The sequence below is a fragment of the Rheinheimera sp. SA_1 genome, assembly GCF_001669775.1.
Lineage (GTDB): Bacteria > Pseudomonadota > Gammaproteobacteria > Enterobacterales > Alteromonadaceae > Pararheinheimera.
Genome location: NZ_LXWK01000015.1, coordinates 634,180 through 691,850, shown reverse-complemented (window position 1 = coordinate 691,850; position 57,671 = coordinate 634,180). Strand labels below are relative to the sequence as shown.

Here is a 57,671-nt window from a genome sequence, read left to right as displayed (position 1 = left end):
GCAGGTGTTGCCGGAACAAACACCAATGCCGATGGCGACAACTATAAGCCTTGGGCCGGTGACGTAGAGCTAGGTCTGGTGCTGAGCAGTGGCAATACCGAATCAACCGCAGTTCGCGCCAATGCTGAACTCCAGCATGAAATGAAAGACTTCCGGAATAAATACCTGATCCAGACATTGTTTCAGCGCAACAGTCAGTTTGATCGTGACACCAACACGAAAACCAGCAATACCACCGGTCAGCGGTTAAATCTGGTCGGACAGAGTAACTACAAATTTCATCGTAGTGAGTTCAGTATCTTCGGCCGGGGCGCCTATCTGAACGACCGATTTGGTGCGTTTCGCGAGCAAGCATCCATTGCCGCTGGTTCAGCGATGCGGCTTTATGAAGAGGGTGATAGCTACTGGGACATCGAAACCGGTCCGGGTTTTGCGCATCAGGAAACCTCAGATGGCGATCGCAGCACCGGTATTATCTGGTACGCCGCTACCAACCTCGATTATCAGCTCAATGAACACAACAGTTTCCGGCAATCACTGGAATGGTCGGTGTCGCTGGATGGTAAAAACTCCAGTTGGTTAAGCCGTAGCGCCTTTACGTCACAGGTTAGCGGCCAGCTGTCGATGCGCCTCGGTTTTATTGTGAAATATGACTCCAACCCAGGCGAATTCCGCTCTAAAACCGACACTGAAACGTCAGCGACACTGGTGTATTCGTTCTGATAACTCAGGTTTGGAATACCATTGAAACGAGCTTTGGTGATTGATGGGCGAAGGCGCTTCGCTGTTTGCCCCTACCGATCTGGGCTTAGACTAAAAAATAGGTAGGGTGGGTCAGCGCAGTTTGCGCCACCCACCATTTCGAAGCTGCTTACAAAAAGTGCACCTTAGTGCAATACCCGCGCTTTTAACGTGCCCGGAATGGCTTTTAGTTCATTCAGCGCCAGCTCGTGGTCGAGGCTGTCGATATCAATCACCACATAACCAATTTCGGCATTGGTCTGCAGATACTGACCGGAAATGTTGATGCCATGTTTGGCAAACGCTTCGTTGATCTTGGTCAGCATACCCGGTTGGTTTTTGTGGATATGTAATAACCGCGAACGGCCTTTGTATTCTGGCAATGACACTTCCGGGAAATTTACCGCCGACAAGGTCGAACCATTGTCCGAGTACTTCACCAGTTTACCCGCTACTTCATAACCGATGTTTTCCTGTGCTTCCTGCGTAGAACCACCAATGTGTGGGGTCAGAATGACGTTGTCAAAAGCACGCAGCGGCGATTCAAATTCTTCGTCATTGCCGGTAGGTTCAACCGGGAACACGTCAATGGCGGCACCAGCCAGCTTCTTTTCTGCTAAAGCACGGGCTAATGCATCGATATCAACCACAGTGCCACGCGAAGCGTTGATCAGGATAGCGCCATGCTTCATTAAATCGAGCTCAGCTTCACCAATCATGTTCTGAGTTTGGGGGGTTTCCGGTACATGTAAGGTCACTACATCTGAAGTTTTCAGTAAGGTGGCCATATCGACCTGGGTGGCATTACCCAGCACCAATTTGTCTTCGATATCGTAAAACTGTACCCGCATACCGATGTTTTCCGCCATGATCGACAACTGCGTGCCAATGTGGCCATAACCAATAATGCCCAAAGTTTTGCCACGGGCTTCGTAGGATTGTGTTGCAGTTTTTTGCCATTCGCCGCGGTGCGCAGCGGCGTTACGTTGTGGAATACCACGCAGTAACATGATGATTTGACCCAGTACCAGTTCAGCAACCGAACGGGTGTTGGAGAACGGTGCGTTAAATACCGGGATGGCGCGTGCTAAAGCAGCGTCTAAATCAACCTGATTGGTACCGATACAGAAACAACCAATGGCGACCAGTTTACCGGCTTCGTTCAGTACTTTTTCGGTTAGCTGAGTGCGGGAACGGATGCCAATAAAATGCACATCTTTAATTTTTTCAATCAGTTCTGCTTCTGACAACGAGGTTTTCAGATATTCGATATTGCTGTATCCCTGATTTTTGAAACTTTGCACCGCGCTCTGGTGCAAGCCTTCAAGCAGCAAAATCTTAATTTTGTCTTTCGGCAGTGAGTACTTTTCCATCTTCATTTCTCTTTAATGTTGCAAAATTCAGTTGACCAAAAGGGGCCAAAAAAGGGGTGTTGTTTACGTAGTCTAAGTTGTTATCGTTATTTTTTAGTTGGAATTCAGTACTTTGGTGCCATCGGCAGTGCCGACTAATACCAGATCGGCGGCGCGGCAGGCAAAAATGCCGTTGGTAACCACGCCGGTAATCTGGTTAATTTGTTGTTCAAAAGCCACTGGATCAGTAATTTTTAAATCAAATACATCCAGAATAATATTGCCGTTGTCGGTGACCACCGCTTCCCGCCAGACCGGACGACCGCCCAGTTTCACCAGCTCACGCGCAACATAATTGCGGGCCATCGGAATGACTTCTACCGGTAACGGGAATTTGCCCAGCACCTCAACTTGCTTGGTGCTATCTACGATACAAATGAATTTTTCAGCAACCGCAGCGACAATTTTCTCGCGGGTTAAAGCCGCGCCGCCGCCTTTAATCATATGTTTAGCCGGGTTAATTTCATCGGCACCATCGACGTACACGCTAAAACTTTCGACGTCATTTAAATCCAGAACCTCGATGCCTAAGGCGCGCATTTTTTCGGTACTTTGGATGGAGCTCGAGACCGCACCTTTGATTTCGGATTTAATCGAAGCGAGCGCATCAATAAAATGATTGACGGTGGAACCAGTACCAACACCGACGATGGTGTGGCGGGGGACATGGTCTAACGCTGCCCAGGCAGCATTTTTTTTCATTTCATCTTGCGTCATCGATTGTCCGGAAAGTTTTAGCCATAAAGATGGATATTATATCGAAAGCGGTGGCGTGCAACAGTGCAAAATTGCCTTAGTTGCAGAAATTCTGCTGAACACTGTGGTGAAGGGCTGCAAACTTTGCCTTGCCTGCATATCGGCCAAAAAAAACGCTTCCGAAGAAGCGTTTTTGTCTCAACCAACGAAAAGTTAAGCCGTGTTTTGTTTGCTTTTGGCGCGGAAATCCTGCAGCAACGACAACACCACATACACCAGTACCAGCGGCACCAGTCCGTACATAATGCCATCCTGTAGCTGTGCCAGATAGGGTTTGGCCAGCGCTACCGAAATCAGATACCAGGTGTAAGCCACATAAAGAAGCAGGAATAAAGCGCCTTCAATCCGGTTCAGAATAGCGCCGGCAAAGAAGAATGGCACACATAACATCGCCACTGCCAGCATCACTGGAATGTCGATTTGTGCTAACTGATCGCCAGCGATTAACGGGATCGGTGATACCAGACCCGAAATACCCAGCACACAAAGAATATTAAAAATGTTGCTGCCGACTACGTTGCCGACGGCAATATCACGCTCACCGCGAATGGTCGCCACAATTGACGTCACCACTTCTGGTAACGAAGTACCGGCTGCAACAATCGTCAGACCGATCACGGCTTCGTTCACGCCCCAGGCTGTGGCCAGTTCAATGGCGCTTTGCACCAACCAGCGGGCACCCAACACCAATAGGATTAAACCACCGACCACAAACAGCAGGTTTTGCCACATTGGGTGTGGTTCTTTCAGCAGTTCAGCGACTTCATCATTGGCTTCAGCTGCGGCTGCGCCTTGTGCTTTGCCTTGTTTAAACAGGAAAAAGGTATAACCAAGCAGACCTGCGGTTAACAGTGCCGCTTCAATTTTATCAATTTGACCATCTTGCACCATCAGCACTGCGATCACTGATACCGCAACCATGATTGGAACATCCTGACGGATGAGCTGGCGGGAAATAATCAGCGGCATAATCAGCGCTGAAACACCGAGGATAAATAAAACGTTGAAGATGTTACTGCCAACCACGTTGGCGATGGCGAGCTCGGCCTGACCGGCGTAAGCAGCCTTGACGCTGACCGCAAGCTCTGGAGCACTGGTGCCGAAAGCTACAACAGTTAAACCAATCACTAAACTAGGAATACCAAAAGTAGCCGCCAAACGTGCGGCACCCTTGACCAACAGGTCGGCACCGATCACCAGCAGCACCAGGCCGACTGCTAAAAATAGCCATGTCATCATGTTCAAACTCTCTCTGCAATTAAAACTGAACACAGCCTACTGATTTGAGGGTTAAAACACAACTGACAACAAGACTGGAGCGCCAACAGCGGCGCTCCTTGTGCAAATTATTTCACCAGACTTAACTTATAACCGCTGCTGGCGTAAGTATCAGGCTCAGCGACCAGCACATAGTTGCTACCGGCAGTCAGTTTCAGCAGTTCAGTTTGCGCCAATAGCATTTTGTTATTGTTGGCATCCTTGTGCACGATATACATGGTGTACTCGCCGACCGGCAGACTGACAGCACTTTGTGAAGCGTAGTTCAGGGTGCTGATGTAGTAACCGGTGGTTTCCATGGTGTAGCCTGGTTTTACAAAGTACACACTGATTTGGTCAAAACCCGGAATTACATTCACCACGTTAAAGTTAAAATCAAAAACCTGCGGCAGTTTGCTGTCTGTCAGGGTAATAGCCGCAGCTTTTTGTGCTGCGTCCAGGTAAAACACCACAGTTTTTACCGCCCCCTGGTTCAGGGTCACTAAGCCATTGCGCATAATCAACGCGTTATTTTGATCAGACAACGATACCCGGTAATCTCCGGCAATGGTTTCAATGTACGGGCTTAGAGTATCAGCTGCCAGGCCACTGAAAATTGGTTTAGGTGATAGCTCACCCAAATGAATATTAGCCGGATTAACGCTGTCGATGCTGTTATAAACCCGGAATTGGGCGTTAGAATTGACATCTTCCATGGTGGTCACTGCAGTAGTATTGACAATGACATCGATGGCGAATTTACCTGTACCCGGACCGATTGCGGCACGCGTGACCATCACATATTCTGTCAGGTAGTTCAGAGTAATTGGATCCGATTCAAATAACACTGTTTTCGAACCGCCTTCGGTTAGGTACAGCGTATAAGTGTCGACATCATAAGTTTTGGCCTGGGCGATGGTTTTATAGCCGGCACTCCCAACTAACACTGCCTCAGCAAAAGTTTTTTCCGCGTCACCCAGATAGAGATCATAAGTTTTGCTGTTGTTGATCAGATTGACCATGATCACTTTAAATTGGTCATCTAAAGTATCGTCGCGGGCAAAAGTGAGGTTAATCAGTTCTGGGCTTGCGTAATTACCTGTCATCAACAACAGAGTTTTCTGACTGTTTTTCAGTTCAGTTTTCTCAGTCATGATGGTGGTGACACTGCCAGAGGTTGATGTGTAGTTCAGTTCCAGGCTGTAACTGCCAGCTTCCATTGATTGCAATGGAGTTGCATCTGCAAAACCGGCGCTGCCAACGGCAATGTCGGTAGTGCTGTCACCCAGGTTTGCAATTACAGCCGTGGTCGCACTATTGGCCGAGCCATTGTAAAACTGCAGATATGAAGTTGGGTAAGTGGCCGATTCGTCAGAGGAGCTGCTGCCACCACAACCGGTTAACCACAAGGTACTGCAAACTAAGGTAAACAGGGACACTATTTTCATAAAACTCTCTATCCAGATATGCCAAAAAGCAGACATAGGAACAGAATTTTTGCCGTTAGTTGCCGCTTTTACCCAGCTTTACCGGGCTAAACCTTTCTTAACACAGGGTAATAATACTTTACTTCTACACCCTTCATCCTTGAAGCTGCAGCCCATCAGTCTTTGGCATCAGCCTGTTGCTCACGCTGCTGTAATGCCCAAAGCTCGGCGTAATAACCATTGAGTGCCAATAGCTGTTGATGCGAACCTTGCTCCACCACTTTGCCGTGCTGCAGTACGACTATCAGATCGGCATCGACCACGGTTGATAAACGGTGGGCAATCACCAATGACGTGTGGCCGGTGGCGACTTCACGCATCGCGGTTAAAATCGCACTTTCACTTTGCGAATCAAGTGCTGACGTCGCTTCATCAAAAATCAGAATAGGCGAGCGTTTTAATAAGACTCTGGCAATAGCGATGCGTTGTTTTTCGCCGCCCGATACTTTTAAACCGCGTTCGCCGACTAAGGTGGCATCACCTTGTGGCAAGCTTTGAATAAATTGGCGTAAATGCGCTAAATCAATCGCCTGATCAATATCTTGCTGCGAAGCCGCCGGATTACCATATGCAATATTGTCGCGGATGCTGCTGTTAAACAGCACAGTGTCTTGCGGCACGATGGCGATAGCCCGGCGCAAACTATCCAGCGTCAAGTTACGGATATCCTGGCCGTCGACTAAAATCTGGCCGCTGTTAATTTCATAAAAACGGTACAGTAACCGCGCCAGGGTACTTTTACCGGCCCCCGAACTGCCCACCACCGCCACTTTTTGGCCCGGTGCAATTTTCAGGTTAAACTGCTGCAAAATGGTTCTTTCTGCTTGATAACCAAAACAAACATCCCGAAATTCAATACTAGCTTGTTGCAGCTGTAATTCATGGGCATCCGGCGTATCAACGATGCTGGCTTTACGTTGCAACAAGCCCAGCATATTTTCTAAGTCGGTTAAAGCACGCCGAATTTCCCGGTAGACAAAACCCAGGAAATTCAGTGGGATAAACAGTTGAATCATATAGGCATTCACCATCGCTAAATCGCCCAGCGTCAGCTCTTTATCCAGCACACCTTTGGCGGCCAGCCACATCATTAACGTAATGGCAGCGGCGATAATCAGTGCCTGGCCCGAGTTCAGTGCCAATAATGACATGCGGTTTTTCAGCTTAGCGGTTTCCCATTTCGCAAGAAAATCGTCGTAGATTTTCGCTTCATAGCCTTCGTTATTAAAGTATTTAACCGTTTCGTAATTCAGCAGGCTGTCGACAGCGCGGGTATTGGTGGCGGAGTCGGCCTGATTGGCTTCGCGGATAAATTTGTTGCGCCATTCGGTAATGGCCACCGTGAACCAGATATAAAAACTGACGGCAACAGCGGTAATGAGCGCGTACCAAAACGAAAACAAACCCCAGAAAATTGCGGCCACCAGCACAATTTCCAGCAGGGTTGGAACTATGTTAAACATCAGGAAGCGCATTAAAAAACTGAGGCCATTGGTGCCGCGCTCGATATCACGGCTGATGCCGCCGGTATTGCGGTCGAGGTGAAACGCCAGTTCCAGTTGATGCAGATGTTGAAATACCCGCAGGCCAATTTTACGCATCGCATGTTCGGTGACCCGGCTAAATAGTGCGTCGCGAATTTCACCAAAAAACACCGTGCCAAAGCGTAATAAACCATAACCTGCGATCAGCAGCAGCGGCAAGGTGATGGTAGGATGTAACGAGCGATCGAGGCCATCAACAATCAGTTTTAGCGCATAAGGCAATAATAAAGTGGTGGCTTTGGCGGCAATCAATGCCAGCATCGCTAACACTATGCGGCCTTTAAAGGCCCATAAGTAGGGCCACATATACTGGATAGTTTGTTTCAGATTCAGCGCCTGTGCCGATTTTCCGGTTTCAGGTCGTTTAGCTGCTGTTCCCATCCCGCGCATAGTGGCTCCCGAATGATGTGTGGTTTCAAAGCGGGATCAGTCCAGTTTGAAACAATGCCAAATCATGCGCGATGGCACTGATTTAGGAGGATAATTTATTCATAAGTGCAAAGATAAGCCGTATCGGTCGCTACTTGCAGCTGAAATTTGCTGTGTGCCGGTACTGCAAACTGCTGACCACGGCTGAAGGTTTGCCATTGCTCGCTGCCGGGTAATTTCACCGTTAACGCGCCGCTGACAATGGTCAGCACTTCATGCTGACTGGTGCCAAATTCATAGTCACCAGGCGCCATCACACCGACTGTCGCTGGCAGTTGTTCACCGGCAAAAGCGATGGACGCTACTTTACCATCAAAATACTGATTAATTTTAAACATGACACGCTCCTGAGTAGATTAAGCCTTAGTAAATCGTAATTTAACGGGCTTGAACAGTTATTTTTGGATGTATGGATGTCTGAAATGATTCAGGAGTTGCCACGATGTCAGGCACTGATTGCGCTTTGTACCATGACAGGGTACTGTTAAATGTACCAAATCCTGGCACCTGGCATTCTCCTCTGCCAGAGCCTGTTGTCAGGTTGAAAATCAGGCGTCGGTTACGAGATTGCCGCAGGAGCAGTAAGTGGACAATAACCATTTTGTCGCAATTAGTCAGTACATCGATTTATTGCTGGATGCCATTTGTGTGGTCGACGCGTCCGGTACTTTTGTGTTTGTCAGTGCCGGTGCCGAGCGTATTTTTGGTTATAAACCGGAAGAAATGATTGGCCGCTCGATGTTGGATTTGATCCATCCGGAAGACCAGGCCAAAACCTTACAAACCGCCGCTGAAATTATGCAGGACAAGCCCAAAGTAGACTTTGAAAACCGTTACTTGCGTAAAGACGGTCAGGTGGTGCATTTGTTATGGTCTGCGCGCTGGTCGGCTTCCGATCAAAGGCGGGTGGCGGTAGCGCGTGATATTACCCAACTGAAACGTGCGCAACAGCGCCAGTCAGCCTTGTATCAGATTTCCGAAGCAGCGCATGCGGCGCAGAACTTATCCGAGTTATACCAACATATTCATCAGATAGTGGCGGCTATTTTACCTGCAGCAAACTTTGCCATTTTGTTGACGGATCCCGAGAGTGGGCTGTTGCAGTTTGCCTGCCAGGCAGCGGCGGAGCCAGCAGCCATTGTGCAACATCAAGCACAGATCATACAGCATGCACAGCAAGTAATGGCGCAGCGCAGTACTTTGCGTACCAGCACTTTTCCAAATGATTTAACACCGCAGAATAAGCTGCAGCAGATAACTGCGCAGCACTGGCTGGTGGTACCGTTACGTCAACACAATCATTGGCCTGGCGCACTAGTGTTATTTGGTCCACGGCCTTATAGCGCACACGATCAGGAACTACTGGAATTTGTGTCGACGCAAATCGCCTCGGCGATTGAACGCAAAAAAATGCATGACCGGTTGCAGCAGATTGCTTTGTACGACGTACTGACCAGCTTGCCAAACCGGCTATTGTTTTCTGATCGGCTGCAGTCGGCGTTATATCGCGCCAGTCGCGAAAAAACGCAGTTTGCGGTGTTGTATCTCGATTTAGATAAATTTAAGCAAGTGAACGACGACGCCGGCCACGCTGTTGGCGATTTGCTGCTGCAACAAGCGGCCACACGCATCAAACACGCGGTACGCAGCAGCGACACAGTCGCCCGTTTTGGCGGCGACGAATTTGTGGTGTTGCTTGAGCATATCGAAACGTTTTCCACCGCCGAGGGCGTCGCCGAAAAAGTGCGGCTGGCTTTGAATGCCGCTTTTGTGCTTGCTGATGGCCTGTTTCATGTCTATCCCAGCATCGGCATTTCGATATTTCCTGCTCAAGGGCAGGATGAAAAACAATTATTGCTGGAAGCGGACCGGGCGATGTATCAGGCGAAAAAAGCCGGTGGCAACCAGGTTTGGTGGGGCGGGGTAAATCAAAGCAGCTGATTTGATGCCAAATGACTCCATTGCACAGCTTGGGCAGTTATTTATCTAACACTTTGGACACCGTCGGGAAGCTTTGGCTTACCAAAGGCTCCGGGTGGCTGCGATGTAGACGACAGCAAAAGCTGATATCAAACCAACCGCTGACTTCGTCAGTCTGATAGCGGATGGTGCCGTGCAATAATTGCGTCACCAGATTAAAAAGCAAACTTAACCCCAACCCAACCCGGCCATGTTGGCGCGAGCTGGTGATAAAAGGGTCAAAAATCTGACCGCGCAATGCCCGGTTAATTGGTACACCATTATCAGCATAATGCAGGTGAAGCTGATCGCCCTGCAAGCTTATCCGCAGGAAGATGCGGGCTGCGCCATCCACCTTGGCGTGATGCACCGAATTGAGTAGTAATTCGTGCAGAATTTCGGTGAAGGCACTGGCGTAAGTTTCAATCTGCAGCTCGCCGACTATCTCAGCATCAATTTGAAATTGTCGTTGTGCCAAGGCATCTTTGAGTAAATGGAGTTGACTGTGCCAGATTTCGGCCGGTTTAACCCAGGCCAGATGTTCTCCGGTGATATTGACTGCCAGCTTTTTAAAAGCAACGATCAGCAGATTGACCCGTTGCAAATTTAACATCGCCAGGCTGCAGCCAGTCAGAATTTGTTGCTGACTATCGTCAAAAAACTGCGCGGACAATTGTTGTGCGCTTTTAAGTTTCTGTTGTTGCAGTACCATATCTTCGACACTGGAAACCGAAGTGATGACCACACCCAAAGGCGTATTCAATTCATGCGCCAGACCCGCCACCATAGCGCCAAGCGATGTCATTTTTTCCACTTCAATCAGTTCGTTGCGCGTATTGGTGAGTTGCTCAATAGTTGCAAGCAGCTGCTGATTACTTTGTGCCAGTTCACCGGTTCTGCATTGTACCAGTTGTTCCAGTTCGTTATTGAGTTGGAGCAGCTGTTGCTCCACTTTTTTCAGCTCATCGATCACCTGTAAAGTCCCGCTGAATCGCAGCGGTCGTTGTTGCTGATCACGTTCAGTAATTTTGCCGCGATCCAGCACCCATAGCCATTGCTCCGGGCCAATTTTCAGGCGATAAGATGCCTGGTAATAGTCGCTGGTACCAGCCAGATGCTGCATCACACCGGTTTTGACCTGGGCCCGGTCATCCGGATGCACCAGCAGCAATTGTTGCTCCAGCAGAAAAGGACAAGTCTGGGCCGGACTGTTTAATTGGGGCAGGCAGTTTTGGCGCTGCATGCGTTGCTCTGCCAGATGCCAGTCCCAAAGCTCATCGCCGGAGCCCCATAATGCCAACCGCAGTTGTTGTTCTTTTTCAGCCAGTTGCGCCAGGTGCCGGGCTTTGAGTTGTTGACGGTGGCGTAAGTCCAGCCCTGCCATGCCGCCAAGGATTAGCAGCAGTAACAGATAGGCGCCATACGCCAGGTTGCTGCGCCACCAGGGCGGTGCTATTGCAAGTTGTAACGTCAACACTTGTGCTGATGGTTGCTGATCCGGGCCTAACCAGCGGATCTGCAGCTGATGTAGACCGCTTGGCAAATTATACAGATCAAACAAGGCTTGATCGGTGGCAGGTCCCCAATCCTGCTGCAATTCCGGTACTTTGAGCTGATAGCGCAATGTGCTGAGGTCACCGCTGCTAAAACCTTGCAATTGCAAGCGGAATTGTCGTTCTTCATAATCGAGTGCAACGACGGCAGGAGATCCTTGTTGACTTAAATTAATCTGCCGCCGAAACGTTTGTAGCTGCGAAAATCTCAGCTGGATCAGCACGGGTTGTTGTTGCTTTGCTAATTGCAATGGCAGCAGATTCAGCCCGTTGGCCGAACCACTGATCAAATACTGTTGATTGCTGAGCAATTGTTTTGCCGGTAAAGGCAGCTGCAACCCTTGATACGCAGCAACAAAGCTGCCTTGCCACTGTTCGGGCTGATACACCATAATTTGGTCGCTGTTGTTCAACCAAATCTGGCCGTCAGCGGACAAATGCACCGCCAGAATTTCATTGCTGTCGGCGGTCAATCCCAGCACCGGTGAATCCAGCTGGAATTGTCCGTTGATTAGCTGCAACCGGAAAGCACCTTGATCGCTGGCAATCCACAAACGCTGTTGTGAGTCGGTTTTTAGATCAAAATAGGCTTGCCCCGGAAATTCACTCAGGCTGAATTGTTGCCAGCTGTCAGTTTTGGGGTCCAGCAACAGTAAACCTTCAGCCCGGGTCAGCAGCCATAATTTACCGTCATCCCTGGTGGCCATATTGACGATGGTTACCAGCTGGTTTTTCAGCTGTGGTTGACTAAACTGCCGTTGCTCGCCGTTTTGCAGGTTGACCTGCAGCAAGCCGTAATAGGTCGCCAGATACAGCAGTTGCTGTTGCTGATCGACATGACTGGCAGTGATCGTAGCGAAGGTTTTGTCTTGTAATGCCGCTAATGGCTGCCAGCGAAATTGCTGCCAGTCCGGGTCTGATTGGTAAAAACCGGCATTTCCGAACAACAGCAGGCTACCATCATTCAGCTGACGCGCGGCATAGGCCTGCACTTCTTCAGGGAAGGCCTTGAGTTTGTCCTGGTCGGGATGCCAGTGCCATAACCGATATTGATGGTCGGCTAACAACCAGCTTTGATCCTGAAGCGCCAGCAATGGGCGGATGGCCTGAGCGCCAAGGCCGGGGTTGGCGAGGCCGAAGCTTTGAGCATCAAGATGGCGTAAGGCGACCCGACTCAAACCGGAGTTGACTGTACCTACCCACAGATTTTGCAAACTATCGATAAACAATGCGCTGGTGTGGTTGTCCGGCAAGCCATGCGTCAGCCCCGGCACATTGACGAATCGGTGGCTGATGCCACTGGTCAGCTGGTAACGGATCAGGCCGGTATCCGGGCCACTCAGCCAGAGTTGTTGTTGATGATATAGCAGATAAAAAGGATGGGCCGACGCATCTAAGGTTTGAGTATCTAACAATAACTGCCAGGTCCGTTGAGCCGGATCCAGCTGATATAACTTTTTGTGCTGCAGCACATAAAGTATATCGTCGACTGCCAGCATCGCCTCGGCGGGCTCGGCAGTTGGCAATTGTAATACCGGACTGAGTTGTTGCTGTTGCTCTGCCCAATGATACAGTTGTCCTTGATCAGTCAGCATCCACAAATCGGGGGCTGCCTCGTCGGTATGGCTAACTCTGGCGTATCGATTCACCACGGCCGCTAATGATGGGCCGATTTCTTTAAGTTGCATGGTCGCGCGGTCGACATACCTGAGTCTGTGGCCACCGAGCAACCAAATCCGATCACGGGTACCGAACAACCTGGCCACATTAAAACTGCCGGTTATAAGCTGTGTTGATAAATCCAAAGTACGAAATTGCTGATCGGCATATCGCATCTGTTGCAGCTGCAGATTATAAGTCAGCAACCATAAGGCTTCGGGATCCTGGGTATCTAAGTCGGTAATCAGATTATTGGCAAGGCCGGAGTTCTGCGCGCTCAATCGCCGGATTTGTTGTCCATCGTAATACAACAAACCATTACGGCTGGCGAGCCATAACTGGCCAAATGGATCTTCGCCTATGGTGCCGACACCACCGTAACGGCTCAGTTGTTGTTCTTCTGCCGTACTGCTGAAATGCAACATTGGTAACATTCGGGCAGAGCTGGTTTCGGCAGCAAATGCCTGCGGAAGTAACAAGGCTGACAGTAACACCAATCCTGAGCAATAAAGCAGAGCTGATTGCAGCAGATGTCGCCATTGCGTCAGTAGCAGAATGACCAGCTCAACAGGATTTTCAGCGGGAACTGACCAGTACCTCGGGTGCAAAGCGGCCATCCTCATCAAGCATAGATGTTCAAATCCTAGTCAGCTTTTAATCGCTTAGCGAATGCAGCAGGAAAATAACGGACAGTTTCCCGACATTAGAAAATTGCTAAGGGATGCCGGTTTATATCAATGTGTTGACGAACCCAAACCCGAATCTTCCGGCATTAGACAGCAGGCTTGTCATCTTCGGTCTCCGGCTCGCCGGATTGTTCCTTTTGTTGTACTTGTTCTTGTTTAACGCGTTGTAATTTTTTGATTTCTGAATGTGGGATCGGCAGCAATGAAATAAGCGGGAATATGGCCAAAATCACATAAGCGCCGGCGGGACGGCGTTTAGCCCAGCGCACGACTTTGGCTAACAACCACAGCAATACCACAAAACTGCTGATGCCTATAATGGCGGCCAGAATGAACCAGCCGATGTGGATGTTTTGCGTGAAGTTCATCTAAATAACCACCAGGTTTCAGTGAGTTATTTAGTGGTGTGGTAAATGCGACAATTCAAGGTTGCTGCTGATTTTTTATACACAACTATAAAAAAGCCGCGCTTGTTACAGCACGGCTTGATCAACAGTGTTATGTAGCCAGTCGCTTAAGCGACACAATCCACATAATACACTTTCTTGCCATCAACTTCCGTCAGTGCCAGACCATGGATATAAGTTTCGAAGCCTGGGAACTTGCCGTTAAATTCGCGGGCAAATTTCAGGTAGCTGACGATGGTTTCGTTAAAGACTTCGCCGGGGACCAACAGTGGAATGCCTGGTGGATACGGGGTTAGCATCACGGCGGTAATGCGGCCGGTCAGTTCGTCTAACGGCACCCGTTCGATTTCTTTGTGCGCCATTTTGGCGAAAGCATCGGCTGGTCGCATCGCTGGCACCATTTCCGATAAATACATTTCGGTCGTCAGTTTAGCGATGTTAAAGGTGCGGTAGATGGCGTGGATCTGGTCGCACAAATCTTTGAGGCCAATTCGTTCATACTGCGGATATTTCTGGATAAATTCCGGCAGAATGCGCCACAGCGGAGCGTTCTTGTCGTAATCATCTTTAAACTGCTGCAGCGCTGTCACCATGGTATTCCAGCGGCCTTTGGTGATGCCGATGGTGAACATGATAAAGAAGCTATACAGGCCGGTTTTTTCAATCACCACGCCATGCTCGGCCAGATATTTGGCGACAATGGCGGCTGGAATACCGGCGTCAGAGAAGTTGCCGTCGACATTCAGGCCAGGGGTTAAAATGGTGGCTTTGATTGGATCCAGCAGGTTAAAACCTTCGGCTATAGCGCCAAAGCCGTGCCAGTTTTCATCTGCGTGCAGCATCCAGGCATCGCGGTGATCCAGACCTTCGTCGGTTAAATCATCCGGGCCCCAAACTTTAAACCACCAGTCGTCGCCATATTCGTCATCGACTTTGCGCATGGCGCGGCGAAATTCCAGCGCTTCGTCCAGTGATTCTTCCACCAAAGCGGTACCACCCGGCGCTTCCATCATCGCCGCTGCCACGTCGCACGAGGCGATAATAGCGTATTGCGGGCTGGTCGAAGTGTGCATCAGATAAGCTTCGTTAAATAAGTTGGTATCAAGCTTATTGTGGTTGGCGTCCTGCACCAAAATTTGCGAGGCCTGGGAAATACCGGCTAACAGTTTATGCGTGGACTGGGTTGAGAACACCATTGAAGTGTCACAACGTGGCCGGCCTTCGCCAATCGCGTGGTAATCGCCGTAGAAATCGTGGAAAGCGGCATGCGGCAACCAGGCTTCGTCAAAATGCAGCGTTTCGATTTCGCCATCCAGCAGCGACTTAATCTCTTCAACGTTATATAAAATACCGTCGTAAGTAGACTGGGTAATGGTTAACACCCGTGGTTTCACGTCCGGGTTTTTCGCCAGCACTTCGCGGATAAATGGGTTGGCTTCCATTTTTTTGCGGATGGTGGCCGGTTCAAATTCACTGCGTGGGATAGGGCCGATAATGCCGTAATGGTTGCGCGTTGGCATTAAAAATACCGGCAGCGCGCCGGTCATCATAATGGCGTGCAAAATCGATTTATGGCAGTTGCGGTCAACCACCACGATGTCGTTTGGTGCGACTGTGCTGTGCCAGACAATTTTGTTTGAGGTTGAAGTGCCGTTAGTGACGAAAAATAAGTGGTCGGCGTTAAAAATCCGCGCGGCGTTGCGCTCAGAAGCGGCGACCGGGCCGGTGTGGTCCAGCAACTGGCCAAGTTCATCCACTGCGTTACAGACGTCAGCCCTAAGCATGTTTTCACCAAAAAACTGGTGGAACATCCGGCCAACCGGCGATTTTAAAAAGGCCACACCACCGGAGTGCCCAGGGCAGTGCCAGCTGTAAGAACCGTCTTGTGCATAGTGGGTAAGGGCGCGGAAAAACGGTGGCGCTAATGAATCTAAATAACTTTTGGCTTCGCGGATAATGTGCCGCGCCACAAATTCCGGCGTGTCTTCATGCATATGGATAAAACCATGCAGTTCACGCAGGATATCGTTTGGAATATGGCGGGCGGTACGGGTTTCGCCGTATAAATAAATTGGAATATCCGGGTTACGGCGGCGGATTTGCTCGACAAAACTACGCAGTTGCGCGAGCACCGAAATACTTTCTTCTTTGCTGCCGCTGCCAAATTCTTCATCGTCAATTGACATAATAAAACCGGCAGCGCGGCTTTGTTGTTGTGCGAATGAAGTTAAATCGCCGTAGCTGGTGTAGCCGACCACATCCATGCCGGCCTTTTCGATGGCAGAAGCCAGTTCGCGGATGCCGGAGCCGCTGGTATTTTCTGAGCGGAAATCTTCGTCAATAATGACCAGAGGAAAGTAAAAACGCATTATGGCTCCTTTTGATGCACAAGTGGCAAGGCGAGCGGCAATAGGCTCAGCAAAAATGGATAAAAGCCAGGCTGCATTGCTATGCAGTCCGGCACTTCAGTCTAGCTGATATTAAGTCGATGAATACCCCCACGACAGTGGGGCGGAAAAACCTGCACACCATACCTGAAATCTCAGTTTTTTCCAGTGAAAATCTGCCAAATACCGCAAATTGTCACTGGATGGCGGCAGTCAGGATGCGGTCGTTTCCAGTCACTCGAAAGCGAAGTCGCCAGAGACCATCATCACAAATAGATATGCCATAATTATGACTTAGCATGCAGGAGGGATATCGACGCTGCTTTTCTGGCCGTTTGCAACATACAAGGCTGGAAGATACTGAAGATTTTTGCGTTTATCGGCTCTATTGTTTGCAAAAACGTGGTTTCTTTAAGCGAGGGATACCTGTCCACGATACCATTGCCCGCGTTATTTGACATCCCGAGCCAGCTTTTATGCAGCAGTGCTTTATCGATTGGATGTGCGATGTCAGTTCCCGCACAGAAGGTGAATTGGTTGCGATCGATGGCAAAACACTGCGCGGTAGTTGGCGGCTAGGCAGCCGGAGTTCTGCTATTCACATGGTCTGCGCATTCGCATGCTCCAGCAGTTTGGTGCTAGGGCAAGTGGAGACTGACGAAAAATCAAGTGAGAACAAAGCAATTCCAAAGCTTCTACGCCTGATAGAAATAAAAGGTTGCTTGATAAGTATTGATGCTATGGGTTGTAAGAAGCTGATCGCCCAACAACTTAACCAAAAAAAGTTGATTATTTACTGGCAGTTAAAGTGAACCAGGGGCGCCTGCACAGTGCATGTGAAAAATCCTTTCAAAACTACGAGAGCATGGAGCGACAAGATACTGTGCAGTAAAAGTCGTGGTTGGAAGGCCGTAGTTACCAAATCCTGAATGCGTTGTACTACCAGAGGATATCCCGGAGCAATGGTCAATACAAATAACTATTGCTATGGCAACCTGATATCGCATTACAAAAGACCAAAATCCCAGTTTTGAACAGCGATACTTTATCAGTTCAGCGGAATTGGATGTTGACCAATTTGCCAACACCTGCCGCAGTAATTGGCTAATAGAAAGCCAACTGCATTGGGTGTCGGATGTCAGTAAGAGTGAAGATAACTGCCAGCTTTATAGCTCTAATGCACCAGTAAATCCAGCGAGTATCCGCCATATTGCACTAAACATGTTACGACGGGACAAAAGCCGAAAGCTCAGTATATCGAGAAAGAAAAGAGCACCAATGATGGATTCTGGTTCTTTGGATGCCGTTTTAGAAGCGGGAATTGCTGTGTTTAAAAAATAATCATTCATGCTCTCGCCCTGCTGCTAATGGCATGTTGAGTGGACGAGACATAGAATGTCTCTTATTGAAAAAGTTATAATGTCCGAAATGAAAACATAAAGAGCTATTTATTGTTCAATTGTTGATTATACAATAATCATTAATTGTGTTATTTCATAAATTGTAATTATTAATTGCCTTTAAGGTTGCAATTCAGTCTCATTCATGAGAATTTTAGTGAATCGAATTGAGTTGTTTCGAATTGATCTAGTGGTTCAAATATGGATATTTCGTTACCTGCTGAGAAATCATACTGGTTGTGGTTAAAGTATGTTTTATTAGGCATTATACTATTTTACATCGCTTCCTTATTGCCATCAAACCCTGCCGTTGAATGGAAAGGTCTTTCTTTCTTAGAGGTAAGGCAGGGGGCTCTACAGTTGACCAGCCTTTCGACCGGCGAGCTGATCAGCAAACAGCAACGCCTGTTAACCGCTCCGGTTGCAGCAACAGTGACTGACATTACCTTGAGACCTGGCACGTTAGTAACTGCAGGTTCGGTGATCTTGCAGCTTGAAAATCCCCAGTTAAGGCAACAAGTGCAGGTTGCTGCAAGGCAATGCCAACAAAAACAGAGCGAAATTACTGCCTTCATTGCGCAGCAGCAGCAAGAACTGTTGTTGCAACAAGATCAACTAAGTGAACGCAGTTCGGCGTTGGAACAGGCAAAGCTTGAACTCAATGTACATATGGAGTTGCAGAAAAAAGGGGTTGTATCTTCGATTGAACTGAGAAAAAGCCAATTGTTGTGTAATCAGGCTGCGCATTCGCTCCTGAATGCAAAAGATCGCTTGAGCCAGTTTATCCAGATGCAGCAAGCACAGAGAGCTCAAAAAGATATGGAACTGTCGATGCTCGACAGTGAGTATCGCTTGTTGTTGAGTCAGCAGGAACAGCTAACCGTTAAGGCCGGCATAGACGGCGTTATACAACAATTGGATGTTGAGGTTGGGCAAAGCCTGCAACCAGGAGCTCCATTGGCGAGAATCGGTAGTCACAGAGAATTGAACGCCAAGTTACTAATCCCGGAGCGACATGTTGCGGAGATAGAAATAGGTTCATCTGTGGTGCTGGATATTGGCGGCCTAGAGGTTCAAGGAGAGATCACCAGGATAGAAGCTGTTGTTAGTGAGGGACTTGTGGTTGCTGAAACAAAAATTATACAACCTTTGCCGCAAGGATGGCGCCCTGCACAGCGGATTAGGGGTGAAGTAATGCTGCAACATATTGATAATGCAACGTATGTTGGCGCCAATGGCAAACTTAGCCCAAACCAGAATCAGTATGTGTATGTAAAATCGTCCGATAAAAAGCTGATTCGAAGAGAAGTTGTACTAGGGGAAACCACTGGCGATTTTATTATTGTGAAATCAGGTTTAAGCGCTGGTGATGAAATTGTCAGTTCATATCCTAAAGAATGGCTGGATTTCGAAGAGATCAATTTAAAGTAATTAAGGAATATACTTTAATGTACAGAAATGATGATTCCCCAAAAAAAAGGGAGCCAGTTGTTTATATTCAGGGAGGAAGAAAATCCTTTCGTAACAAATATGTCGAGACAGTTGCTTTAGATAACATCAACATAGAAATCAATAGTAAAGACTTTATAAGCATTACCGGCCCATCTGGATGCGGCAAATCTACATTGCTTCATATCATTGGTTTGATTGATAGTTTTGACTCTGGGCAGTATTCCATTGCTGGAGTAAAGGTCAATGGTTTAAGTCAGTCACAGAAATCGTATATCAGAAACAAACATGTCGGATTTGTCTTTCAAGCTTTTAACCTCATTGAACGGCTGAGTGTATTTGACAATATTGCTTTACCTTTATTGCATCGTGGTTTAAGCAACGCGGATATTCTGGAGAAGGTCCAGCACAGCCTGGATGTTGTAGGTTTGACTGATAGAGCGAAATTCTATCCCGTTCAGTTATCAGGGGGGCAGCAGCAGCGAGTAGCAATCGCTCGAGCAACAGTGACTTCTCCAGACTTATTGCTGCTTGATGAACCTACCGGAAATTTAGATAGCAAGAATGGAGACATTGTAATGTCTCAACTAAATTATTTGAACAGAAATGGTACGACCATCGTGATGGTAACCCATGATTCTCGGTATGATAGTTTTTTCAATAGAAAAATTGAACTATTTGATGGGGGAATCATAGGTGAGAGTTTTCGGAAGGAAATGTAGTTGGGTGCTAGGTCTATGTTATTGAATAAGTTGTTGCCTCGAAACATTGGTATATATAAAAAATCGGCGATGCAGGGCGCCGTAAGCATTCTGAAAGAACCACACTACTCGCTGCCATTTATTGTTTCATTTGGACTGATGCTTTCCATTGTTCTGACAATGGCATGCATCGCCAGAACTCTATATTTTCAAGACATTCCGGGTGTTCGTGCGATTGACGGTCTGCAAAGGGTTTCCGTAGTGGCCGACATCGGACCGATGCATATCAATTTGCTGACTAAGAATACCTTACCGGAACTCAGGAAGGAGTTTCACGGACTTGGTGATTTCAGTTTTGTGGAATTCAGCGAAAGTGAACTCTCTTTTGAGCATTCGACGGTAAAAGTACCTGTCATTTCGTCTGACAGTATTACGCCAACAAACCTTGGTATCAAGGTGGTGCAAGGGATCTCACCTTCTCAGGTCAGCAGCAAACGAGAAATATGGATATCGGAAGAGGTGTGGAAACAATACTTCCAGTCAAAGTCGGTACTGGGCAAACCAGTGAAACTAGACGGGCAGGATGTAGTGATTGTTGGCGTTGTTGAACACTTCGGGGGCCATCCTGATGCTCAGATGACTCAAAAACTGCAAGTGTGGCAATTTGAGTCTGCTCAATATATGGAACAAGCGGCGGAAACATTCGGTTCAGACCGTTATAGTCTAATGCTTTATAGAAAAAAAAATGGGGAAGGTATTGAAGAGAGACATCTCGCTGAATGGTTAGCCAAATATTTAGAGCGACGGAACGATCTTGGCATCTCCATCAACGACACGAAATACTCTCAACAAGACTACCATCAGTGGATCATTGGTGATAGCGGAAAGTTATCAATATCCTTACTGGTTGTTTCGCTATTCTTGCTATTTATCACGTTACTAAACCTGACTAATTCCAGCCTGGAAAGATTCATTAAGTTGGAGCGCGAGTTAGCGATGCAAATTTTTCTGGGAGCGAGTTTGACTCGAGTCAGAATGATGACATTTGTTGAGCTCTCAGTATGGGTTGCCGTATCTATTCTGATCGCCATTATGTTAAGCATGGTTTTAATCAAATTCTCTCCGATGGTCAGTGGCGGGATATTTCCACTGATGGAAACCATGGAAGTTTCTGCTATTGAATGCTTTTTTATTATTATAGGTTGCATGGCTATTACAGCAGTTATCAGCGTTATCTTAGTTCCAAGTTCCTTGCAGCATAAGAAAATATTGATAAAAGGGATCGGGAAAGGAGTTCATTCTGAGCGGAGTACTTCTACCTTCATTATATCAATACAACTGGTAATATCGTCTCTATTGATACTAACGTCCGTTGGGCTTTCTTTCGCAGTTTACAAACAAAATTTTCATGATATTGGTCTGGAAAATGTCGAACATCAATTTTTCTCTATCAAGAACGATTCTTTGGATAATGCACATAGTGATAGAAATGACGAAGAAAGTGTACGCAGATTAGCTCAATGGCAAGCATTTGTTAGAACGCTCCAGAATGTTTTACCAGATCATGAGTTTGTTTTGGCTGATGGTCCGGCATTGAACAGTAGTTTTGTGACTGAAGGACTGCATCTACCTGTTTCACATTCACCGATGCAGGTGATTGTCCGGGCTGTAGATCCGGATTATCACAGAGTGCTTGGAGTAAATCTTTTGAGCGGGCGCTTGCTTGGGGCTCATGATTTGAGTGCAACGGAATCTTTCATTCCCATATTGGTAGATGAACAGTTTGCCTATCGTGTCTCGGCTACCAATATTCAGAATGCTGTTGGTATGGAGTTTGAGCGGTCAAGTGGTAAACCTTACAAAATTGTTGGAGTGCTGAAATCAATAAAAAATAGTTTTGATTCTCCGACTCTATATCGGGTTGTTAGCAGATGGGATTCTGTGGGGGTATTAGTCTACAGAAAGACGGAAGCTATCGAAAAAGACCGTATTGAATCGCTTGCATATAAGGCAGGTTTTCAGGAAAAGAGCCGATGGTTAGATAACCATCAACAATGGCTTGATGCAACAAGAAAGTATAAGTTGCTATTTTATATGGTGTTGGTTGTAACAATAACCGCTCTGGTGATTGCAGTTGTTGGAATTATCGGTTGTTGCATGTTGTATATTAGGAAGAAAAGGCATGAAATTGCAGTGTATTTAACCTGTGGTTGGAGTGTGAGACATATATTTTTAATGACGATGCTGTCATTATGCTTATCAATATGTTTCTCAGTCGTAGCAGCCTGGTTTATTTATTATGCTCTGATGGAGAGGGTTAGCTTTTTTATACCAGACCTTGAATTGCCTTGTCAATACCAAACTGCTTTGGTTATTTGTGTTGTTGCATTGCTGTCTGCTTGGGCAACAATGTTTCGCATTGTGAAATTAAATCCAAGAAAGATATTTTGTTTTGAATGATGCTGTTGAATATATTATTGTTTCGTGTACCATGGCGTTGCCGTGTGGCTTTAATATTATGAAAGGAACACTATATGAAGTTAGGTTTTGCTAAGATAGTTTTTTCTGCTATGTTGCTATCAGTGAGTGCTTTATCATTTGCAGGTGACGAGAAACAATGTTCTGGCTGTCATAAGTTGGATGCTGAAACTTGGGTTTGTGAGACTTGTAAAGGATAATGTTATGAATTTTCGTAAGATTGCTTTATTAGCGTTGTGTTTGGTGAGTGCTGCTGCATTTGCTGAAACCTGTACAGGTTGTTACCGAGTCACCGGTGGTTGGATTTGTGAGTCTTGCAAAGGCGGCTAAGGTCGTCTGATAAGCATTTTGGGCAAGGTAGGTATTAGCCTCCTTGCCTATTAGAGTAGAATGGCAGGAGCTTATAGATTGAAAAAATTTGTTGTCCAATCACTACTTCTTGTAGTACTGATCGTTATTTTCAGTGTGGCGGGTCGTGCTATCAATGAGTGGTATACCGACTATTCTGTTGTCAGTTATAGTGATAATCAGTTACTGATTCCGGAAAATGTAGATCTGGTGATTTACTCGGTGGACAGTTGTAAAGCCTGTATGGCATTGACTAAGTATTTGGATGACAGGAAGATAAACTATATTAAAAAAGATATAGTGAGTAACAAACAGAATGAAAATGAGTTCGAAGGATTGGATGGGAGCATTGTTCCATTAATAGTAAATAAGGATTGGATAATGCGCGGGTTTTATCCACAAAAGCTAGACTCGATACTTAAATGAAAAATAGTGATTTTTTGAAGTAGGCTCGGTTTATTCCTAGTTACACTTAGAAATTTTTCTCCTTGTAATTATTTTTAATTCCTGCAAGCGTAAAAAACAGTGAGGCTTGCTGCATATGTCGACTATACATATCAGGTGCCTTATAATTTTTTTCAATGTTAATGCATTGGAATATTCTCGATACAAATTTTCAAAGCGGGTTTAGAAGTTTAATTCAATAACTGCACTCCGGGGGTTGCCTTCATTATTGAATGACATATTAAGTACTGGTAGGCAATTCATTTTGCTGCAGAGATTGTTTGTCTAATAAACCACGTTATTTGTAGCCTGCTGCTCCGGCGTTTACCATTTCGCGCACGAGCATGAAAAGTTAGAATGAAAAAGGATGTTTAATTAATTATGAGTGTCACCAGAAAATTATTTGTTACTATTTTTTTTATTGTCACCGTTGCTTTGTTTTCTGCATATTGCATGTCTATAATTTCGTCGGATGATAGTTTTTATGGTAATTCTTCAGGTAATGAAATAGTAGAATCTAACAATGCGAACGTAAATAAAAAAGATTCCCCTAAAGGCTGGAAGGAACCGCTTGATGATTATATTGATTTGGCGGGCGTCAATGACTCTAATGATAAAAGTCAGTTAAATAAATTTAGCGGTAGTTGGTCGCCGTATTTAGATAAAAATTCTGCGGAATATAAATATATCCTAGATAAATACAAAGCCTCAGAAGTAAATGTACTTATCGATGAAGGAAACGTTTATTTTGTAAGAAAAATAGATGACGAAATTGAACTTGTAAAAATAACAAAGGAATATAGAGATTTGGTTAAGTATGAGCCATTTAATGTGTATAGCGTCTTTTTAGAACAATTGAATGAATTGGAAGAGTATGGGGATTGGTCTTATGGTGCTGAGGTGATCGTAAGAAACATATTTTCACAGTATTTCAAAGGCGGTGAGTATTCAATAAGTACAATGCAATGCCGTGAAAAAACATGTCTTATAGAGTTCAATTTTAGCGATTTAAATTTTGCAAATAATTTTGTTGACGAGCTCAGAAAAAATAGAAAAAAGTGTCAGTGTATACCTGCTGAAACTATTTGGCCTGAACTCAAACAGGCTGTACTTAAACTAGATTTGATATAACCAGCTCTCAAAACGCGCCCGTTGGACGCTCGACTCGCAACAAGTTGCACTTTCACTTATGTATGAATGTTGTGCATAATGTTACTCCAAACCCAACTGCCAGCGCTGCAGTATACTCGAGGTTTCATTTAACCCGGCAACCGTGGCGCCACCTATTAAATACACCGCGTCACCGACAGCAACTGCGCCATGGCCGTGACGGGCCGGTTGCATTTTTCCGTGCGCCTGCCAACTGGTGGTTTGCGGCGTAAAGCACCAGATGGTGCTAAAGACGTTCTTCGGCTCCTTGCTACCTTCACCGCCAAACAGACAAATTTGCTGGCCAAGAGCGACGGCTGCAAGTCCGGCCTGGGCTTCCGGTAAATCCGGGGTCTGCACTGCGGGTAACCAAACTGCACTGACGAAATCAAAAGCGGCCACGCCAGTGGTGTTGCCAAGATCGCGATTGCGCCCGCCGAGCCACCAGGCGTGGTTATTTAAAACTGCAATGGCCGCACTGTTTTTCTTGACCGGTAGCCTGGCTAATTCGGTCACAGCGCCAGATGCTGGCAGGGCGCTCAGATTAATCTGCCAATGCAGATCCTGGTCAAAATGATGTTGCCACTGGCTATTATCGGGACCTACCGGACTGCGTCCACCAAGCAGATGGATCTGGCCATCTTTTACAAAACTGACAGTTTCGGCCAGCGGTTTGGGCAGCTTGCCGACAGCCTGCCACGATGTGGCCTTGGCGCTCAGTTTTAAAATATCGGCGCTGGCCTGCCAGTTACCAGCTTGCCAGAATTGGCCATTATTCACTGAAGTCGCACGGACAAAACCGCCCAGCAAATACAGATCGCTGCCCACCGATACCAGCTGCGCATGGTGCCGACCTTGCGGTAAATCCGGGCCGCGCCGCCATTGGTTTTTGGCAATGTCATAAATTTGCACCGCAGCCGTCATCTGGCCATCTTGCTCGGACAAGGCATCGCTGATGCCGCCTGCGACATAAATCTCGCCCTGATGCAGCACCGGATAAATTTCCTGTACCGCAATTGGCATAGGCGCCAGTGTGGTTAGCTGCTTGACTGCGTTGTTTTGCTGCGCCGCAAGGTTGAGGCTGCAGCAGAGCAAAGCCAGGGCTAAATATTTTTTTGTAAATCCGGACATCAAATACTCCATGTATCGCAGACGGTTGAACATCAGCCTTTGATTTTAAGCACCCAAAAGGTAAAGAGGCTGGCAGTAAAAAACATCAATAAGCTATACACACTGGGCGCTATCGACATGGTGCTGTTGCTTAAAATGCCGGTGGTGATTAAAAGGGCCAGAGTGCCGTTTTGAAGACCGACTTCCAGGCAAATTGTTTTCGCCTGAGTCTCCTTTTTTAGCAGTATTTTCGCCAGCCAATAGCCGCCGAACATGGTCAGCACATTTAACGTCAATGCGGCAGGACCGGCTTGCAACAGAAACAGCCACAGATCATCGCCGAGATCAATGGCAATACTGATGATCAACAGCAGTAATACGATCACTGAAAAACGACTGATTGCGGGTTGAATGCGATCAGCCAGTTCCGGCCATTTTGCTTTAAAAAACATTCCCAGGAACACCGGCAACACACTGACAATCATCAAGGTCAACCAGGTTTTCACCAGCGGTAAACTAAATGCAGTATTGGCACCAAGATAAAATTCGATCGCCCAGGCCGCCAGCAGCGGCAGGGTAAAAGGCGTCACCAGACCGACCAGTGCGGTTAGCGACACCGATAAACCAACATCGGCTTTGCACAAATAACTATATAAATTTGAAGTGGTACCCCCCGGGCAGAGCGCCAGGATAAACAGCCCTACTGCCAGTTCGCCCTGAAGCCCAAATAACGCGATTACCGCCACTGCCGCTAGCGGCAATAACAGCATTTGCGCGACAGCGCCGACAAAAAACGCTTTCGGCTGGCGCAGCACTTCAGCAAAATTAGCTGGCCTTAACGTCATACCAACGCCGGTCATAATCAGAATTAATGCGATCGGTAAACCAATCTGGGTCAGGCTTTCAAACATACCAAGCACTCATTAAAAATCCTGAAATTACCGTACCTTGCTGCGCCAGCTCTCGCAAGTATTTGTTCCTTTTTTAACTTTCTTCTGCGATGTAGCCCATCGAACCGCCGTTGCTTGTTTTGACATGACTTTCACATTTGAACTGGCAGACTTGACCTGAAATTACTGCTGTCACCGGCTGGGTAAAACGTTGGAGGTCAACCATGTGGAAAAAAGTTTTAGCGGGTTTGGGTGTGGTGTTGCTATTGATCGCTACAGCCGCGGCATGGCTCTGGAGTTTAATCGATACCACGCAAGCTGAAGCCGACTTCAGCACCAGCAAAGCAGAGCAGATTGCCTATTTGCAGCAGCCGCTGGCATTAGCGGCGCAAGCAGATTTTAAACCCCGCGGCAAAGTACTGGCGGTGGTCACCAGTACTGCTTTTTATCCACCTGCAGTGGTCGAAGGTAAAACCAAAAAAACCGGTTATGAACTCACTGAATTATCCAGATTTTATTGGGTGTTACTGGCCAACGGTTTTGCCGTGGATATTGCAAGTCCGCAGGGGGGCGATGCGCCAAGGGTGCTGGATGATGACGATATGGCGGAATTTGACTACGCCTTTTTAAACGATGCTACCGCAATGGCAAAGGCCCGCAATACCATCAAACTCGCGGACGTGAACCCGGCAGATTATCAGGCGATTTATTTTGTCGGCGGCAAAGGCGCCATGTTCGACTTTCCACAGGATCCGGACATTGCCAGGTTGGTGCAAGCAATGGCAGCGCAGCAGAAGTTGGTGCTGGCGGTTTGTCACGGCCCGGCAGCGCTGGCGCAATTAACGAATGCCGACGGCACGCCGTGGCTACAAGGGAAACAAGTCACCAGCTTTACCAATGCCGAAGAATTGTTGTTGCTGCCGGATGCGGCCAAACGTTTCCCGTTTTTGCTGCAAAATAAACTGGAACAGCAAGGCGCATTGTTTACCGAAGGCCCACGTTATCTGCCGAATCTGGTGGTTGATGGGCGTTTAATCACCGGCCAAAACCCATGGACCGTGTGGCAATTGGCTGAAGCGGCTGTACGGGCATTGGGCGTTGAACCGCTGCCACGGCCAGCAACGGCAGAGGAACGCACCATGCAGTTGTTATTAAATTATCAACAGCTTGGATTGCCTTCTGCCAGTCGTCAGGTGCCAGTGGTGCTGAAAGATGGCCCGGTACAACGTAATTTGGTGGTGATGATGGCTTTGGTTGCGGCGATGGCCGGTGAATGGTCTGATATTTGGCCGCTGCTGCAACTGACCACCACGATCAAAGCGGCTCAGGCTAAGGTTCCGGTAATCGTATCAAAGAACCCAAGCTTAGCAGCAACAGTCAGGTCGGCCGACATCTCAGCACACACCCAGGCGCAAATGGCAGTTTTGCTGCAACAACAACAGCTGACCGGTGTGGTCTGGAGTACGGTCACACCGGAAGGAGTTCGTACAGGTGCAGCTGGGATTGCCGATAGTGATCAACAGTCCTTGCTGCGGGCAGATCATAAAATGCAGGTGGGGTCTATCGCCAAGACTTTGATCGCAGTTGGCATTTTACGTCTGGTCAGCGAAGGCAAATTAAGTTTGGATAGCCCGTTGTCGGTATTGTTGCCGGACTTGCCGGTAGATCAGCTGCTGGATAACCCATGGGCAGCCGAGCAGCCAGTGCTGCTGCGCCATCTGCTCGACCATACGTCCGGGCTTGATGATGTCAGGCTGTGGCAGGTATTTAGCTTGCGGGCGACGCCAGATTCACCACTGAGTCAGGCATTTAAACCCGGAACATCTATGCGGCTACGCACCAAACCCGGCAGCCGCTTGTCCTATTCGAATATGGGTTATACGGTGCTCGGCATGGTGATTGAACAGGTCAGCGGCGAGCGTTATGAGCGGTATCTGGAGCAGCATTTACTGCAGCCACTGCAGATGTTTGACAGCAGTTTTGGGTTTATCACGCAGCAAGAACCTGCGGCCGATCCACGTTTAGCGATGGGCCATTTTGAAAACAATGTCACCCAGGCGACAGTGCCGATGTTCCTGCGACCGGCCGGACAATTCACCACCACTGCTGCAGACATGGCACTGTTTGTCCGTTTTCTCATGAGTGATGGCGTTATTCATCACGAGATGAATGACATTAGCAACCGCAAACCTTTTATCGCTCCAGAGTTATTACGGGCGATGGGCCAGCCAACGACCACTGAAGCTGCGCAGGCGGGGCTGATAGCAGGTTATGCGCTGGGCCTGAACAATCGTGATCGTCATGGCGTGATTGGCCGTTGTCATGTCGGCACCACCTTTGGCTTTCGCGCCAACTTTTGTTTGTTTCCAGAAGCGCAAAAAGCATTTTTTGTAGCGATGAATGCCGATGTTGAAACCGCTAATTATGACCAATTTGACGCCTTACTGGTGCAGGAACTGGGCTTAGCCAGGCTTGCGCCAATGCCGCCGCCGACCGCCGTACTGCCTCAGGACATCGCCAATTGGCTGGGTTTTTATCAGCTGGCGCCAAGCCGGATGGAAAGTTTCAGGTATTTGGATTTACTGCTGAATTTTGCGACTTTGCAGTTTGCCGAACCGCAGCAAGGAGAGCAACTGCAGCTAAAACCATTTCAAGGGGCAGCCAGATTATTGACGCCAGTCGGCGGCCGGTTGTTCCGTGCCAATGATCGGATCACTGCTTCACATGTGCTTTTAGATTCAGCTGAGCGAAAACGGGTGATTAGTGATGGTTTTCGCAGCTATCAGCAGGTCAGCATTTGGCAGTTGTTGCCGCTTTGGGCGAGCGCGATCACAGGTGTGATTGGCCTTGGTTTTGTGTTGACCGCCGGCTTACTGCGCTTCCTTCGTAAAGACAGTCTGATCAGCCGCTGGCGGCACAATGACCCGTTATTACCGCCTTTTAGTGCCGTTGTTTTTTTATTGCTGCCGCTGCCACTGTTTTTCGGTCAGTCGTTCCTGCAACTGGGTGAGTTAACTCTGGCGAGCGCAGCATTGGCGCTGGTTACCGGGCTATTACCGATAGCGATGTTGCTGGGCATTTGGCACTGGCTGTTGCGACAGGCTGCTTTTCGCAGTGGCGCAGTTAAAGGCAGAGGTAAAAGTTCAGTCCCCGAGCTGCTGGCGATGATAGCAGTGTTGCAATGGAGTTTGGTGCTGGTCTATTGGGGCTTATTGCCGCTACGGCTTTGGGCTTAAATCAGGCGCAACCCATCTACGCCCACTTGACAAAAATTCGTTCCTTATATAGAACGTTCTGTATATGGAACAAATTCTAGCGGAACCAATGGTGAGCAGCCGTGGATAAACCAACTCTTGAAACCCTCGGCCGGCACCTGCAAAGTTTGCGGCTGGCGCGGGGCTTGTCGTTGTCGCAATTGGCGGCAGATGCTGGCATTGCCAAATCAAATTTGTCACGCTTAGAGCAAGGCTGCGGCAATCCTACACTCGATACCATCTGGCGCTTGTCGTTGCAGCTGAAAGTGCCATTTGGCGATCTGATTGCACCGGTAAATGTTGCGGTTGGCGACCATGGCGTGACGGTGCGGCTGATTGATCAGGGTACCGACACGGTGCCGGTTGATGCCTACTGGATGTCCTGTGCACCTTTTACCGAACGCAAAGCTGAGGCGCATGCTGCTGGTACCGCCGAATCTATTACTTTGATCAGCGGCCAGCTGGAAGTGGGCACCACTGGCAATACCAAGTTGCTGCGCGCCGGAGAAAGTCACAGTTTTGCTGCCGACGAGCCACATTTATACCGCACCGGTGAGAGCTGGGCGACCGCATTGTTAACCATCGTTTATCAACCGGCAGCGAATTCAGACGATGTCCGCGCACCGGTATCGGCAGAGCAAACCGGCAGGAGCAACTAATGGCAGTTTCCAGCAACACCAGCCCGGTTCAATCGCCATGGCTGCTAGGTGCGAAAGATGCGCTGCCACTGCTTGGCGGTTATATTCCGGTGGCCATTTCGTTTGGGCTTATTTCGGTACAGGCCGGCTTTAGCGCGCTGGCGACGGTACTGATTTCGACATTGATTTATGCCGGCGCTTCGCAGTTTTTGTTTATTGCGATGGTGGCATCCGGTGCGCCTTTGTGGCTGGTGGTGCTGATGACGCTGCTGATAAACGCCCGCCATGTGGTGTATGGGCCAAATTTAGCGCCTTATTTGCCGCAAAGTCGCTATTGGCCCTGGTTGATGCACGGCTTAACCGACCAGATTTTTGCACTGGCGCATAGTCGTTTGCCAAAGCTTGCCGCGAAAGATCGGCTCGGCTGGTATACCGCCGCAGCGCTGGTGGCTTGGTTTAGCTGGATTGCCGGTACTGCCCTTGGTGCTATCGCCGGAGCGCAAATTACTCAGCGTTGGCCGTTACTTGGCGAAGTGATGCCGTTTGCACTACCGGCATTATTTTTAGTGTTGTTGGCGCCAAGATTTACCTCAACAGTCTGGTCGCTGACTCTTGGTTGTACTATAGCCGTCGCGATGCTACTGAAAATACTCGGCATCAGTAATGGCGCTATTCCACTGGCGGCGTTGGCGGGCATGGCGATGTTTTACCTGCTGCAGGCCAGAGCAAATGCCAAGACAAAAAACGGAGCTATTGCTGATGGTGAATGAAGTCTGGCTGGCAATGGCCGTATGCGCTATTGGTACATTTTTAATGCGCGTGATCCCGATGCTATGGATGAAACGTCATTTGATCCGACAACAAGTCGCCGCCACCGAAGCCTCGATGCCAGTGTGGCTGACGGTGCTGGCGCCAACCATGATCGCTGCGATGTATGGCGTGTCGTTGGTACCCGCGAACCAGAGCTTCAGCGCCTGGCTCGCCACCGCCATCGGCATTCTGACCACTTTGCTGGTCTGGCGTCGCACCCGATCCTTAGGCTGGCCAGTCTGTGCCGGAGTGTTGATGTTTGGTGTGGTGGAAGTGGTGGCGGTATTGATCGCGGGCAATTAAAGACGCAGTCTTGTATTTACCAAAAATGTCACCAGATCTGCGACGTTCGAAAATCTGTTCGGCGGTGGAGCTAAGCCACTGTCAGTTTCACTAAAACCCTGTTGGGAAGCATGATGATCCACCCAAAATATCAGTCGCTTGTATTTGCGTTTTTTATGGCGTTGTTGATGTCGTGTCTGATGTCATTGGTGATCACGGTGCACAATATCGGGCTGGTGCCGGATATTCTGTCGATTTGGCTGGACGCTTGGGCGTTTGCGTTTGTGGTCGCGTTTCCGGCGGTGATGCTGGTGGCGCCGTTAGTACGGACATTAGTGCTGAAACTGGTGCGAAAGCAGTAAATTCGCACCAGCTATTGTAGGTAATAATGCGCTGGTTATCCCGGGCTTTCCAGTGACGATGTTACTGCAGAATGAACCGGCGCTGCAGGCAAGGACCACAGGCTGTGTAAGGCAGCTTTGTGTTGGCGCTGCTGCGTTTTGTAAGCAGCAAAGGCAAAGATAGTGGCAAACAGCAGCGCCATCAGATCAACGCCAGCAGTACTGCTAAAAGCGTACAGATCCGGCTGACGCCATTGCAGATATAAACTGGCAAATGGCAATGCCGCACAGCTAACAGTTAACAGCAACAAGCCCTGATAAGCCGCGCGGGCGGCACCTTGCCAGAACGTCCACACCACAAAAACCACAAACACACTGTAGTAGCTGACTAAATAGGCATAGTTGAGGTTACTGAGCAAAGCGCCAGGCAAATTCTCACTCAGCCCATTCCCGCCTAGCAGTTTCCCGCTCAGCAGCGTCAACACCACCGCCAGCATCGAGCCCAGGCTAACGCCGACGGTCAAAGCGGCCATCACTCTGGTACTGCGGCTGACCTGTTGTTGTTTCTGACTACGTTTATCCAGCCACAACAAATTGCCGCTATAAAACAAAAAGGCACCAAACAAGCCCATCACAAAATAACCCCAACGCCCCCAGTCGCCGGCGTAACTGCCATAATGCAGCGCAAACAAGCCCATCACCGTTTTGCCATAGTCAGCACCAGGCTGATTGGAAAAAGTAAATGGCTGAATTTCCAAGGTATAGGGATGCATGTACAAATAATCGGCATCAGGGCCACGCACCATCCCGTCTGGGTTTAGCATCTGAATAATCACCACGGGTGAGCGCGAGTTCAGTCGCATGTAACTCAGATGCACCGGTTTATGCGCCGGACTGTAAGCCTGCGCCGCAGCCAGCTGTTGTGCCAATGGCGGCAGACTGGCGACATCATAGCTTTGGCGCGGCGGCTCGCCTTGGGCAAACATCGGCGTATCGCCATAAAATGGTGTTAACCCGTCATAAATTAAATCGTGAAAGGCAAACACAATCACCGTCCAGGCGATGATCAAATGAAACGGCAAGCTGGCAATGCCAACCAGATTGTGGCTGTCGAGCCAGAAACGGCTGCTGCCTTTGCTGGTTCTGAGCGCAAAAAATGTTTTGGTCAGGGTCGGTAGCAGGATCACCACCCCTGACACCAACGCCAGAAAATACAGCACTGCGGCAATGCCCAATACATACACGCCGGCCTGATCATGGCCAATCTCGCCACCGATGCCGGCACTGCGATGCAGATAATCCAGCAGATCGGCAAAACGGTTTTCGGTGTGCTGTTGCAACACGATTTGTTGCGGCTGGCTTGACGCGTTCAGCCGGGCTTCGCTCAGCTGGTTGTCCAGCCGCAACTCGCGGGCGTTGCCCTGACTGTACCAGCGGATCACCGGCGCACTTTCGCGTAAATCCAGGGTAAAACCAGCCTGCAGCGCCAGAGCTTGTTGCTGTAACGTGGTATCTAACAAAGTTTGCCAATCGCGCAGCGGAGCTGGCATTGGATTGTGGTCCCCGGCAACAGAAACCGTAGGTGTGATCCACTGCTGCAACTGATGTTTAAACATGGTCAGGCTACCGGCGTAAAATCCGATAAACAACAATAAACCGGCGCAGATGCCGGTCCAGGTATGCAAACTCTGGTAAGTTCGTAAAATATCAGCCCTGACTTTCATGCCAGACTCCGTAATAAAAAAAAGCTGCAATACAACAGGACGGTGATGCTACCGAGCACCAACCAGGCACGTCGGCCGCTTGGAAATAGATAAACCCCGGCCAAAATCACTAGCCAAAACGGAGTGACCAGCCACATTGCAAACTGAGTTTTGTCGCCAGACTCAATCGACCCTGGGCCATACCAAACAAAAAAACCAACACAAACAAAAGCGATGGCTAAACCAGCAAAGACCCCCGCCAGCGTTTTTTGCAGCCAGTCTTTTTGGGTGGGCGTGCTTCGATTAGATCTCGTCATGGCGGTTTCCGGCAGGTAATAAAGTGGCAAAAGGCAGCAGCATCAGCCACAACATCAACAGCAATAAGCAGAAAAATATCGTGGTGGACCTACTGAGTTGGAACGCCGCAGTCACAATTGCTGCAACAGCCGCCAGGGTGCCAACCAGTCGCCAGTGGCGCGACAGTGGTTTTTTCAGTAAACGTTGATGTCGGTTGCTGCAATACCACAGCAGTACCGCGATAAACAGCAAGATGGTGACCAGGATTAATTTCAGCATCACAAGATCCTTTTAAAAACGCGCAGATATTAATGTAAATAGTAATGATTCGCAATTGATCTGTTAAAATGTTTGTGCTAATTTGCCGCCACTTTTTAATAGGTATTTAAATCGGGAGTGGTCAAACATGGAAATCAATAACAAATTTGCGCTGAAACCTTTGGCTTTGGCCATGCTGGTTGGCAGTGGTGGCGTGATGGCGCAGGCAATGCTGACCCTGGACGGAGAGGCTGAGCGTAAAGCGCGGGAATCGATTGAAGTCATTACCGTCACCGGTGAAAAAACCGAACGTTCACTCAAAGATACCGCCGCTTCAGTGGCGGTGATCAATCAGCAGATGCTCGACAGCGGCCAAATCGTGTCGATGTCCGATGCGCTCAAAGACGTTGCCAACGTCGTGGTGCTGACCGGCGCCGTACCGGATATCCGTGGTGTGTCAGGCAACGGCTCTGCCACCGGTTTTAACTCATTCACCGGAGGCGCTAGGGCGCGGGTCAGCAATCTGGTGGACGGTGTGGCGCAGCCATTTGTGGCGGAAGTCACCGGCGATACCGGTTTGTGGGATATCGAACAGATCGAAGTGTTCCGCGGTCCGCAATCCACCAGCAATGGCCGCAACAGCATCGGTGGTGCGGTGATTGTGCGCACCCGTGATCCGGTGATGCAAACTGAAGGGGCAGTGCGCCTTGGTTATCGCAATCAAGACAACTTTGTAGACAGTGCGCTGGCATTTTCGACGCCGATTGTTGAAGACGAGTTGGCGGTCCGCCTGGCCACACAATGGATCAACGGCGATACCTATTCCAACCCGGTTAGCTATGCCAGCAATCCGTCAAAAACCGACTTTGCCGCGCTGGAAACTCAGAACAGCCGCGCCAAGTTGCTGTGGACACCCAAAGCCAACCGTGACCTGAAATTATTGTACAGCTACAACCACTATCAGGAAGAGGGCAATGCCGGCCGGTTGTTTTTTGATGCAAAAAATCCGCAGGATTACATCCCGTTGTTTCAGCGTGAGATGAAAACCGAAGCTGACACCCACAGCCTGCAGCTCGGCTATCAGTTGGCACCTTTCATGGCGGCGGAAACTTTAGTCGCTTATCTGGATCATCAGTGGGGCTTTGATGGTTATGAGAACAAAGCCAGCAATGAATCCGATGTGCGGATGCACCAAAAAGAATGGACAGTCGACAGCAAAGTGTCGGTTGGCGACAGCAAACACAGCCACTCCGGTTTTGTTGGTGTAGCTTATTTTTCCCGTGAACAAGAATTTAATAGCCAGGGTCTAACGCAGTACTTTGGTGATGACAGCAGTGATTCCAAAGCCATTTATGGCGAAGGCAACTACCGTTTTTCGAACACATGGAACCTGACCGGCGGTGCCCGGGTTGAACATGAAAGTCAACAACGGGATTTTTCGTTGTTCAGCCGTGGCAAATGGAACCGGGCGCAGCTTGATAACGACAAAACCTTTACCTTGCCGAAATTAGTGCTGCAATACCATCTGGCGGAACATACCACGTTATCCGTCAGCGCACGGCAGGGCTACAACGCCGGTGGTGGTGCGCTGAACAATATGACCAACGAGTATTACTATTACGATTCGGAAAAGGTGAACACCTTTGAGCTGAGTTCACGCTCGGTGCTTGGTGCCGGTGACATCAGTCTCAGTGCCAACTTGTTCTGGAATGATTTCAGCGATTATCAGGCGCTGAGCAGTACCCGTACTATTACCAATATCGATCAAGCGCATAGCTATGGTCTGGAGCTGGAAGCGTACAGTATGCTGGGCGATGACCTTCAGCTGCACACAGCGGTTGGTTTATTGCAATCGGAAATCGACCGCGCGCCGGTTGGTTTTGCCAGTGCTGTTGGCAAAGAGCTGAACTCGGCACCATCCACCAGCGCCAGTCTGGGATTAAGCTGGTGGCTGAGTGACGCCTGGCAGCTGGATATCAACACCAGCTATGTCGGTGAGTTTTATGGTGATTTGAATAACACGCCGGAACGTACTGCCGGTGACTATGTGCTGACCCGGTTGTCTGCGGGTTATCATCAAGATAGCTGGCAGCTGAACTTGTTTGTAAACAATGCGTTTGATGAATATGGCGTGACGTCCCGCGACCCGATCAGTGTGGCCTATGTCAACGGTTACGTCGCGATGGTGACACCCCGTACTGTTGGTGCTTCTGTGACCTATCGGTATTAAACTCCAGCATTAGCCTGCGGAATTCATTTCCGTGATAATTCATCATGTTGAGCGGCAAAGTGCTTGGTTGCCGCTCAATACGTATGTAAGCTAGCGAACTGGAATTTTTTAGCTAAAGCTGTACCTGGTACCAGCAGATCTACAGCCGCGTTTTTAGGCGATAGCGAGGGTACATCATTGCAATTTCAGCCAATCACCGAACTTAACTGTCTGCTACCGCAGCCATTTTCGGCGCTGCGTTTTTCAGTGCCGGAGCTGATCACTCCGCAGGATTTTGCCGCTTTTGGCATCACGTTTCCCGATAATCTTCGAAGCGCCGTGCCAAAACGTCGTGCAGAATATTTGGCTGGCCGCAAGTGTGCCCAGCAAGCATTGCTGCAATTTGGGATCAAGAACGTTCAAGTAGGGACTGGTGAAAACCGTGCACCTGTCTGGCCACCAGGTGTATTGGGGACCATTACGCACAGTAATAACCTTGCTTTGGCCATGGTAACTCGTATTGGTACTTGTCGTGGGATTGGTGCTGACATCGAGAATTTTATGAGTCAACAGCAAGAGCTTGAACTAAAGGATTTAATGGTATATCCGGGTGAACAACAGCAATTCGCACTGCTCAGTCGCCAGATCGTCTGTCCGTTGACCTTAGTGTTCTCGGCCAAAGAAAGTATCTTTAAGGCGCTTTATCCTTCAGTAAATCAGTACTTTGGCTTTGAGGCCGCGGCATTAACCGGATTTAATGAAAATTGTCTCTGGTTTACTATAACCACAGCCCTTAGTGACAGGGTGCCAGCAGGCAGCAACCTGACTGTGTGGTACCAGTTATTCGATGGTTGGCTGCTCACTGAATGTCAGTTTTGACCTGAGCCACAACCACGAGCGCAGGCCTCGCTGAATTGCTGCTCGGGCTTTATTACAATCGCCGACCCTGAATGACATCAACCAGAAACAGCACCACTGCAAACACTAATAAAATGTGCAGCAAATTGCCTATCGCCAGCGGGGATACAAAACCCAGCACCCATAAGATTAATAAAATTATCGCAATTGTTTTTAGCATGAATTGTCGTCTGTAATGAATAGAGGCAGAGATAGTGACGGCGATTTAGCGTCGCCGTCTGTGCGGTAGCTAACACAAGCGTGGGATTGGTTATTTATTTTCGCTGCAACACCACCGATCCCAAGGCCGGTAATTCGATGGTCAGGCTATGCTGCTGCGCCGGGTTGGTGCTCTGCTGTTGCTGGCTGAAGAGGTCAGTAAAAACTGCAGATGTTTCAGATAGTTGCCAGGTTTTGATTAAATCTGCCGGCAATTGCAGGTTAAAACTCACCGGCTGATCCGCAAAATTACTCACCACCAACAACTGTTGTTTATCATCAAATCGGGCAAAGCTTAGTTGTTGTTCGCTATAGCCTGGGCTTGTTAGATTCAGTTGATGTAATGAAACAAACTCGCCTTGCAGCGCGCTCGCTTCACTGCTGAATTTCAGCAATTGCTGATAAAAAGTGCGCAACGCAGTTTGCTCAGCGGTTAAACCACCGCCATCGTATTTGCCGCCATTGAGCCAGCCCTGATGTGCCGGCACACCAACGTAGTCAAAAATGCTGGTTCTGCTTGGCTTGCCAAAACCGGCATCTAAAGCACCGGCTTCACCCACTTCCTGACCAAAATACAACAAGGTTGGCGCTTTGCCGATCAAGGTCGACACCACCATCGCCGGTTGGCCTTTTTCGGCCAAGCCTGCAAATTCCGGGCTGGCGATCCGCTGCTCGTCGTGGTTTTCCAGAAACTTCAGCATATGTTGGTCGATATCAGCCACTTCCGCTTGTTTGGCCAGTACTTCAGATCCAGCACCTTTACCTTGCATCAGCCGCTTTAAGCTGTCGTAAAAGCCTACTTTGTCGTACAGATAATCCATTTTGCCGAGCTGCACATAATCGCGATATAACTGCGGCTGATATACTTCCGCCAACAGCAACGCATCTGGGTTTTGCAATTTGATGCTGCTATTTAAAAAGCTCCAGAATTCCACCGGCACCATTTCTGCCATATCAAAGCGAAAGCCATCAACGCCAAGCGCTAGCCAGTAGTGGGTAATATCGCGGAACTTTAACCAGGAATTGGGTAAATCTTTGCCTTGCCAGAAGGCGGCATGCGCCGCGTGGTCCTTGCTGGCGTAGTCGGTTGGTAAACGCTCAAAATCGTAGCTGCCGTCTGGTTTGACGCCGTAGTTAATTTTCACCGTTTCATACCAGTCGTTAAAATCGGGTTTGGCGGCGCGGGCACCATTGCCGGTCCATTTGGCTGGCATTTCGGCGAATTTACCGTCTTTCAGTGGATGTTTTTCTTCGCCAAGCGGGCTAAATTCGGCAGGAATATCTGGCAATTCAAAGGCTTGGCCAGGGACATAATAGAAGTTGTTGTGTTTGCTGTATGCAACTGTGGTGTTATCATCAGCGCCAAAATCGCGCACGCCGGCAGGTTTGCCCAGCGATTCATAACGGCGCGCCACATGGTTTGGAACTATGTCGATAACCACTTTAATGCCATGCAGATGTGCACGGTCAATCAATGCTTTAAATTCTTCGAGGCGTTTGGCGGGATCGACCGCCAAATCCGGATTCACACTGTAATAATCTTTCACCGCATAAGGTGAGCCGGCGCGGCCTTTAATCACATCCGGGTCGTCGGCACTGATGCCAAAAGCGCTGTAATCAGCGACCAGCGCATGGTGTGGTACACCGGTTAACCATAAATGCGACACGCCCATCGCTTTGAGGCTAATCAGCGCCGCATCGTTAATATCATTCAATTTACCAACGCCGTTTTGCGCCGCGGTGCCAAACCGCTGATTAGTGGTGTTGCTGTTGCCAAATAAGCGGGTAAAGGCCTGATAAACAACTACTTTTCCGGTTAAATTTGTGGGTTTCTCTGGGGTTGCAGCCGCTGTGCCAGTCGCCGCAGTGGAGATAGCTTGAGGTGCCGCCGGCTTGGTTTCGCTCGCTGGATTACATGCCATCAGCGTTAATGCTGTGGACGAAATGACAGTTAACCATTTGAATTTGTTCATTTATTGCGTTCATCGCTGACAGGTTTGGTTTTATGCTAGCACAAAGCCTACGACCAACGCCGATCCTGCATACGTTTGCATTGCAATCCAGGTTGCATTCCAGATAGTCATCCGCCTTGGTATCAACGCCGAGGCGCGGCTGGTTACTGGCTATATTGGTGATCAATGGCATAAATTTTATCGAGTAAATCGCGATTGGCGGGATGATCGGCTTCGGCAAAACTGACCTGACTTTCATTGGCTAGCACCAGCACCGCCTGTTGATAGCCAAAATAGACATGATGACCAAAAAAACTGACGGCAACGGCCAGGCCCTGCAGCTGATAGCCAATGCCAAAAGGCGTGTCGGCTATACGACCAAAATTTTCGGCTTTGGCAAAAATTCCCATCAATAGCCGTGGTGAGGGCAGGGCTGGCATGGTGACCGGGTCCGCTGGTATGAAGTAAATTCAGTATGGCTAATTCTACAGCTGCTGTCACCAATTCAGGGGAAGGTGTACGAAGTGGGTTCCGCAACTAATGCCTGATCTGAGGTTGCCGTGACAGACACAGCTGGTTATAGTCGGGAAAAAGGAGAAGTTATGAAATTTCATCGTACCGCTATTTTTACCAGTTTGATGTTGTTGTCGGCTGGGGCTGTTGCCCACGATCATGCAACGGCGCACGCTTTACCTACTGCACAACAACAATTTTTTGACCAGATTAAAGCCTATTGTGGCCAGGCTTTTGCCGGCAAACTGGTGAAAAGTAACGACAGCGACAAAGAGATGCTGAGTAAAACAATGGTGATGCATGTCCGTGAATGCAGCGATACCGAGCTCAAAGTGCCGTTTCACGTCGGCGACGATCATTCCAGAACCTGGGTCATTACTAAAATCAGCAATGGCCTGCGCTTAAAACACGATCATCGTCATCAGGACGGTTCTTCAGATAAAGTCACCATGTACGGCGGTGATACCGCAAACCCGGGCACTGCTAACAAACAGGCGTTTCCGGTGGATCAACATTCTAAAACCATGTTCGCTGCCAACAATATGAAAGCATCTTCCGGCAACACCTGGTTTGTCGAAATTATCCCCGGTCAAGTGTACCGCTATGGCTTAAAACGTGAAGGCCGTGAATTTGAAGTTGAATTTGATTTAACCAAACCAGTGGCCATGCCGCCAACGCCTTGGGGACATCAATAAGCGCTGCACTTGCTGAGCCTGCCGCAAAAGTGGCGGGCTGAGGTAAAGCCAGAGCTGGCTGCGTCAGACAGACTAGCCAAGCACTCCGGCGCTGCGTTACCATCGGCTTACCGCGTGGTCTGGCGACCAGAGAATGGACAACATTCAGTGCTGCCAGCTGCAACCGGCCATTCTAATAAAATTCGAATAACAACCACGGAGCTTTGAATGAAAGCGAATTTTTGGTTTTCAGGAACATCGCTGGCGCTGACCGCCTGCCTTGGCCTGGCTGCTTGTTCTGAGCCGCCTAAGCCGACTGAGCAGGCTGCTCAAACAACACCAGCAACACCAGCTGCCACACCGGCCGCAACTGCGACCACTGAAGCAGCAGCCACTGCCTTAGTCGACACTTTGATGAACCCAAAACTGGGCGAATACATCAAAACCTTATCTTCTGACGAATTTCAGGGCCGCGCGCCAGCCACCAAAGGCGAAGAGCTGACACTGGCTTATATCTCGGAACACTTTAAAAAAATCGGCTTAAAGCCACTGTCCGGCGACAGTTTTGTCCAGCCGGTGCAGTTGGTGCAAATTGACCCGAAAGAAGTCTCCAGCATGACGTTCACGGGCGAAAAAGCACCGGCGGAATTTAAATACCGTGAGCAAATGTTCACCTGGACCACCCGCGTCACCGAACTTTCAGAAGTGAAAGAATCTGACATGGTGTTTGTCGGTTACGGCATTGTGGCACCGGAATATAACTGGAACGACTACGAAGGCCTGGACGTCAAAGGCAAAACCGTGGTGATGTTTGTCAATGATCCGGGTTTTGCGACTAAGGATCCAAACCTGTTCACCGGCGACGCCATGACCTACTACGGTCGCTGGACTTACAAGTTTGAAGAAGCGGCCCGGCAAGGTGCGGCGATGGCACTCATCGTCCATGAAACCGATGCAGCCTCGTACGGCTGGCATGTAGTTGCCGGCGGCTCAGCCACCAAATTTGACCTGATTAACCCGAATAAAAATGCCGACCGCTCGGCCATCGAAGGCTGGGTAACCACAGAATCTGCGCAAACCTTGTTTGCCGGTGTGGGTGAAACCATTGATTCAATGCGTAAAAAAGCGCTGAGCAAAGATTTCACGCCGGTGCCACTGAATATCAAAGCTTCAGTCAGCGTGAAAAACAACGTGCGTGAACTGACGTCTGGCAACGTGGCTGGTTTTATTGAAGGCAGCGAAAAACCGGATGAAGTGGTGCTCTATATGGCGCACTGGGATCACCTGGGTGTTGATTTCTCTAACCCGAAAAACAAAGTGTTTAACGGCGCAGTCGATAACGCTTCCGGCACTGGCGGCCTGATGGCATTGGCCGAATATTATGCATCTCAGCCAAAACCAAAACGCAGCGTGGCTTTTGTCGCAGTGACTGCGGAAGAACGTGGTCTGCTGGGCTCGGCATGGTATGCGAAAAACCCATTGTTTCCGCTGAATAAAACCGTCGCTGGCATCAACATGGACGTGATGAATGTCCATGGTCCGATGAAAGATATGGTTGTCGTTGGTAAAGGCAATTCTGAGCTGGAAGTGATTTTAGAAAAATACACCAAAGAGCAGGGCCGGTATGTCGCGCCAGAGCCAAATCCGGCCGCAGGTTCATACTACCGCTCAGACCACTTCAACCTGGCTAAAGCCGGCGTGCCAATGCTGTACGCCAAAGGCGGTGTTGATAGCGTCGCCAACGGCAAAGAATGGGGCCTGGCGCAAGCGAAAAACTTCAACACCTGTTGCTACCATAAAGTAGAAGACGAATATAACGAAAACTGGGACTTGTCCGGCGCACAGCAAGATTTATTCCTGTACTACCGGGTTGGTCTCGAGTTAGCTAACTCTGAATCCTGGCCGAATTGGTATGAAGGGAAAGAGTTCCGCGCAGCGCGGGATGCTTCTCGGGCTGACGTTAAGTAACAGCGTTGCTGTTGCTTAATTTATTGTTTTTTATAAATAAGTAGGGGCGATAAGCGCAGCGCCATCGCCCAAAGTGCTTTCAAAGCCGGTTCATGTTTTCATGCACCGGCTTTTTTTATGTTGTGGGCAATCAACGGTTGCTCTACTGCATACACCCAAAAGTAGGGTGTACTCACCCGAAGGGTAGTACGCCACGGGGCCACCGATTTCGTTGATTAACAACTGCGTTGCGCGGGTTTCGCCTACGGCGAGTTACTTATTTTGCTTCGCCAAAATAAGTAACCAACAAAAGGCGACCCCGGATCGCTCGAAAGCCCGCAATAAAATCAACAGTTTGAGGCAACTGCGCAAACTCGCGATTTGCTAACGTCAAATCGCTCAAACAGTGCGCAGTTTTAAAACCTCAAACCGCCGATTTTAAAGCGGCTCGCTTTACGGGGATGAAGAGCACAAGCTTACTTTTGGATTTTTCACATTGGGTGTGAAGAGGAGCCTAATTTTGTTCTGCTCTGCGCCCACAATTGTCAGATTTCTGGTACAACAGTACCTTGATAATCATTAATTTTCATTTTTATTAGCTGTATATTAGGGGGTAAAATTTGCCTCAAGATTAGACTTCTTTCATGTGGAACCCTGGGGCCTAAGTATATTTTTTTGATTGGATTCGGGATCTGGAAAAATTCATCTTTACAGATTATCCTGTACTCTTCTTCATATTCCCATTCCTTAGTTTTGATTTCCAGTAAGTTTCTTTGTCCCTTCAAACTATCGCTTACATGAGTAAACATTGGACCAAAAGGGCTATAAACGATCTTTGCCAAATCTATATGATGTTCGGGAATGTCTATTTCAATGGCTATTCCTTTATGGCTCGATGCATAATGAGACCATAATAAAAAATTATCTATTGACTTAGACAGAGCGCAAATTCTCCATTCATCACGCTTGCCATTTACGTGATTATCAAAATCGCTTCCGAGAGATGAATAATACCTGCCTTCTAAAGGATCATTTAACGAACCCCATTTTGAACACCAGACTCTATTATTAAATACGATATCAAGAGACTGCCACAAGTCATCAATTGCACGGTATTTATATAGAAGCATGAAAAATTACCTTCAAATATTTTTTAAATTAAATATTATGCATATTTAATGCGATCGTAATAACTTACGCTATCTTAGTTTGGCTATGTTTTCAACGGCATGTTGCGTATAAATTAAATGAAACAAAAGATAGATTTTTTTATGACTCTGTGTGTAAAAACTCTCTAACTGTAAGTATATACCGCAGGAAATAAGTTATTTTTAATGGCGATTTCAAATAAGGAGTTTTGGGCAGCGCAAAATTAATCGTGATGTTATCTTCTTGCACAAAGCTACTTTCGACCCGCTTTTCCGCCCCGTAAAGCGAGCCGGGGGGGTGGCCGGTTTTGAGGTTTTAAAACTGCGCACTGTTTGAGCGGTTCGACGTTAGCGAACCGCGAGTTTGCGCAGTTGCCTCAAAATCGAGACAAACTTCCGGGCTTTCGAGCGATCAGGGGTCGCCTTTTGTTGGTTACTTATTTTGGCGAAGCAAAATAAGTAACTCGCCACAGGCGAAACGCTCTTAAAAGCAATCAAAGCAGCAGCTTTGCCATTCAGGCACTGCGCTGTGAGTTTCAAGTTTCAGCAACCGACTGATACACTATTCCGCATCTATCTATGCCCAAAAGGTCTCATCAATGCGCATATTCTCCCTACTATTCATCCTCTGTTGCATGCCCATATCGCTGACTGCCACTGAGCACGAAGACAAACACAAACACGAGCACAAACAGCACAGCTATGTCGGCAGCCATGGCATGGTGTTATTTGCTGCCGGAGATACCGTGCTGGCTTCACATCTACCGCTGTACCGGGCGCCGCATGATTATCAGTTGGTGTATCAGTTGGCATTGCCAGCGGCCGAACAGAAGGCAGTGCTGGCGTTATTAGGTGCTGGCCAGCAACTGACGCTGCTGCCGCAAAATTTTGATTTACGTCTGCTAATTGAAGGTAAGACTTTTGATATCGGTGCTGCGGTGTATCAGGGGCATTTTGAACGGGGTGGACGGTTATGGCTGGACAATATTCAGCTTACTTTTGCCCGCCAGTTATACCGTCGGCCGTTACAACAGCTCAGCATTGCTACGAACGCTCAATATGACGTGTTCAGTGTGGCGGGTAACCACTTTTTGCTACATCGCATCGCGGCTGCGCCTAGTTTTGATCAGATTTTACAGCTACCCCAGTTACCGCCAACGCCGGTCACTTTGGCTACTACTGACGGCGCAGCCACATTGCAGCTGCTGCAGGCGATGGGTATTTCTGCCAAGCAGCTCTATCTGGAAACCGCCGATCTAAGTCAGTAACAACACTAACAATAGTGCTAGTCCGCAGCTTTGGGCGCACAAAAGGCTTTGCTGTAATACCCTGAGGGGTCAAAACAACAAACCCGCCGCTGGCCGGAGCTGAGCTTGTCACAAGCCTCGAGGATCCGTTTCTGCCGGGTTTTGGCTTGTTTGGCTGACGTTACCCAGTGGATCCAGTCCAGCCGGGCGAGGGGAGTGGTGTCGTCCCAAACGGCCCGGGCGGCAGGCGCAGCTTGTAGCGCGTGATACAAATCCGCCGGAATTTCTGGTTCCGGCTCTTCTGCGACCGCCATAATTTCGAACCTGGCAATATCGCCGAAGTTTAAGCCTGCGGTTTTCAGTAAATCTTCGTTCAGCCGCAGCCAATGACTTAATTGTCCATCCGGCTCCAGCGTGGTCTGGAAGGCATGTCCGTTGATTGAACCTTCGATGGACGTCCTGCCACGCCTTGGAAGTTTGGCACTGGCGAATTCGGGCAAAACAACAAAAGCCCACAAATTATCACCCTCCGGATGGGCCGGACGCCGGAGTATTTCTTCAAACTGCGATGTTGTGTCTTGTTGGGTCATACCGAATTAATCCTTTAATAAGACGGCTCAGTAGCCAAAATCTGTCGCTTGCCATGACGATAATGATGTAGCCAAATTAGCTGTTTTTACCTTGGTGTTCAACAATACATCTGGCAATGCGGCGGAGCTGACCAAAGAAACTCGCCATAGCCGAGACCAGACCCACACACCAGTAGCACACAGCGGTATTAAAAAAATGACGAATTGGCAAAAGCAGCAATGGTACTTTGCACAAGTGGCCAAAGCGGCAAAAACGCATTAAATATGTAACGGGTTACATTCAAAATTAGCGCCCATCGTCCAGCCGCAAATTTCTGATAGCCAAAATGCCCGACAACGCATACAGTTAAACGCAGCCAGCGTGAATTACAGCTCAAAAATCGTGCTTTTGCTGCAATAATCAGGTCAGCTGAACCACCGTCTGCCGTCAGAGCAGAGTCCAACACCAAGGAGAACCGATTTGAAATTCATCAAACTCAGCCAACTCGCATCGACCATGCTGCTCGCTGCAACCCTCAGCATGCCTGCGCTGGCCGCAGATAATGTGCTAAATAATGAAGAAAAAGCGCAAGGCTGGCAGTTGCTGTTTAATGGCACCGATATGTCGCAATGGCGTAATTTCAAAAAAGCAGATTTAAGCGACAAATGGCAGATTGAAGACGGTGCGATGAAGCTCACATCCGGTGGTGGTGGTGACATTCTGACCAAAAAACAGTACCAGAATTTTGAGCTGCTGCTTGATTGGAAAATTGCCGAAGTTGGCAACAGTGGTATTTTTGTGCTGGTTGATGAAACCGGTAACACTATTTACGCCCATGCACCGGAAATTCAGATTTTGGACAACGAACGCCATTCAGATAACAAACTCGACACCCATAGATCAGGTTCGTTATACGACATGATAGCTTCACCACCGTCGTCGCATAAAAAGGCGGGTGAGTGGAATACCACCAAAATTCGGTTGCAAAACAGCAAGCTGACGATTTGGCAAAATGGCGTGCAAACGGCTGAAGTAACCATCGACAGCCCAGAATGGCATAAACTGCTGGCGGCCAGTAAATTTGTCAAATGGGAAGGTTTTGCCAAAGCCAAAACCGGCCATATTGGCTTGCAGGATCATGGTGACCAGGTCTGGTTTAAAAATATCAAAATTAAAGAGCTGAACTGATGAAAGACTTTGAAGCTGAAGTACTGGTGGTTGGCTCTGGTGCGGGTGGCGCCATGGCCGCTTATGAGCTAACCAAAGCAGGTCGCAAGGTATTGTTGCTGGAAGCGGGGCGTGATTATGACCCGAAAGCCGAGACCCCGATGTTTAAACGCAACGGTGAAGCGCCGTTGATGGGCGCGGGCAATAGCGATAAAGATTTTGGTTTTTATGACGCCACCGTCGACGGTGGCTGGCAGGTGCCGGACGAGCCTTACACCAGCGCTGAAAATTCGGATTTTATGTGGTGGCGGGCGCGGATGCTCGGTGGCCGCACCAATCACTGGGGCCGCTATTCTTTGCGCTTTAGCGAACATGATTTTAAAGGCAAAAGCCGGGATGGGCTTGGCGCCGACTGGCCGTTTGAATATAACGACATTGCGCCCTGGTACGATAAAACCGAAGCTTTAGTCGGAGTTTGCGGTACCAATACCGGGTTGGACGACATGCCACCCTCATCAGATGGCGTGTTACAACCACCGCCGCTGCCACGTATTCCAGAGCTGTTAGTAGCCGCTGCCGCGAAAAAACTCGGTATTCCAACAGCGCCGATGCACCGCGCCGTGTTAACCCGGCCGCTCGATAGTCGCGCAGCTTGTTTTTATGCGACGCCATGCGGTCATGGGTGTTCGATTGGCGCTGCCTTTCAAACCACCACGTCTCTTATTCCGATGGCCAAAGCCACCGGCAATTTGCAGGTGCTGACCGATGCCATGGTGAAATCTGTAGATGTCGATGACAAGGGCAATGTGGTTGGGCTTAGTTACATCGATAAAAAAACCGCCACCGAACACAAGCTTAGCGCCAAAGTGGTGATCCTGGCAGCCAGCGCCTGTGAATCAGCGCGGCTGTTATTGAATTCAAAAAGTGCCAAACATCCGAATGGGCTGGCTAATTCCAGCGGTCAGGTTGGCAAAAATATCATGGATTCCACCGGCGCCAATTTTGGTGCCATGGTGCCGGCGCTACAAGGGCGGCCGATTTACAACGAAGATGGCCATACTGCGAACCATTTGTTTATTCCGTGGTGGGGCCATCAGGCGCAAGCCAAGAAAGAGCTGAAGTTTCCGCGTGGTTATCACTTTGAACTGGGTGGCCGTTTTAGTGAGCCGGGCGCCAGTATTGATACCAGTCTGCAAGGTTATGGTAAATCACTGAAACAACAGGTCAAAAATAAATACGGTGCCTACGTGCATTTTGCTTTGCGCGGCGAGATGGTGCCGAACGAGCACTGTTATATGGATATCGACCCTTCAGTGAAAGATAAATGGGGTATTCCGGTGCCAAGGTTTCACTGGAAATGGTCCGAGCACGAATTGAATCAGGTGGAGCACGGTCTGCAAACGGCCAAGGCGATCCTGACCGAAATGGGCGCGACGGTGGGCGAACTGCCAACGCCGGAGCAGGCCATTTTAAAAGGCGGCCAGATCATCCATGAAGTGGGAACCACCCGGATGGGCGCATCGCCGAAAGACTCAGTCACCAATCAATGGGGCCAAACCTGGGATTGTCCGAACCTGTTTGTGATGGACGGCGGCGTGTTTGCCTCTAATCCGCATAAAAACTGTACTCTGACCATTATGACGCTGGCAATGCGCAATTCAGCCTGGCTGGCTGAGCAGTTGGCGACTGGCAGTTTAATGGCCGCTGTCACGCCACGTGCAACGCCTGTTTCAATGGATCTGTTAGCTGAAGGAGCAGTCTGAGATGACAAAAAATACCAAGCTGAATTCAGAAGAACCTGGCTATCAATATCAATCGGGCATGACCCGGCGTGATTCGTTAAAGCTATTGGCGGCGCTGGCCGCAAGTACCATGCTGCCGCTTTTGGCCGGTTGTGAAAAGCCGGCTGGTAATGTCGCGCCAGCGGTTCCAACGGCAGCCGCCACAACCGGTGAACACTGGCCTGAATTGCAATTAACGCCGATCGGCGGCAAAGGTTACGGCAAAGATCCAAACTTGATTATGCCGCCCAAATCGCCATGGCCGCTGACGATGACCGCCGCGCAGTTAACGTTGTTGGCCATTGTCGCCGACATTCTGATCCCACGCGACGGCCAGGTGCCAGCAGCGTCCGAAGTCAATGTGCCGGCGGTGGTGGACGAATGGATCAGTGCACCTTATGAGCGGCAACAGCAAGATCGCCCGGTCATTCTGGCCGCACTGACCTGGCTGGACGACGAAGCGACGATGCGTTACCAGGCGACCTTTGCCAAGCTGACGCCAGCACAGCGGCTGACGATAATTGACGATATCGCATATAACAATGAGCAAACGCCGCAGCAATTTAAGCGGATTGCCAATGCTTTCAGTCACCTGCGTGGCCTGGTGGTGGCTGCGTTTTTCGCCACGCCGGAAGGTACCAAGGACATTGGTTATGTTGGCAATGTGCCAATTGCCGGCGATTATCCGGGGCCAACGCCAGAGGCTTATGCGCATTTGAATAAAGTTTTGGCAGAGCTTGGGCTTGCGGAGTTTGCTTATAAAGCGTAATGGTTCTTTGGTAGCAAAGGGCTATTTTTTCCGATTTCCATTCGGAGTTGGTTTTAAAAGCGTTTCGCCGCTGGCGAGTTTCTTTCTTTTGCTTCGCCAAAAGAAAGAAACCAAAGAAAAGGCGACCCCGGATCGCTCGAAAGCCCGCAATAAAATCAACAGTTTGAGGCGCCGACAAAACTCGCGGTTCGCTAGCGTCGAACCGCTCAGACAGGTGTCGGCTTAAAACCTCAAACCGTCGATTTTAAAGCGGCTCGCTTTACGGGGGCTAAGAGCTGCTTACCAACGAAACCAAATTGTTCAAAGACATTCACGGTTTTCGAAATGTTGGTATTTAATACAGTCGAAATAAAATACTTTAGTTGCAATAAATACAAAGGAACTTCGCTTTTGGGTCCCCGTAAAGCGAGCCGGTGGTTTGGCCGGTTTTGAGGTTTTAAGCCAGCGCACTGTTTGAGCGATTTGACGTTAGCAAATCGCGAGTTCGCGCTGGTGCCTCAAAATCGAGACAAACTTCCGGGCTTTCGAGCGATCAGGGGTCGCCTTTTGTTGGTTACTTATTTTGGCGAAGCAAAATAAGTAACTCGCCAGCGGCGAAACGCTTTTAAAAAACAGTCACCGATCTGTAATCGGAAAACTAACGGAATTCGTGTCTATGAAAATTAATTCAAACACCAACAGCTGGAAGTTGCTGCTAACGGCAATGCTCCTGGTGCTATCTCCAGCAATATCAGCTGCCAGTTCTCAGCCAGAACAAACCACATTCAGCAGCAACTTCAGTAAATACTTCGAACAAGTCGCTTCCGACGAGCTGCAAGGAAGGGCACCGGCGACCGTCGGCGAAGAACGTACTGTGGCGTATATCGAGCAGAATTTTAAACGGTTGGGGCTGACACCTTTTGCCGACAACAGTTATCGCCAGGCGGTGCCGGTGGTGCAGATTGATCCGGTGGCGGTGTCGGCATTGACGTTCAGCGGAGACAAACTGCCAAAAAGCTTAGGTTATAAAACCCAGATGATGGCCTGGTCGACGCGGATGTTGCCGCAGATTGAGGTCAAGGACAGCGAGCTGGTGTTTGTTGGTTATGGCATCGTTGCGCCGGAATACGGCTGGAATGACTATAAAAATATCGACGTCAAAGGCAAAACCGTGGTGATGTTTGTGAACGATCCAGGGTTTGCCACTGGCGATCCGAAACTCTTTACCGGCAAAGCGATGACCTATTACGGTCGCTGGACTTACAAGTTTGAAGAAGCGGCGCGGCAAGGTGCGGCGATGGCGCTGATCGTCCACGAGACCGACGCTGCGGCTTACGGATGGAACGTGGTGGCGGGCACTAGCCCGATCCGCTTTGAGCTGGCGGATCCGAATAAAAACCAGCATAAAGCGGCGGTGGAGGGTTGGGTCACCACTGAATCAGCGACGCAGATCTTTGCAGCCTCTAATCAAACCATTGATTCGATGCGCAAAAAAGCTTTGGATCCAAAGTTTCAGCCTTTTGCGTTGAATGGCAAAGCCAATATCAGCATCAAAAACCAGATCCGCGAAATTGATTCCAGTAACGTGATTGGCTACATCAAAGGTAGTAAAAAGCCAGACGAGCTGGTGCTTTATATGGCGCATTGGGATCATTTTGGTCTCGACTTCAGCCGTAAAGACGACAAAATTTTTAATGGTGCACAGGATAACGCCGGTGGTATTGCCGGTTTGCTGGCGCTGGCCGAGAAGTTTCAACAAGGATCAAAGCCTGAGCGTTCGGTAGCTTTTATTGCCGTAACCGCTGAAGAACGTGGCATGTTGGGTTCGCGTTGGTACGCCGCCAACCCGTTGTTACCGCTGAATAAAACAGTGGCTGGTATCAATATGGACGTGATGAATGTCTATGGCCCGATGCGCGACGTGCAGGTGTTTGGCTACGGTGCTTCTGAACTGGAGCCGATGCTTGATAAATACGCCAAGGCGCAAGGGCGTTATATCGGGCCAGAGCCAACGCCGGAAGATGGTTTTTATTACCGCTCTGACCATTTTCAGTTAGCCCGTTACGGCGTACCGATGTTGTATGCGCGGGGCGGCGTTGACAGTTTTGCTCATGGCAAAGACTGGGGTTTGGCGCAGCGACGCGATTACACCAGTAATTATTATCACAAAGTAAATGATGAATTTAACCCGGCCTGGGACCTTCGTGGATCGCAGCAAGATTTGTGGTTGTATTATCAAGTCGGGCAAGAGCTTGCCAATTCCAGGCTCTGGCCAAACTGGTATCCGGGCAAAGAATTTAAAGCAGCTAGGGATGCGTCACAAGGCATGTCAGGGACCAAGTCACCAGATACGGAAAAATGATGGAAAAATCCGCCATAGCCTTGCAATCGACTATCTTTATCAAATCGCCGAAAATCTGTAGTTGGTTGTTATAGGTTATGCTGGAAAAACTCTCTTCGTTATCGGGATCGTCACAGGCGCTGCAACAATTGCAGGATCTCCGTACCCGCCGTTTATTACAAATTATTACTATCTCGATGTTAGGGTTATTGATTGCGCTGCTTCTGGTGAACGGCGCGACCAAACTATTGCTGCTTGCCGGTTCATTGGCACTCTGTTGTGCTGCAGCCGCCGCTTTTTATCAACGATCGTTGCTGGCGGCCTATTTATTGTTGTGGTCGATGGTGTTGATGTTATCGGGGCTGGCTTGGGTTGCCGGTGGGCTGAGGGACATTGCGGTGCTTGGTTACCCCGGGGTGTTGATTTACGCGGCACTTTTTGGCAGCAGTATGCTTTTTGTGTCATTGCTGCTGTTTATTATCGCATTTTGTGCGCTAATGGCCTGGGCCACCATGCAGGGTTTGCTGATCCCGCAGATACCAGTGGTCAGTTGGAACACTGTGGTGTTTATTGGGGTGATTTTACTGATCACCGGTTTTAGTGTGTACCTGATGACCAAAGATTTACGCCAGTTGATGGATTCGTTGCAACGGGAAAACGAGCGGGTGCGCAACAGCCAGGCAGAAATTGAACGGCTGGCGCACCATGACCGCCTGACTGGCTTACCGAACCGGATCTTGGCAGAAATTATTTATCAGCAGCTGTTACAGCATTGCCGGACTGAGGATTTACGGCTGGCGGTATTGTTTTTGGATTTGGATAATTTTAAGCCGGTGAACGACTCGTTGGGTCACACCGCCGGCGATCTGGTGTTGCAGCAGCTTGCCGCTCGTTTACTGGCGCAAATGCCGGAAGGAGCGATGTTATGCCGTTTTGGCGGGGACGAATTTCTGGCACTGGTGCCCACCGATGCCGATGACAGTAAATTGTCACTACTCGCCAAAGCGATGATTAATCAAACCTGCAGCCCCTTTTTGGTGATGCAAACCCATATCGAAATTTCCGGATCTGTTGGCATTGCCGTGGTGCCGCGCGATGGGGTGGAATTTAACGTGTTGTCGAAAAAAGCCGACATGGCGATGTATAAAGCCAAAAGTGACGGCCGCAATACCTGGCGTTTTTACGATGAAGAAATCGATAAAGCCAATATCGACAAATTTAACCTGTTGCAGCAAATCCGGCTGGCGCTCAAGGAACAACAGTTTCAGCTGTTTTATCAGCCAAAAGTCGATTTGGCCAGCGGTGTGATCACCGGTGCTGAAGCGCTGGTGCGTTGGCCACAAGCCGATGGCTCGGTGATTAGTCCGCTGGAATTTATTCCGCTCTGTGAAGAATCGGGGCTGATTGTAGAACTTGGCCACTGGGTATTACAAGAAGCCTGCCGGGCTTGCCAGCGTTGGCAGCAGCTGGGGTACAACGGTATTACCGTGGCAGTAAATTTATCGTCTGTGCAGTTTCGTGATGGCATGCTGGAGCAGTCAGTGCAACAAGCACTAAAAGACGCTGGTTTACCCGCGGCAGCGCTGGAACTGGAGCTGACCGAATCTTTATTAATTGGTGAAGCGCTGAATATTCAGCAGCAACTGGATCAACTCAGCAGCCTTGGGCTGACCTTTGCCATCGACGACTTCGGCACCGGTTATTCTAATCTTGGTTATTTGCGCCGATTTAATGCGACGACTCTGAAAATTGATAAGTCCTTTATCAGTTCGTTGTGTATGTCTAAACGTGATGAACCGCTGGTGCAAGCCATTGTGCAGCTGGCGAAAAGTCTGGGCCTAAACACTGTGGCCGAAGGGGTGGAAGACGCCCAAACCTTACAGAAACTGCAGCAGATGGGTTGTGATGAAGCACAGGGTTATTTCTGGTCGCCGCCGTTACCGGAAGCTGATTTTATTCGTTTTTTACCTTCACTCTGACGTCGCAGTTGCTCGGTTAATGCCGGGATCAGGTGCTGATGCCGCTGATGGACAAAATGGAACAGCTCTTCTGCTGCCAACACGTCCGGCAGCCTTGTCAGATTGGCGCCTTGTTCGTCACCGGCGGTTGCTTCGTGCAGTGACTGCAAGTCCTCCAGTAACAGGTCAATCTTGTTTTGCTGTAACATTTGCACGGCCTGACCCGGCGTGTTCACCATCGTTTTGTGGCCTGCCACTTCGTATAGTTCAGCCATTTTAAAACCCCGGACAAAGCCGATCCTTAAAGTTGCATCTTGCTGCCACAAGCCAAATTCATGTTCCCGGCCGGCCTTCACAAAGGCATAGAGTTGAACCTGAGCCAGCGGCACCGGCACTTGCAATAGCTGTGGATAGTGCTGCCCAACGGCGGCGATGCGGAACAATTCACCGTCGAATTTGCCCTGACTACTCATTTTTAATGAACGTTCGGCAGGCAGATATTGAATATTGAGCTGATAGCCAATGGCACGATAGGCCTGGGTTAATTGCTGTTCGATCTGGATGGTCAGCGCTGTCTGGTTCAGACTGGCTGTCACCGTAAAAGTGGGTAGTTGCTGCGCGTTTGCAACTTGCAGTAGATTACTAAACCACAACCAAGGCAGCAGTACAGCACAGCCAATGTTGACTTTGTGTAGTCGGCGCAAGTGGCCTCCGGTGCCAGCTTCGTTTTCCTAAAGTTAGCACAAGAAATAGTTGAGGGCAGCCAAAGCTGCCCTCAATTTCAAAACCAGCCGAATTACAGTTTGTAATCTTCAACCGCAAAGCCAAGTGCTTGCAGCTCAGGACGCAATTTTTTCGCGTCGCCAACCACCACAATCGACATTTCTTTGCTGTTCAGATGCTTTTTCGCCAGCGCATTAATTTCTTCTTTGCTGATGCTGGCCACAATCTGATTACGCTCTTTGACAAAGTCCGGTGACAGATTGTGTTCCAGAATTTGCGCCATAAAACCAAGTTTGGCATTGGGTGTTTCATACTTCAACGCATCGGCCTGATTGATGGCCTGGCGCATAAAGTTCAGCTCCTGGTCCGTGATGCCTTGTTGCTGATAACGGTCGATTTCAATTAAGAACTCTTTGAGGGATGCTGCGGTTGCATCAGCGCGCACTGCCGCCTGCGCGGTGTAAACGCCTGCGACTTTATCTGCAGCAAAGCCAGAGAACGCGCCGTAGGTATAGCCTTTTTCTTCCCGCAGATTCAGGTTGATCCGGCTGTTAAAGTTACCACCCAGCACAAAGTTCATCAGTCCGGCGCGATAAAATTCGCCGGTGATATCTTCAGTGATGCTGCGCTTACCAATGCGAATTTCTGATTGTGGCGCATCTGGCTTGTCGACCAGATAAATAGTGCCGGCTTTTGCCACTGGAGTTGGATTGGCAACATTCAGCGCCGGAGCTTTGCCTTGCCACTTTTGCAATGTTTTGCTCAACAAAGGTTGCACTACAGTTTGAGCAGCATCAGAGACTACGATCAACTGGCTGCCAGCCGGTTTAAAGTTTTGCTGATAATAAGCTTGCAGATCGGCTGGAGTCAGTTTGCTGACAGTTGCCAGAGTGCCTTGACCGTTAAAACCCATAATATGGTTACCGTACATCAGTTTCCGGTAGGCTTGTGCTGCCAGGAAACCAGCATTTTTCTCAGCATTTTGCAGACCTTGTAAGGTCTGTTGCTGGACACGGCTGAAATCCTGAGCGTTAAATGCCGGATTAAGTAACTTTTCTTCCAGTAGTGCCAGAGTTGCCGGCAGATTTTTGGTCAGACTAGACACAAACACCGTCAGGTATTCGGATTCCGCGCCGAACATGATTTCGCTGCCCAGTTTCTCCAGCGCTAAGCTCATTTGTTCTGTGCTGTAGTTTTTGGTGCTTTCGTTCATCAGTCCAGCGACCATTGTAGAAATACCAACTTTATCCGCTGTTTCGTAATAGAGACCACTTGGGATTTTCAACAGCAATGAAGTGGTTGGGGTTTCTGTGGTTTGTGCACCTAACACCGCGATGCCATTGCTTAGATCACTGCGCCAGGTTGCCGGTAAATCAACAGCCGGGTTCATGCCTGCTTTAGGCTGCACACTACGGTCAAAATTATCAGTGGCACGACGGGCTTGTAAATCTTCGGCTTTGGTCGTCGAAGGACCACCAAAATCATGGGCCACCGGTTTAAAGTTGTCAGCGCGGGCAATCATCGCTGTTTTGCCTTTTGGTACCACGCTCATCAGCACCGCATGTTTGCCTTTAATGTACTGGTTATAAACACGTAACACATCGGCTTTAGTGACAGCGTTATAACGGGCAATATCATCGGCGACCTGATCCGGCTGGCCGAAGAATGTTTCGCTATAAGCCAACTGGCTCACTTTGCCCTGCACACTTTGCAGACCAAAAATGTTGGCCGCTTCCATTTTCGCTTTCACTTTATTCAGATCGTCATCGGTGACACCACGTTGTTCAAATTCCAGCAAACTGTCGCGGATCACTTTTTCGATGTCGGCCAGGTTTTTGCCTGAAGCCGGGTGTGGCAATGCTAACAGGGTGAAATTACAGGACAGTTCCATACAACGGTGGTTCACTTGTGCCTGCACAGCCATTTGGTTTTTCACCAGGTTTTTGTATAACAGGGAGTTGTTACCACCACCTAAAATTTCCGACAGGATATCCAGTGCCGCTTCGTCCTGATGCCAGGCGTAAACCGTTGGGTAGGTTACATACAACAACGGTAAATGGACGTTATCTTCCATTGAAATGTAACGATCTTCGCTTAATGTCAGCAATTCTTTAGGGGCTGGTGTGACTTCAGGGCCGACCGGGATCGAGCCAAAGTATTTTTGCACCAGTGGCAGAATTTCTTCGGCTTTCACCGCACCACCAATGGTCAAAGTGGCGTTGTTCGGACCATACCAACGCAGGAAAAATGCTTTAACATCATTGACGTTGGCGCGGTTTAAGTCGTCCATCCAGCCGATCACCGGCCAAGAATACTGGTGTAAATCCGGGTACAAAGCCTGTGATACCCGCTCATATAACCGGCCATATGGCTGATTATCGACGCGCTGTCCGCGTTCGTTTTTAACAGTTTCACGTTGCACTTCAAATTTTTTCTCGGTCACGGCGTCCAGTAGGAAACCCATCCGATCCGATTCCAGCCACAATACTTTTTCCAGTTGGTTGACCGGGACTGTCTGGAAATAGTTGGTGCGGTCCGAGTTGGTGGTACCATTCATAGTGCCGCCGGCCTCGGTGATGATTTTAAAATGCTCTTCATCGTCGACGTTTTCTGAACCCTGGAACATCATATGTTCAAAAAAGTGGGCGAAACCCGATTTACCGGCTTCTTCCCGCGCGGAACCTACATGGTAAGTTACATCGACATGCACCAGCGGATCTGAACTGTCTTCATGCACAATCACCGTTAAACCATTGGCCAGTTTGTATTTTTTATGTGGAATGGCCAGACCGGTCGTTTGGCTTTGGTCTGCGACTAAGCTGATCCCGGCAGGCAGTGTCACTGCAGCTGGCGTTGATTGTGGGCTGTTGCATGCTGCAAGACTGGTTGCAAGCATCACCGCGATGGCAATTTTATGTAATTTACGCATGAGGGTTCTCTGGTAATAATTAATTAACAATCGAATGGCCATTTAAGCATGTCCCGATGTTATCGTGCCAGTACAATATGTAACAAATTGCAACACAGATTGTGCATCCGGCCAGGTTCAAGGCGTGCATTCACACAGTACAGATTTTAAGCTGATTCATTGCAAATTCAGTCAGATGCGCCTAGCGTCTGTATACTCAGATAGGTTTCTTCAGGCAAGGTAACAGCGTTGGAAACGTTAAAATCCACTGACATTCAATGGCTTAAAATACTTCGCCGCACTTTTGTTACTTTGGTGCTTCTGATAGTCGTGCTGGTTTTGCTGTTGTTGCTTGGTTATCAGTTACTGCCTGTCCGGCAATTACAGTGGTCGGGTATTGCAGTGAGTTGGCAGCAGATCCGGTTAGCAGAAATGTCGTTGCAGACCGGTAAGGGTGAACAGTGGTGGGATGTACAAATCTCCGGGCTTGAAATTGGCTGGCGTGGCTGGCCTTTGCCTTCTGTTCGCGCGCAACAGCTGCAACTGGCTCCGGTGATGAATGTCGCCGATCAAACACCGACTGCATCGCCTGCAGCTACCGGGACGGTTCCCGCTGAGTCCCCAACCGCAGAAGCAGACAGCAACACCAGCACCAAATTCCAGATCCCGCAGTTCCCGGAGCTAAACGTTCCAGTGTGGCTACCCGGACGTATCGAAATACCGCACTTGTTATTGCAATTGCCTTGTCAGACCCGGAAGCAGTTGTGCCAGTTGCAGGGCGCGTTGCTGACGTCCCGCGAAGCCAGCAAGCATGTCATTGATTTACAACTACAGGGGGAT

The 57,671-nt window shown here is 48.9% G+C and carries 48 protein-coding genes and 1 pseudogene (2 of these 49 only partly in view); 27 read left to right on the top strand and 22 right to left on the bottom strand.

The annotated features are described in order from the left end of the window. A protein-coding gene (locus A5320_RS10370) for a DUF481 domain-containing protein (RefSeq protein WP_068064085.1) crosses the window boundary here: on the top strand, positions 1-723 show its 3' portion. The gene continues 210 nt to the left of window position 1, outside the view; only the last 723 of its 933 coding nucleotides appear in the window; its start codon lies off the left edge, out of view; the stop codon is at positions 721-723. Positions 724-887: 164 nt separating this feature from the next. On the opposite strand, the gene serA is transcribed toward A5320_RS10370, so the two are convergent. The 6 genes from serA to ppnP all read right to left on the bottom strand — a co-directional run bounded on the left by serA (position 888) and on the right by ppnP (position 7,964). Beyond that, positions 888-2,114 (bottom strand): phosphoglycerate dehydrogenase, encoded by a 1,227-nt coding sequence (gene serA / locus A5320_RS10365; RefSeq protein ID WP_068064079.1) that lies wholly within the window; start codon positions 2,112-2,114, stop codon positions 888-890. Positions 2,115-2,207: 93 nt separating this feature from the next. Continuing rightward, positions 2,208-2,870, bottom strand: a complete 663-nt coding sequence (rpiA, locus tag A5320_RS10360; RefSeq protein WP_068064077.1) for a ribose-5-phosphate isomerase RpiA — start codon at positions 2,868-2,870, stop codon at positions 2,208-2,210. A gap of 192 nt (positions 2,871-3,062) precedes the next feature. After that, complete coding sequence (locus A5320_RS10355) at positions 3,063-4,148, bottom strand: calcium/sodium antiporter (protein WP_231916705.1); 1,086 nt, start codon at positions 4,146-4,148, stop codon at positions 3,063-3,065. A 107-nt stretch (positions 4,149-4,255) separates the two neighbouring features. Beyond that, a complete protein-coding gene (locus tag A5320_RS10350; protein ID WP_068064075.1) occupies positions 4,256-5,614 on the bottom strand; it encodes a DUF4397 domain-containing protein in 1,359 nt (452 codons plus the stop codon). A 155-nt stretch (positions 5,615-5,769) separates the two neighbouring features. Continuing rightward, entirely contained in the window at positions 5,770-7,587 is a 1,818-nt protein-coding gene (locus A5320_RS10345) for an ABCB family ABC transporter ATP-binding protein/permease (protein ID WP_068064074.1), read from the bottom strand. Positions 7,588-7,682: 95 nt separating this feature from the next. Beyond that, positions 7,683-7,964 carry a pyrimidine/purine nucleoside phosphorylase gene (gene ppnP / locus A5320_RS10340; protein ID WP_068064073.1) on the bottom strand — a complete coding sequence of 94 codons (282 nt, stop codon included), beginning with the start codon at positions 7,962-7,964 and terminating at the stop codon, positions 7,683-7,685. 247 nt (positions 7,965-8,211) lie between these two features. On the opposite strand from ppnP, the gene A5320_RS10335 reads away from it, so the two are divergent. Beyond that, complete coding sequence (locus A5320_RS10335) at positions 8,212-9,567, top strand: diguanylate cyclase domain-containing protein (RefSeq protein WP_068064069.1); 1,356 nt, start codon at positions 8,212-8,214, stop codon at positions 9,565-9,567. A 37-nt stretch (positions 9,568-9,604) separates the two neighbouring features. Here the strand turns inward: A5320_RS10335 and A5320_RS10330 are convergent, their stop codons facing one another. The 3 genes from A5320_RS10330 to A5320_RS10320 form a co-directional block, all read right to left on the bottom strand. Beyond that, positions 9,605-13,405 carry a sensor histidine kinase gene (locus A5320_RS10330; RefSeq protein WP_197490060.1) on the bottom strand — a complete coding sequence of 1,267 codons (3,801 nt, stop codon included), beginning with the start codon at positions 13,403-13,405 and terminating at the stop codon, positions 9,605-9,607. A gap of 164 nt (positions 13,406-13,569) precedes the next feature. Next, positions 13,570-13,851 carry a hypothetical protein gene (locus tag A5320_RS10325; protein ID WP_197490059.1) on the bottom strand — a complete coding sequence of 94 codons (282 nt, stop codon included), beginning with the start codon at positions 13,849-13,851 and terminating at the stop codon, positions 13,570-13,572. A 146-nt stretch (positions 13,852-13,997) separates the two neighbouring features. Beyond that, complete coding sequence (locus A5320_RS10320) at positions 13,998-16,259, bottom strand: arginine/lysine/ornithine decarboxylase (protein ID WP_068064067.1); 2,262 nt, start codon at positions 16,257-16,259, stop codon at positions 13,998-14,000. A gap of 494 nt (positions 16,260-16,753) precedes the next feature. Between A5320_RS10320 and A5320_RS10315 the strand changes: the two genes are divergently transcribed. Beyond that, positions 16,754-17,089 (top strand): ISAs1 family transposase, encoded by a 336-nt coding sequence (locus A5320_RS10315; protein WP_068064065.1) that lies wholly within the window; start codon positions 16,754-16,756, stop codon positions 17,087-17,089. Positions 17,090-17,339: 250 nt separating this feature from the next. Beyond that, a pseudogene (locus tag A5320_RS22445) lies at positions 17,340-17,444 on the top strand (hypothetical protein); the annotation flags it as partial. Here A5320_RS22445 and A5320_RS22275 read toward each other — a convergent pair. Then, a complete protein-coding gene (locus A5320_RS22275) occupies positions 17,444-17,626 on the bottom strand; it encodes a hypothetical protein (protein WP_068064063.1) in 183 nt (60 codons plus the stop codon). The pseudogene A5320_RS22445 and the gene A5320_RS22275 overlap by 1 nt on opposite strands. 252 nt (positions 17,627-17,878) lie before the next feature. Between A5320_RS22275 and A5320_RS10305 the strand changes: the two genes are divergently transcribed. From A5320_RS10305 to A5320_RS10285, 7 genes are all read left to right on the top strand, one after another. After that, the gene (locus A5320_RS10305; RefSeq protein WP_082971665.1) at positions 17,879-19,108 is read left to right on the top strand and encodes an efflux RND transporter periplasmic adaptor subunit; all 1,230 of its coding nucleotides are present in this window, start codon (positions 17,879-17,881) and stop codon (positions 19,106-19,108) included. Positions 19,109-19,125: 17 nt separating this feature from the next. After that, entirely contained in the window at positions 19,126-19,848 is a 723-nt protein-coding gene (locus A5320_RS10300; protein ID WP_068064060.1) for an ABC transporter ATP-binding protein, read from the top strand. Between the two features lie 15 nt (positions 19,849-19,863). Then, a complete protein-coding gene (locus A5320_RS10295; RefSeq protein WP_157605771.1) occupies positions 19,864-22,287 on the top strand; it encodes an ABC transporter permease in 2,424 nt (807 codons plus the stop codon). A gap of 74 nt (positions 22,288-22,361) precedes the next feature. Next, positions 22,362-22,505: a hypothetical protein gene (locus A5320_RS21940; protein WP_157605769.1), complete on the top strand. Its 144-nt coding sequence runs from the start codon at positions 22,362-22,364 to the stop codon at positions 22,503-22,505. Between the two features lie 4 nt (positions 22,506-22,509). Further along, positions 22,510-22,635 carry a hypothetical protein gene (locus A5320_RS22360; protein ID WP_269454637.1) on the top strand — a complete coding sequence of 42 codons (126 nt, stop codon included), beginning with the start codon at positions 22,510-22,512 and terminating at the stop codon, positions 22,633-22,635. 78 nt (positions 22,636-22,713) lie between these two features. Beyond that, entirely contained in the window at positions 22,714-23,079 is a 366-nt protein-coding gene (locus A5320_RS10290; protein ID WP_068064055.1) for a hypothetical protein, read from the top strand. A gap of 399 nt (positions 23,080-23,478) precedes the next feature. Further along, entirely contained in the window at positions 23,479-24,228 is a 750-nt protein-coding gene (locus A5320_RS10285) for a hypothetical protein (RefSeq protein ID WP_068064053.1), read from the top strand. Positions 24,229-24,309: 81 nt separating this feature from the next. On the opposite strand, the gene A5320_RS10280 is transcribed toward A5320_RS10285, so the two are convergent. Both A5320_RS10280 and A5320_RS10275 read right to left on the bottom strand, forming a co-directional pair. Further along, positions 24,310-25,377 (bottom strand): Kelch repeat-containing protein, encoded by a 1,068-nt coding sequence (locus tag A5320_RS10280; protein ID WP_197490058.1) that lies wholly within the window; start codon positions 25,375-25,377, stop codon positions 24,310-24,312. A 32-nt stretch (positions 25,378-25,409) separates the two neighbouring features. Beyond that, complete coding sequence (locus A5320_RS10275) at positions 25,410-26,267, bottom strand: bile acid:sodium symporter family protein (RefSeq protein WP_068064051.1); 858 nt, start codon at positions 26,265-26,267, stop codon at positions 25,410-25,412. Between the two features lie 203 nt (positions 26,268-26,470). On the opposite strand from A5320_RS10275, the gene A5320_RS21685 reads away from it, so the two are divergent. From A5320_RS21685 to A5320_RS10250, 5 genes are all read left to right on the top strand, one after another. Then, positions 26,471-29,482, top strand: coding sequence for a serine hydrolase (locus A5320_RS21685; RefSeq protein WP_082971663.1), 3,012 nt, complete (start codon positions 26,471-26,473; stop codon positions 29,480-29,482). A 101-nt stretch (positions 29,483-29,583) separates the two neighbouring features. After that, complete coding sequence (locus A5320_RS10265) at positions 29,584-30,159, top strand: helix-turn-helix domain-containing protein (protein WP_068064049.1); 576 nt, start codon at positions 29,584-29,586, stop codon at positions 30,157-30,159. Continuing rightward, a complete protein-coding gene (locus tag A5320_RS10260) occupies positions 30,159-30,908 on the top strand; it encodes an AzlC family ABC transporter permease (protein ID WP_068064047.1) in 750 nt (249 codons plus the stop codon). Before A5320_RS10265 ends, A5320_RS10260 begins: the two co-directional genes overlap by 1 nt. After that, the gene (locus tag A5320_RS10255) at positions 30,898-31,251 is read left to right on the top strand and encodes an AzlD domain-containing protein (RefSeq protein WP_068064045.1); all 354 of its coding nucleotides are present in this window, start codon (positions 30,898-30,900) and stop codon (positions 31,249-31,251) included. The genes A5320_RS10260 and A5320_RS10255 overlap by 11 nt, the downstream gene beginning before the upstream one ends. A gap of 113 nt (positions 31,252-31,364) precedes the next feature. After that, positions 31,365-31,592: a DUF2798 domain-containing protein gene (locus A5320_RS10250; RefSeq protein WP_068064877.1), complete on the top strand. Its 228-nt coding sequence runs from the start codon at positions 31,365-31,367 to the stop codon at positions 31,590-31,592. Between the two features lie 35 nt (positions 31,593-31,627). Here A5320_RS10250 and A5320_RS10245 read toward each other — a convergent pair whose 3' ends face one another. Genes A5320_RS10245 through A5320_RS10235 form a run of 3 tightly spaced genes read right to left on the bottom strand, consistent with a single transcriptional unit; the run spans position 31,628 to position 33,850 of the window. Then, entirely contained in the window at positions 31,628-33,295 is a 1,668-nt protein-coding gene (locus A5320_RS10245) for a PepSY-associated TM helix domain-containing protein (protein ID WP_068064043.1), read from the bottom strand. Then, on the bottom strand, positions 33,292-33,591 hold the full coding sequence (locus A5320_RS10240; protein ID WP_068064041.1) for a hypothetical protein: 300 nt from the start codon (positions 33,589-33,591) through the stop codon (positions 33,292-33,294). Before A5320_RS10240 ends, A5320_RS10245 begins: the two co-directional genes overlap by 4 nt. Continuing rightward, positions 33,578-33,850 (bottom strand): hypothetical protein, encoded by a 273-nt coding sequence (locus A5320_RS10235; protein ID WP_068064039.1) that lies wholly within the window; start codon positions 33,848-33,850, stop codon positions 33,578-33,580. Before A5320_RS10235 ends, A5320_RS10240 begins: the two co-directional genes overlap by 14 nt. Before the next feature lie 127 nt (positions 33,851-33,977). On the opposite strand from A5320_RS10235, the gene A5320_RS10230 reads away from it, so the two are divergent. After that, the gene (locus tag A5320_RS10230; protein WP_068064037.1) at positions 33,978-36,059 is read left to right on the top strand and encodes a TonB-dependent receptor; all 2,082 of its coding nucleotides are present in this window, start codon (positions 33,978-33,980) and stop codon (positions 36,057-36,059) included. A 246-nt stretch (positions 36,060-36,305) separates the two neighbouring features. After that, complete coding sequence (locus tag A5320_RS10225; RefSeq protein WP_157605768.1) at positions 36,306-36,917, top strand: 4'-phosphopantetheinyl transferase family protein; 612 nt, start codon at positions 36,306-36,308, stop codon at positions 36,915-36,917. 52 nt (positions 36,918-36,969) lie between these two features. Here A5320_RS10225 and A5320_RS21935 read toward each other — a convergent pair whose 3' ends face one another. The 3 genes from A5320_RS21935 to A5320_RS10215 form a co-directional block, all read right to left on the bottom strand. Next, positions 36,970-37,116 (bottom strand): lmo0937 family membrane protein, encoded by a 147-nt coding sequence (locus tag A5320_RS21935; RefSeq protein ID WP_127700103.1) that lies wholly within the window; start codon positions 37,114-37,116, stop codon positions 36,970-36,972. A 94-nt stretch (positions 37,117-37,210) separates the two neighbouring features. Beyond that, entirely contained in the window at positions 37,211-39,127 is a 1,917-nt protein-coding gene (locus tag A5320_RS10220) for an alpha-amylase family glycosyl hydrolase (protein ID WP_068064033.1), read from the bottom strand. Positions 39,128-39,270: 143 nt separating this feature from the next. Then, the gene (locus tag A5320_RS10215) at positions 39,271-39,546 is read right to left on the bottom strand and encodes a hypothetical protein (protein WP_068064032.1); all 276 of its coding nucleotides are present in this window, start codon (positions 39,544-39,546) and stop codon (positions 39,271-39,273) included. Between the two features lie 162 nt (positions 39,547-39,708). On the opposite strand from A5320_RS10215, the gene A5320_RS10210 reads away from it, so the two are divergent. Next, on the top strand, positions 39,709-40,314 hold the full coding sequence (locus A5320_RS10210; RefSeq protein ID WP_068064030.1) for a hypothetical protein: 606 nt from the start codon (positions 39,709-39,711) through the stop codon (positions 40,312-40,314). Between the two features lie 207 nt (positions 40,315-40,521). Then, positions 40,522-42,261, top strand: a complete 1,740-nt coding sequence (locus A5320_RS10205) for a M28 family metallopeptidase (protein ID WP_068064028.1) — start codon at positions 40,522-40,524, stop codon at positions 42,259-42,261. Between the two features lie 524 nt (positions 42,262-42,785). On the opposite strand, the gene A5320_RS10200 is transcribed toward A5320_RS10205, so the two are convergent. Further along, positions 42,786-43,370, bottom strand: a complete 585-nt coding sequence (locus A5320_RS10200; protein ID WP_068064026.1) for a DUF2971 domain-containing protein — start codon at positions 43,368-43,370, stop codon at positions 42,786-42,788. A 653-nt stretch (positions 43,371-44,023) separates the two neighbouring features. On the opposite strand from A5320_RS10200, the gene A5320_RS10195 reads away from it, so the two are divergent. Continuing rightward, positions 44,024-44,656 carry a hypothetical protein gene (locus A5320_RS10195; RefSeq protein ID WP_068064024.1) on the top strand — a complete coding sequence of 211 codons (633 nt, stop codon included), beginning with the start codon at positions 44,024-44,026 and terminating at the stop codon, positions 44,654-44,656. Positions 44,657-44,673: 17 nt separating this feature from the next. Here the strand turns inward: A5320_RS10195 and A5320_RS10190 are convergent, their stop codons facing one another. Next, positions 44,674-45,225 (bottom strand): YdeI/OmpD-associated family protein, encoded by a 552-nt coding sequence (locus tag A5320_RS10190; protein WP_068064023.1) that lies wholly within the window; start codon positions 45,223-45,225, stop codon positions 44,674-44,676. A 460-nt stretch (positions 45,226-45,685) separates the two neighbouring features. Here A5320_RS10190 and A5320_RS10180 point away from each other — a divergent pair, with 460 nt between their 5' ends. The 5 genes from A5320_RS10180 to A5320_RS10160 all read left to right on the top strand — a co-directional run bounded on the left by A5320_RS10180 (position 45,686) and on the right by A5320_RS10160 (position 53,221). Beyond that, a complete protein-coding gene (locus A5320_RS10180) occupies positions 45,686-46,393 on the top strand; it encodes a 3-keto-disaccharide hydrolase (protein ID WP_231916704.1) in 708 nt (235 codons plus the stop codon). Further along, positions 46,393-48,135, top strand: a complete 1,743-nt coding sequence (locus A5320_RS10175; RefSeq protein ID WP_082971662.1) for a GMC family oxidoreductase — start codon at positions 46,393-46,395, stop codon at positions 48,133-48,135. Before A5320_RS10180 ends, A5320_RS10175 begins: the two co-directional genes overlap by 1 nt. A 1-nt stretch (position 48,136) precedes the next feature. Beyond that, entirely contained in the window at positions 48,137-48,922 is a 786-nt protein-coding gene (locus A5320_RS10170) for a gluconate 2-dehydrogenase subunit 3 family protein (RefSeq protein WP_157605766.1), read from the top strand. 655 nt (positions 48,923-49,577) lie between these two features. Next, on the top strand, positions 49,578-51,263 hold the full coding sequence (locus A5320_RS10165) for a M28 family metallopeptidase (protein WP_068064018.1): 1,686 nt from the start codon (positions 49,578-49,580) through the stop codon (positions 51,261-51,263). Between the two features lie 77 nt (positions 51,264-51,340). Further along, positions 51,341-53,221 carry a putative bifunctional diguanylate cyclase/phosphodiesterase gene (locus A5320_RS10160; RefSeq protein WP_068064016.1) on the top strand — a complete coding sequence of 627 codons (1,881 nt, stop codon included), beginning with the start codon at positions 51,341-51,343 and terminating at the stop codon, positions 53,219-53,221. Here A5320_RS10160 and A5320_RS10155 read toward each other — a convergent pair. Further along, on the bottom strand, positions 53,161-53,904 hold the full coding sequence (locus A5320_RS10155; RefSeq protein ID WP_068064015.1) for a hypothetical protein: 744 nt from the start codon (positions 53,902-53,904) through the stop codon (positions 53,161-53,163). The two genes, A5320_RS10160 and A5320_RS10155, sit on opposite strands and share 61 nt — an antisense overlap. 92 nt (positions 53,905-53,996) lie before the next feature. Next, a complete protein-coding gene (locus A5320_RS10150) occupies positions 53,997-56,852 on the bottom strand; it encodes a M16 family metallopeptidase (RefSeq protein ID WP_068064014.1) in 2,856 nt (951 codons plus the stop codon). A gap of 228 nt (positions 56,853-57,080) precedes the next feature. On the opposite strand from A5320_RS10150, the gene A5320_RS10145 reads away from it, so the two are divergent. Then, a protein-coding gene (locus A5320_RS10145) for an intermembrane phospholipid transport protein YdbH family protein (RefSeq protein WP_068064012.1) crosses the window boundary here: on the top strand, positions 57,081-57,671 show its start. The gene runs 1,578 nt beyond the window's last position; the window shows 591 of its 2,169 coding nt (coding positions 1-591); it begins with the start codon at positions 57,081-57,083; the stop codon falls past the right edge of the window.

Bases quoted from the DNA above. Each gene is read 5' to 3' on its own strand.
- serA (WP_068064079.1), bottom strand. From the start codon at position 2,114: ATGGAAAAGTACTCACTGCCGAAAGACAAAATTAAGATTTTGCTGCTT.
- rpiA (WP_068064077.1), bottom strand. From the start codon at position 2,870: ATGACGCAAGATGAAATGAAAAAAAATGCTGCCTGGGCAGCGTTAGAC.
- A5320_RS10355 (WP_231916705.1), bottom strand. From the start codon at position 4,148: ATGATGACATGGCTATTTTTAGCAGTCGGCCTGGTGCTGCTGGTGATC.
- A5320_RS10350 (WP_068064075.1), bottom strand. From the start codon at position 5,614: ATGAAAATAGTGTCCCTGTTTACCTTAGTTTGCAGTACCTTGTGGTTA.
- A5320_RS10345 (WP_068064074.1), bottom strand. From the start codon at position 7,587: ATGCGCGGGATGGGAACAGCAGCTAAACGACCTGAAACCGGAAAATCG.
- ppnP (WP_068064073.1), bottom strand. From the start codon at position 7,964: ATGTTTAAAATTAATCAGTATTTTGATGGTAAAGTAGCGTCCATCGCT.
- A5320_RS10325 (WP_197490059.1), bottom strand. From the start codon at position 13,851: ATGAACTTCACGCAAAACATCCACATCGGCTGGTTCATTCTGGCCGCC.
- A5320_RS10320 (WP_068064067.1), bottom strand. From the start codon at position 16,259: ATGCGTTTTTACTTTCCTCTGGTCATTATTGACGAAGATTTCCGCTCA.
- A5320_RS10315 (WP_068064065.1), top strand. From the start codon at position 16,754: ATGCAGCAGTGCTTTATCGATTGGATGTGCGATGTCAGTTCCCGCACA.
- A5320_RS22275 (WP_068064063.1), bottom strand. From the start codon at position 17,626: ATGAATGATTATTTTTTAAACACAGCAATTCCCGCTTCTAAAACGGCA.
- A5320_RS10305 (WP_082971665.1), top strand. From the start codon at position 17,879: ATGGATATTTCGTTACCTGCTGAGAAATCATACTGGTTGTGGTTAAAG.
- A5320_RS10300 (WP_068064060.1), top strand. From the start codon at position 19,126: ATGTACAGAAATGATGATTCCCCAAAAAAAAGGGAGCCAGTTGTTTAT.
- A5320_RS10295 (WP_157605771.1), top strand. From the start codon at position 19,864: ATGTTATTGAATAAGTTGTTGCCTCGAAACATTGGTATATATAAAAAA.
- A5320_RS21940 (WP_157605769.1), top strand. From the start codon at position 22,362: ATGAAGTTAGGTTTTGCTAAGATAGTTTTTTCTGCTATGTTGCTATCA.
- A5320_RS22360 (WP_269454637.1), top strand. From the start codon at position 22,510: ATGAATTTTCGTAAGATTGCTTTATTAGCGTTGTGTTTGGTGAGTGCT.
- A5320_RS10285 (WP_068064053.1), top strand. From the start codon at position 23,479: ATGAGTGTCACCAGAAAATTATTTGTTACTATTTTTTTTATTGTCACC.
- A5320_RS10280 (WP_197490058.1), bottom strand. From the start codon at position 25,377: ATGTCCGGATTTACAAAAAAATATTTAGCCCTGGCTTTGCTCTGCTGC.
- A5320_RS10275 (WP_068064051.1), bottom strand. From the start codon at position 26,267: ATGTTTGAAAGCCTGACCCAGATTGGTTTACCGATCGCATTAATTCTG.
- A5320_RS21685 (WP_082971663.1), top strand. From the start codon at position 26,471: ATGTGGAAAAAAGTTTTAGCGGGTTTGGGTGTGGTGTTGCTATTGATC.
- A5320_RS10260 (WP_068064047.1), top strand. From the start codon at position 30,159: ATGGCAGTTTCCAGCAACACCAGCCCGGTTCAATCGCCATGGCTGCTA.
- A5320_RS10255 (WP_068064045.1), top strand. From the start codon at position 30,898: ATGGTGAATGAAGTCTGGCTGGCAATGGCCGTATGCGCTATTGGTACA.
- A5320_RS10250 (WP_068064877.1), top strand. From the start codon at position 31,365: ATGATCCACCCAAAATATCAGTCGCTTGTATTTGCGTTTTTTATGGCG.
- A5320_RS10245 (WP_068064043.1), bottom strand. From the start codon at position 33,295: ATGAAAGTCAGGGCTGATATTTTACGAACTTACCAGAGTTTGCATACC.
- A5320_RS10240 (WP_068064041.1), bottom strand. From the start codon at position 33,591: ATGACGAGATCTAATCGAAGCACGCCCACCCAAAAAGACTGGCTGCAA.
- A5320_RS10235 (WP_068064039.1), bottom strand. From the start codon at position 33,850: ATGCTGAAATTAATCCTGGTCACCATCTTGCTGTTTATCGCGGTACTG.
- A5320_RS10230 (WP_068064037.1), top strand. From the start codon at position 33,978: ATGGAAATCAATAACAAATTTGCGCTGAAACCTTTGGCTTTGGCCATG.
- A5320_RS21935 (WP_127700103.1), bottom strand. From the start codon at position 37,116: ATGCTAAAAACAATTGCGATAATTTTATTAATCTTATGGGTGCTGGGT.
- A5320_RS10220 (WP_068064033.1), bottom strand. From the start codon at position 39,127: ATGAACAAATTCAAATGGTTAACTGTCATTTCGTCCACAGCATTAACG.
- A5320_RS10215 (WP_068064032.1), bottom strand. From the start codon at position 39,546: ATGCCAGCCCTGCCCTCACCACGGCTATTGATGGGAATTTTTGCCAAA.
- A5320_RS10210 (WP_068064030.1), top strand. From the start codon at position 39,709: ATGAAATTTCATCGTACCGCTATTTTTACCAGTTTGATGTTGTTGTCG.
- A5320_RS10205 (WP_068064028.1), top strand. From the start codon at position 40,522: ATGAAAGCGAATTTTTGGTTTTCAGGAACATCGCTGGCGCTGACCGCC.
- A5320_RS10200 (WP_068064026.1), bottom strand. From the start codon at position 43,370: ATGCTTCTATATAAATACCGTGCAATTGATGACTTGTGGCAGTCTCTT.
- A5320_RS10195 (WP_068064024.1), top strand. From the start codon at position 44,024: ATGCCCATATCGCTGACTGCCACTGAGCACGAAGACAAACACAAACAC.
- A5320_RS10190 (WP_068064023.1), bottom strand. From the start codon at position 45,225: ATGACCCAACAAGACACAACATCGCAGTTTGAAGAAATACTCCGGCGT.
- A5320_RS10175 (WP_082971662.1), top strand. From the start codon at position 46,393: ATGAAAGACTTTGAAGCTGAAGTACTGGTGGTTGGCTCTGGTGCGGGT.
- A5320_RS10170 (WP_157605766.1), top strand. From the start codon at position 48,137: ATGACAAAAAATACCAAGCTGAATTCAGAAGAACCTGGCTATCAATAT.
- A5320_RS10165 (WP_068064018.1), top strand. From the start codon at position 49,578: ATGAAAATTAATTCAAACACCAACAGCTGGAAGTTGCTGCTAACGGCA.
- A5320_RS10160 (WP_068064016.1), top strand. From the start codon at position 51,341: ATGCTGGAAAAACTCTCTTCGTTATCGGGATCGTCACAGGCGCTGCAA.
- A5320_RS10150 (WP_068064014.1), bottom strand. From the start codon at position 56,852: ATGCGTAAATTACATAAAATTGCCATCGCGGTGATGCTTGCAACCAGT.